At 71.1% G+C, this 56132-nt stretch carries 48 protein-coding genes, 3 pseudogenes and 2 riboswitches (1 of these 53 running past the window's edge); of the genes and pseudogenes, 26 read left to right on the top strand and 25 right to left on the bottom strand.

Annotation, left to right across the window (positions count from 1 at the left end):
• From KIH27_RS23035 to KIH27_RS17015, 3 genes and pseudogenes are all read right to left on the bottom strand, one after another.
• A partial coding sequence (locus KIH27_RS23035) for a PGRS repeat-containing protein (protein WP_372451408.1) occupies positions 1–1191 on the bottom strand: 1191 nt, incomplete at its 3' end.
• Positions 1192–1298: 107 nt separating this feature from the next.
• On the bottom strand, positions 1299–3740 hold the full coding sequence (locus KIH27_RS17010) for a PGRS repeat-containing protein (protein WP_214094149.1): 2442 nt from the start codon (positions 3738–3740) through the stop codon (positions 1299–1301).
• Between the two features lie 115 nt (positions 3741–3855).
• Positions 3856–4137: pseudogene (locus KIH27_RS17015) on the bottom strand (AMP-binding enzyme); the annotation flags it as partial.
• 469 nt (positions 4138–4606) lie between these two features.
• On the opposite strand from KIH27_RS17015, the gene KIH27_RS17020 reads away from it, so the two are divergent.
• Both KIH27_RS17020 and KIH27_RS17025 read left to right on the top strand, forming a co-directional pair.
• Positions 4607–5464 (top strand): hypothetical protein, encoded by an 858-nt coding sequence (locus KIH27_RS17020; protein WP_214094150.1) that lies wholly within the window; start codon positions 4607–4609, stop codon positions 5462–5464.
• Between the two features lie 33 nt (positions 5465–5497).
• The gene (locus KIH27_RS17025) at positions 5498–6625 is read left to right on the top strand and encodes an alkaline phosphatase family protein (RefSeq protein WP_214094151.1); all 1128 of its coding nucleotides are present in this window, start codon (positions 5498–5500) and stop codon (positions 6623–6625) included.
• A gap of 58 nt (positions 6626–6683) precedes the next feature.
• On the opposite strand, the gene KIH27_RS17030 is transcribed toward KIH27_RS17025, so the two are convergent.
• Positions 6684–8180 (bottom strand): potassium/proton antiporter, encoded by a 1497-nt coding sequence (locus KIH27_RS17030; RefSeq protein ID WP_214094152.1) that lies wholly within the window; start codon positions 8178–8180, stop codon positions 6684–6686.
• A gap of 133 nt (positions 8181–8313) precedes the next feature.
• Between KIH27_RS17030 and KIH27_RS17035 the strand changes: the two genes are divergently transcribed.
• The 5 genes and pseudogenes from KIH27_RS17035 to KIH27_RS17055 all read left to right on the top strand — a co-directional run.
• Complete coding sequence (locus KIH27_RS17035; protein ID WP_214094153.1) at positions 8314–8988, top strand: potassium channel family protein; 675 nt, start codon at positions 8314–8316, stop codon at positions 8986–8988.
• Complete coding sequence (locus tag KIH27_RS17040) at positions 8985–9899, top strand: SAM-dependent methyltransferase (protein WP_214094154.1); 915 nt, start codon at positions 8985–8987, stop codon at positions 9897–9899. The genes KIH27_RS17035 and KIH27_RS17040 overlap by 4 nt, the downstream gene beginning before the upstream one ends.
• Before the next feature lie 515 nt (positions 9900–10414).
• Positions 10415–11584: a PPE family protein gene (locus tag KIH27_RS17045; RefSeq protein ID WP_214094155.1), complete on the top strand. Its 1170-nt coding sequence runs from the start codon at positions 10415–10417 to the stop codon at positions 11582–11584.
• A 48-nt stretch (positions 11585–11632) separates the two neighbouring features.
• On the top strand, positions 11633–11980 hold the full coding sequence (locus tag KIH27_RS17050) for a DUF732 domain-containing protein (protein ID WP_214094156.1): 348 nt from the start codon (positions 11633–11635) through the stop codon (positions 11978–11980).
• 8 nt (positions 11981–11988) lie between these two features.
• Positions 11989–12276 (top strand): annotated as a pseudogene (locus KIH27_RS17055) (winged helix-turn-helix domain-containing protein); the annotation flags it as partial.
• 1 nt (position 12277) lies between these two features.
• Here KIH27_RS17055 and KIH27_RS17060 read toward each other — a convergent pair.
• A complete protein-coding gene (locus tag KIH27_RS17060; protein ID WP_214094195.1) occupies positions 12278–13021 on the bottom strand; it encodes an MBL fold metallo-hydrolase in 744 nt (247 codons plus the stop codon).
• A gap of 54 nt (positions 13022–13075) precedes the next feature.
• Here KIH27_RS17060 and fgd point away from each other — a divergent pair, with 54 nt between their 5' ends.
• The 4 genes from fgd to KIH27_RS17080 all read left to right on the top strand — a co-directional run bounded on the left by fgd (position 13076) and on the right by KIH27_RS17080 (position 17707).
• Positions 13076–14086: a glucose-6-phosphate dehydrogenase (coenzyme-F420) gene (gene fgd / locus KIH27_RS17065; RefSeq protein ID WP_214094158.1), complete on the top strand. Its 1011-nt coding sequence runs from the start codon at positions 13076–13078 to the stop codon at positions 14084–14086.
• Between the two features lie 205 nt (positions 14087–14291).
• Complete coding sequence (locus KIH27_RS23040; RefSeq protein WP_214094159.1) at positions 14292–17111, top strand: PGRS repeat-containing protein; 2820 nt, start codon at positions 14292–14294, stop codon at positions 17109–17111.
• Between the two features lie 54 nt (positions 17112–17165).
• Positions 17166–17444, top strand: a complete 279-nt coding sequence (locus tag KIH27_RS17075) for a type II toxin-antitoxin system Phd/YefM family antitoxin (protein WP_214094160.1) — start codon at positions 17166–17168, stop codon at positions 17442–17444.
• Positions 17441–17707 carry a type II toxin-antitoxin system RelE family toxin gene (locus KIH27_RS17080; RefSeq protein ID WP_214094161.1) on the top strand — a complete coding sequence of 89 codons (267 nt, stop codon included), beginning with the start codon at positions 17441–17443 and terminating at the stop codon, positions 17705–17707. The genes KIH27_RS17075 and KIH27_RS17080 overlap by 4 nt, the downstream gene beginning before the upstream one ends.
• A gap of 43 nt (positions 17708–17750) precedes the next feature.
• Here the strand turns inward: KIH27_RS17080 and KIH27_RS17085 are convergent, their stop codons facing one another.
• The 4 genes from KIH27_RS17085 to glnX form a co-directional block, all read right to left on the bottom strand.
• The gene (locus tag KIH27_RS17085) at positions 17751–19301 is read right to left on the bottom strand and encodes a hypothetical protein (RefSeq protein ID WP_214094162.1); all 1551 of its coding nucleotides are present in this window, start codon (positions 19299–19301) and stop codon (positions 17751–17753) included.
• A 190-nt stretch (positions 19302–19491) separates the two neighbouring features.
• Positions 19492–21753 carry a serine/threonine-protein kinase PknG gene (locus KIH27_RS17090; protein ID WP_214094163.1) on the bottom strand — a complete coding sequence of 754 codons (2262 nt, stop codon included), beginning with the start codon at positions 21751–21753 and terminating at the stop codon, positions 19492–19494.
• Positions 21753–22730 carry a glutamate ABC transporter substrate-binding protein gene (locus KIH27_RS17095; RefSeq protein ID WP_214094164.1) on the bottom strand — a complete coding sequence of 326 codons (978 nt, stop codon included), beginning with the start codon at positions 22728–22730 and terminating at the stop codon, positions 21753–21755. The genes KIH27_RS17090 and KIH27_RS17095 overlap by 1 nt, the downstream gene beginning before the upstream one ends.
• Positions 22727–24046: a protein kinase G-activating protein GlnX gene (gene glnX, locus KIH27_RS17100; RefSeq protein ID WP_214094165.1), complete on the bottom strand. Its 1320-nt coding sequence runs from the start codon at positions 24044–24046 to the stop codon at positions 22727–22729. Before glnX ends, KIH27_RS17095 begins: the two co-directional genes overlap by 4 nt.
• 186 nt (positions 24047–24232) lie before the next feature.
• Between glnX and KIH27_RS17105 the strand changes: the two genes are divergently transcribed.
• Complete coding sequence (locus KIH27_RS17105) at positions 24233–24706, top strand: NUDIX hydrolase (RefSeq protein ID WP_214094166.1); 474 nt, start codon at positions 24233–24235, stop codon at positions 24704–24706.
• A gap of 154 nt (positions 24707–24860) precedes the next feature.
• Here the strand turns inward: KIH27_RS17105 and thiE are convergent, their stop codons facing one another.
• Positions 24861–25541 (bottom strand): thiamine phosphate synthase, encoded by a 681-nt coding sequence (thiE, locus tag KIH27_RS17110; protein ID WP_214094167.1) that lies wholly within the window; start codon positions 25539–25541, stop codon positions 24861–24863.
• A gap of 80 nt (positions 25542–25621) precedes the next feature.
• On the opposite strand from thiE, the gene thiO reads away from it, so the two are divergent.
• The 6 genes from thiO to KIH27_RS17140 all read left to right on the top strand — a co-directional run bounded on the left by thiO (position 25622) and on the right by KIH27_RS17140 (position 31433).
• The gene (gene thiO, locus KIH27_RS17115; RefSeq protein ID WP_214094196.1) at positions 25622–26623 is read left to right on the top strand and encodes a glycine oxidase ThiO; all 1002 of its coding nucleotides are present in this window, start codon (positions 25622–25624) and stop codon (positions 26621–26623) included.
• Positions 26620–26817 carry a sulfur carrier protein ThiS gene (thiS, locus tag KIH27_RS17120; protein ID WP_214094168.1) on the top strand — a complete coding sequence of 66 codons (198 nt, stop codon included), beginning with the start codon at positions 26620–26622 and terminating at the stop codon, positions 26815–26817. Before thiO ends, thiS begins: the two co-directional genes overlap by 4 nt.
• Positions 26810–27571 (top strand): thiazole synthase, encoded by a 762-nt coding sequence (locus KIH27_RS17125; protein ID WP_214094169.1) that lies wholly within the window; start codon positions 26810–26812, stop codon positions 27569–27571. Before thiS ends, KIH27_RS17125 begins: the two co-directional genes overlap by 8 nt.
• 85 nt (positions 27572–27656) lie before the next feature.
• Complete coding sequence (locus KIH27_RS17130) at positions 27657–28421, top strand: SGNH/GDSL hydrolase family protein (RefSeq protein WP_214094170.1); 765 nt, start codon at positions 27657–27659, stop codon at positions 28419–28421.
• A 58-nt stretch (positions 28422–28479) separates the two neighbouring features.
• The gene (locus tag KIH27_RS17135; protein ID WP_214094171.1) at positions 28480–29976 is read left to right on the top strand and encodes a M28 family metallopeptidase; all 1497 of its coding nucleotides are present in this window, start codon (positions 28480–28482) and stop codon (positions 29974–29976) included.
• On the top strand, positions 29973–31433 hold the full coding sequence (locus KIH27_RS17140; protein ID WP_214094172.1) for a M28 family peptidase: 1461 nt from the start codon (positions 29973–29975) through the stop codon (positions 31431–31433). The genes KIH27_RS17135 and KIH27_RS17140 overlap by 4 nt, the downstream gene beginning before the upstream one ends.
• 93 nt (positions 31434–31526) lie before the next feature.
• Here the strand turns inward: KIH27_RS17140 and KIH27_RS17145 are convergent, their stop codons facing one another.
• The 3 genes from KIH27_RS17145 to KIH27_RS17155 are packed head-to-tail and all read right to left on the bottom strand — an operon-like array spanning position 31527 to position 33439.
• A complete protein-coding gene (locus KIH27_RS17145) occupies positions 31527–32255 on the bottom strand; it encodes a class I SAM-dependent methyltransferase (RefSeq protein WP_214094173.1) in 729 nt (242 codons plus the stop codon).
• A complete protein-coding gene (locus KIH27_RS17150) occupies positions 32248–33177 on the bottom strand; it encodes a carbon-nitrogen hydrolase family protein (protein ID WP_214094174.1) in 930 nt (309 codons plus the stop codon). Before KIH27_RS17150 ends, KIH27_RS17145 begins: the two co-directional genes overlap by 8 nt.
• Before the next feature lie 25 nt (positions 33178–33202).
• On the bottom strand, positions 33203–33439 hold the full coding sequence (locus tag KIH27_RS17155; protein ID WP_214094175.1) for a hypothetical protein: 237 nt from the start codon (positions 33437–33439) through the stop codon (positions 33203–33205).
• 66 nt (positions 33440–33505) lie between these two features.
• On the opposite strand from KIH27_RS17155, the gene KIH27_RS17160 reads away from it, so the two are divergent.
• Positions 33506–34816, top strand: a complete 1311-nt coding sequence (locus KIH27_RS17160; protein ID WP_284144767.1) for a TetR/AcrR family transcriptional regulator — start codon at positions 33506–33508, stop codon at positions 34814–34816.
• 14 nt (positions 34817–34830) lie between these two features.
• Here KIH27_RS17160 and KIH27_RS17165 read toward each other — a convergent pair whose 3' ends face one another.
• On the bottom strand, positions 34831–36315 hold the full coding sequence (locus tag KIH27_RS17165) for a flavin-containing monooxygenase (protein WP_214094177.1): 1485 nt from the start codon (positions 36313–36315) through the stop codon (positions 34831–34833).
• Between the two features lie 110 nt (positions 36316–36425).
• Here KIH27_RS17165 and KIH27_RS17170 point away from each other — a divergent pair, with 110 nt between their 5' ends.
• Positions 36426–36611 carry a hypothetical protein gene (locus KIH27_RS17170; protein WP_214094178.1) on the top strand — a complete coding sequence of 62 codons (186 nt, stop codon included), beginning with the start codon at positions 36426–36428 and terminating at the stop codon, positions 36609–36611.
• Here KIH27_RS17170 and KIH27_RS17175 read toward each other — a convergent pair whose 3' ends face one another.
• Complete coding sequence (locus tag KIH27_RS17175; RefSeq protein WP_214094197.1) at positions 36612–37538, bottom strand: SAM-dependent methyltransferase; 927 nt, start codon at positions 37536–37538, stop codon at positions 36612–36614. It lies immediately after the preceding gene.
• A gap of 59 nt (positions 37539–37597) precedes the next feature.
• Between KIH27_RS17175 and KIH27_RS17180 the strand changes: the two genes are divergently transcribed.
• Together KIH27_RS17180 and KIH27_RS17185 are read left to right on the top strand one after the other, a co-directional pair.
• A complete protein-coding gene (locus KIH27_RS17180) occupies positions 37598–37840 on the top strand; it encodes a type II toxin-antitoxin system Phd/YefM family antitoxin (protein WP_214094179.1) in 243 nt (80 codons plus the stop codon).
• On the top strand, positions 37837–38226 hold the full coding sequence (locus KIH27_RS17185) for a PIN domain-containing protein (protein ID WP_250150293.1): 390 nt from the start codon (positions 37837–37839) through the stop codon (positions 38224–38226). The genes KIH27_RS17180 and KIH27_RS17185 overlap by 4 nt, the downstream gene beginning before the upstream one ends.
• On the opposite strand, the gene KIH27_RS17190 is transcribed toward KIH27_RS17185, so the two are convergent.
• The 3 genes from KIH27_RS17190 to thiC form a co-directional block, all read right to left on the bottom strand.
• The gene (locus KIH27_RS17190) at positions 38219–38845 is read right to left on the bottom strand and encodes an alpha/beta hydrolase family protein (protein ID WP_214094180.1); all 627 of its coding nucleotides are present in this window, start codon (positions 38843–38845) and stop codon (positions 38219–38221) included. The genes KIH27_RS17185 and KIH27_RS17190 overlap by 8 nt on opposite strands.
• Positions 38842–39666, bottom strand: a complete 825-nt coding sequence (gene thiD, locus KIH27_RS17195) for a bifunctional hydroxymethylpyrimidine kinase/phosphomethylpyrimidine kinase (protein WP_214094181.1) — start codon at positions 39664–39666, stop codon at positions 38842–38844. The genes KIH27_RS17190 and thiD overlap by 4 nt, the downstream gene beginning before the upstream one ends.
• Positions 39667–39672: 6 nt before the next feature.
• A complete protein-coding gene (thiC, locus tag KIH27_RS17200) occupies positions 39673–41244 on the bottom strand; it encodes a phosphomethylpyrimidine synthase ThiC (RefSeq protein WP_214094182.1) in 1572 nt (523 codons plus the stop codon).
• A riboswitch (TPP riboswitch) is annotated at positions 41238–41358 on the bottom strand. (Overlaps the previous gene by 7 nt.)
• A gap of 74 nt (positions 41359–41432) precedes the next feature.
• Here thiC and KIH27_RS17205 point away from each other — a divergent pair.
• Positions 41433–41588: a hypothetical protein gene (locus tag KIH27_RS17205; RefSeq protein WP_214094183.1), complete on the top strand. Its 156-nt coding sequence runs from the start codon at positions 41433–41435 to the stop codon at positions 41586–41588.
• A 104-nt stretch (positions 41589–41692) separates the two neighbouring features.
• A complete protein-coding gene (locus KIH27_RS17210; RefSeq protein ID WP_214094184.1) occupies positions 41693–43447 on the top strand; it encodes an MFS transporter in 1755 nt (584 codons plus the stop codon).
• 186 nt (positions 43448–43633) lie between these two features.
• Here KIH27_RS17210 and KIH27_RS17215 read toward each other — a convergent pair whose 3' ends face one another.
• Positions 43634–44473 carry an MBL fold metallo-hydrolase gene (locus KIH27_RS17215; protein WP_214094185.1) on the bottom strand — a complete coding sequence of 280 codons (840 nt, stop codon included), beginning with the start codon at positions 44471–44473 and terminating at the stop codon, positions 43634–43636.
• A 432-nt stretch (positions 44474–44905) separates the two neighbouring features.
• On the opposite strand from KIH27_RS17215, the gene KIH27_RS23045 reads away from it, so the two are divergent.
• Both KIH27_RS23045 and KIH27_RS17225 read left to right on the top strand, forming a co-directional pair.
• On the top strand, positions 44906–47521 hold the full coding sequence (locus KIH27_RS23045) for a hypothetical protein (protein ID WP_214094186.1): 2616 nt from the start codon (positions 44906–44908) through the stop codon (positions 47519–47521).
• A gap of 171 nt (positions 47522–47692) precedes the next feature.
• Positions 47693–47860, top strand: a riboswitch (M-box (ykoK) riboswitch).
• Positions 47861–48088: 228 nt separating this feature from the next.
• Positions 48089–48283 carry an Rv1535 family protein gene (locus KIH27_RS17225; protein ID WP_214094187.1) on the top strand — a complete coding sequence of 65 codons (195 nt, stop codon included), beginning with the start codon at positions 48089–48091 and terminating at the stop codon, positions 48281–48283.
• A gap of 77 nt (positions 48284–48360) precedes the next feature.
• Here the strand turns inward: KIH27_RS17225 and KIH27_RS17230 are convergent, their stop codons facing one another.
• From KIH27_RS17230 to KIH27_RS17255, 6 genes and pseudogenes are all read right to left on the bottom strand, one after another.
• Positions 48361–48636 (bottom strand): hypothetical protein, encoded by a 276-nt coding sequence (locus KIH27_RS17230; RefSeq protein ID WP_214094188.1) that lies wholly within the window; start codon positions 48634–48636, stop codon positions 48361–48363.
• 33 nt (positions 48637–48669) lie between these two features.
• Positions 48670–53228: pseudogene (locus KIH27_RS17235) on the bottom strand (cation-translocating P-type ATPase).
• Positions 53229–53238: 10 nt separating this feature from the next.
• Complete coding sequence (locus KIH27_RS17240; protein ID WP_214094189.1) at positions 53239–53697, bottom strand: hypothetical protein; 459 nt, start codon at positions 53695–53697, stop codon at positions 53239–53241.
• Between the two features lie 135 nt (positions 53698–53832).
• Positions 53833–54633 carry an exodeoxyribonuclease III gene (locus KIH27_RS17245; protein WP_214094200.1) on the bottom strand — a complete coding sequence of 267 codons (801 nt, stop codon included), beginning with the start codon at positions 54631–54633 and terminating at the stop codon, positions 53833–53835.
• Positions 54634–54652: 19 nt separating this feature from the next.
• On the bottom strand, positions 54653–55678 hold the full coding sequence (locus KIH27_RS17250) for an N-acetylglutamate synthase, CG3035 family (protein WP_250150294.1): 1026 nt from the start codon (positions 55676–55678) through the stop codon (positions 54653–54655).
• Positions 55678–56132: the 3' portion of a peptide deformylase gene (locus tag KIH27_RS17255; RefSeq protein WP_214094190.1), read on the bottom strand. 139 nt of this gene lie beyond the right edge of the window; only the last 455 of its 594 coding nucleotides appear in the window; the start codon falls outside the window, past its right edge; the stop codon is at positions 55678–55680. The genes KIH27_RS17250 and KIH27_RS17255 overlap by 1 nt, the downstream gene beginning before the upstream one ends.

Consider the following 56132-nt stretch of genomic DNA (forward strand, 5'->3'; position numbering starts at 1 on the left):
GGTGCCACCCGCGCCGCCGGCGCTGTGCGCGCCCTCGGCCGCGCCGCCGGCCCCGCCGATCCCGCCGTTGCCCGCGGTGCCGCCGAACAGTGACACGGTCGATCCGCCGTCGCCGCCGGCGCCACCGGCGCCACCGACACTGCTCACGCCGTCCGCGGCGCCGCCTTCGCCGCCGGCCCCGCCGGTGCCGCCGTCGATACCGCCGAACCGGGCGACGCTCACCCCGCCGGTGCCGCCGTCTCCGCCGGCGCCGGCGGTCAGACCGGCTCCACCGTCCCCGCCCGCGCCGCCGTTGCCGCCGACGCTGAACAGGTCACCGCTCTTGGCCAGGCTCGTTGAGGTCGACCCGGTACCGGCCGGGATGTGCGCACCACCGCCGGCGCCGCCGTTGCCGCCCGCACCGGCCGTGCCCGAGGCGTCGGCGCCGCCCGCCCCGCCGTTCCCGCCGTCGCCCGCGATGCCGAACACCTGCCCGGCCTGGCCGCCGGCACCGCCGTCACCGCCGTTGCCGGCGGCCAGGCCGTCGCCACCGTTCCCGCCGTCGCCGCCGACGCCGATCGAGGTCCCGCCGTTGCCGCCGAGACCGCCGGCCGCACCGGCGCCGCCGTCGCCGCCGGCCCCGCCGTTGCCGAACAGGCCGGCGTCGCCGCCGTTGCCACCGGCCACCCCGGCGGCATCCGTGCTGTAGCCGTTGCCGCCGTCACCGAAGAGCAGGCCGCCGTCGCCACCATTGACGTCGGTTGCGGTGCCGTCCGCGCCGTTGCAGATCAGCCCGCACACGTCGCCGGTGGCGAACATCGGGTTGATCGCCTTGTCGAACTCGGCGCCGAACGAACTGGTCATCCAGTCCTGCATGTCGGTGTGCAGTTGCATGTAGAGCATTCCCGCACCGAAGTCGACCAGGGCGGAGCCCGGGTCCGCCCCGGCCGATCCGGCGGTCAGCGCGGTGTCCAGGCCGCCGGTCGGGTCGGCCAGGTTCAGCGCGGCCGGGTCGAACGCGGCGCTGCCGGCGTCGGCGACCTGACCGGGGTCCAGCCACAGGCTCGGGTCGAACAGGTCGTCCAGCCCGAATTCGGCATTGGCCGAAGGCATTCCGAGCCCGAAGGTCAGGGCCGCGCCGGCCGCGGTGCCCAGTGTCAGTGCGCGACGGCGCTTCTCACGGGATCGTGCGGCTTTGCGGTGAGCTGACATGTGTGCACCTTTCGACGGTGAAATCGCCACGGCCGCCTCGCGATCTGCGAAGCGGCCGTAGTCGGGCCGAAAATATCGTAAAACGATCTACCGGCTTTCCAGCTGGATTACGACTGTGGAATCGCTGCGCTGGGCGAACCGGCGGCGCCGACGGTGCCGTCCGCGCCGCCGTTGCCCCCGGCGCCGCCGGCCACACCGTCGACGCCGTTGGCCGTGCTTGTGCCGTTGGTGCCGGCGCTGCCGTTGCCACCGTTGCCGCCGGCGCCATTGCCGTTCGCGCCGATCTGACCGCCGTTGCCGCCCGCCCCGCCATTGCCGCCGTTGCCGCCGTTGGTGTCGGCGTTGGTGGTGGAGTTCAGGCCCTGCTGGCCGCCGTTGCCGCCGGCCCCGCCGTCGCCACCGTTGCCGCCGTTCGCCGCCGCCGTGCCGTCGCCGCCGTTGCCACCCGCCCCACCGGTGCCGCCGGTGCCGTCATGCGTGAAGCCACTGGTGGTGCCGCCGTTGCCGCCGTCGCCGCCGTTGCCGCCGTCGCCGCCGTTGCCGCCGACGCCCGCGTCGCCGTTACCGCCGGTGCCGCCGACGCCGCCGTTGATCCCGGCGCCGCCCGCGCCGCCGTTGCCGCCGGTGCCGCCGTTGCTGCCGTCGCCGCCGTTCCCGCCGGCGGCGTCGTGGGCGCTGGTGTTCGGCGGCATGGCGTTGCTACTGCCCGTCCCGCCGGCGCCGCCGTTGCCGCCCGTGCCGCCGCTGCTGCCGGTGCCGCCGTTGCCTCCGGCGCCGGCGGTTCCCGCGTCGCCGCCGAACCCGCCGTTGCCGCCGTGGCCGCCGGTCCCGCCGTGACCGGCATCGCCGATGCCTCCGGTCCCGCCGTTGCCGCCGTTTTCACCGTCACCGGTTCCGCCGGCCCCGCCGTCGCCTCCGGTGCCGCCGTTGACCCCGGTACCGCCGGTGCCGCCCTGGCCGCCTTCGCCCAAGAGTCCGTTGGACTGCCCGCCGGCACCGCCGGCCCCGCCGTTGCCACCCGTGCTGCCGGTGCCGTCACCGGCGCCGCCGCCCCCGCCGCCGCCACCACCCGCGGCGTCGACCGGGCCCGACGGGCCGTGCAGGTCGGCCGGGTTGAGTCCGGAGAACGCACCGGCGTGGCCGGCGCCGCCGGTGCCGGCCACGCCGCCGCCACTGGTTCCGCCCGCGCCGCCGTCGCCGCCGGTGCCGCTGTTGCCGTAGTGGAGAGCCGGGTTGTCGACGGCGCCGCCGCTGCCGCCGGAGCCGCCGTGGCCGGCCAGCGCCCCGTCGACGCCGTTGCCGCCCACGCCGCCGTCGCCGCCGTTGCCGCCGTTGACGTTGCTGGACTGGGAGAAGCCGTCGCCGCCGCCCCCGCCGTCACCGCCGTTGCCCGCGTGCGCGCCGGCGCCGGAGGCGGTGCCGCCGTCGCCGCCGTTGCCGCCGGTGCCGCCGTTCGCGCTGATGCCCATCATGCCGAGGCCGCCACCGGCTCCGCCTGTGCCGCCGTCACCGGCCGTGGCGTCGATTCCGGTGGCGTTGCCGCCGGTGCCGCCGTCGCCGCCGGTGGCGGTGTTGCCACCGAACACTGCCCCGCCGGCGTTGTTGGGGTTCATGCCGCTGAGGAAGTCGTAGCTGCCGCCGGTGCCGCCGTTACCGGCAGTGGCGCCGTCGCCGGTGGCGTCGCCGCCGGTGCCGCCGTTGCCGTCGGTGGCGTTGAAGCCGGCGACGAACGTCTTGCCGAAGTCGGTGCCGGTGATGCCGCCGGTGCCGCCGTTGCCGCCGACGCTGCCTGTGCCGGTGGCCGCGCCGCCGTTGCCGCCGGCCCCGCCGGTGCCGGAGAACAGTGCGCCGAGGCCGCCGTCGCCGCCGTCGCCGGCGGTGCCACCATCAGTGGTGGCCCCGCCGGTGCCGCCGGCCCCGCCGGTGCTGAAGAGGAAGCCGCCGTTGCCGCCGTTGCCGCCGTCAGCACCCTCGCCGCCGGTGCCGCCGACGCCGCCGTTGCCCCAGCCCTCGGCGTTGCCGCCGTTGCCGCCGACCGTCCCGGCCGCATCCGAGCTGTACCCGGCGCCGCCGTCGCCGAAGAGCCAGCCGCCGTTGCCGCCGGTCGGGTCGGCGGCGGTGCCGGTGTCACCGTTGCAGATCAGGCCGCAGGAGCCGTCGAAGGCGAACAGCGGGTTGACGGCCTTCTCGAAGTCCTGGCCGGCGGCGGTGCTCATCCACGTCTCGACGGCGGTGTGCACCTGCAGGTAGATGCTCTGCCCGAAGTCCTCGGTCGGGTCCACCGGTGCGACGGCGGCGGAACCGGCGCCGTCCAGCCACTGCGCCAGATCCCCGGCGGGAGTCGCGCTCAGCCCCAGGGTGTCCGGGTCGAACGACACACCGCTCAGGTCGGCGGCCGAACCGGCGTCGAACCAGGAACTCGGGTCGAACAGGTCGTCCAGCCCGAATTCGGCGGTGGCCGCCGGGGCGGCGGCCAGCGGACCCAGTGCGAGGGCCAGGGCGGCACCGACCGAGGTGCTGAGCGCGAACGTGCGGTGCAGACGGGGCACAGGGGCTCCTAACGGAAAGTGACAATCCGGCTTGTTCAAAGGTTGAGCTTAGGTGCCGCTCACTTGCCGTTCACTGGACCATTTCTGAAAAATCGCTGGTCGAGATTGTGAAAAGTCAGAGCGCCGACGGGCCCGTGAGCAGGTCCAGGAGCTGGTACTTCACGACCTTGCCGGACTGGGTACGCGGCAGCGCGTCGACGAACTCCAGTCGCAGCGGGATCTTGAACGCCGCCAGCTTGTCGCGGGCGTACTCGCGCAGCTCATCCAGGGTCAGCGTCGCGCCGGGGCGCAGCACCACCACCGCCGTGACGGCCTCGCCCCAGCGCGGGTGCGGGGTGCCCAGCACCGCGACCTCGGCGATCGCCGGATGCCCGTACAGCACGTCCGTAGCGGCAGCGCGCCTGAAAGATGTGCAACTCGTCGCCGACGACGCGGTAGCTGCTCACTCGACGAGTTCGCCGCGGATTCCCTGCCCGGCGTCCAGGGTGTCGCCGGACACCAGCACGGCGCGATCCGCCCTGTAGGAGTTGCGAGTGTCGGCGGTCACACCGAACCGAATGTCCCCGCTTTATGTCGCAGCGTGATTTTTTGTGTGACTGCGCACAAATGGCGGAGAGAAACTGTGAAATGCAGCCGTCTGCACGGTGATAACTGAAAGACGGCGAAGTGACGCGCGTCTCAAAATCATCGCTGACCAGGTGAAACATCGGATACGAGTGAGTTTTTCGCACCCGGTTCGAAGAGTTCGGTTTCCCCGGGCCAATCCGTGAAGTTCACCTTCCGTGTGGCCGGATGTCATTTCCTGCGGTTACGTTCGTCGCCGCCGGGTGGTGGTCATCCGGCGGTTATCGAGGAGAGGTTCGACGATGGGCGATCGCCGGCGTGGCGGCTTGGGCAGTGCAGCGGTACGACACCGGGTGGCCGGCGTCTGCTGCGCGGCCGGGGCGCTGCTGGGGGTCGCGGCGGGCTCACCGGCCCACGCCGACATCGACGACCTGATCGACACGGTCCTCAACGCGGCGACGGCCGGCGTCGACCACGCCGGTGGGGCGCTGGCCGGGTTCTCCCCGGACGCCTTCGTGCCGGGCGACTTCGACCCGGCCGCGTTCATCCCGGGGGACATCGCGGCTCCGGAGGACCTCGCGACGGCACTGGCCGGTGCGGCGGAGCCCGGCGCGTTCACCGACCCGCTCAGCCAACTCGACCAGGCGTTCAGCGGCGGCGACGCGCAACTCAGCGCCGCCATGCACCAGTTGGACGAATCCTGGATCAACGCCGACCCGACCGGTGCCGCCGACAACCCGGCCGAGTCGCACGGCGAGAGCTTCCTCTACGGCGGCAGTGATGACCACGGGGACGGCGACACCAGCGCTTCGGCGGCCTCCGTCGACGGGACCGGCCACAGCGCCGACAGTCCGAGCGCCGACGGCCACAGCACCGACGCCCAGGCTCACGACGGCCAGACCAGCGACCAGACCAGCGGTCAGACCAGCGACCAGAACGGCAACCACAACGACGGCAACAGCAGCGGCAGCAGCAGCAACTCAAGCATGCCGAAGCTCAGCGCCCCCAGCATCCCCAAGGGCGGCAGCGGCGGAAGCGGTGGTGGCGGCAACGGTGGTGGCGGCAACGGCGGCGGCGGGAACAACAGCGGTCCGAAGAACAACCGCAGCGCGGCGCGGGTTCCGGGCAGCACCCTGCCGGGCGACCCGTACGGACCGTGACCGGCGGTGGGCCCGGCGTGACAGGCTGGGCTGATGCCGAGGTCGATCTGCGACATCCTGCCGTCCGCCGCCGCCCTGCTGGGGGTGCCCGGCGCCGAGGATGTCCTCGGGCTGGCTGACCGGGTCGGCGACGTCAACCGGGTGGTGCTGGTGCTGGTCGACGGGCTGGGCTATCACCTGCTGCCGCAGCTGGTCGAGGACGCCTCGCTGCTGGCGTCGGTGCTGGCCGGCCGGCAGACAGAACGAGCCGGGCGGCTGACGGAACTGGCCTGCACATTCCCGTCGACCACACCGACCTCGCTGACCTCGCTGGGAACCGGGGTGCCGCCCGGTCAGCACGGGATCCTCGGCTTCACCGTCAACGTCCCGGGCACCGAGCGGGTGCTCAACCACATCTTCTGGCGGGACGACCCGGCGCCGGCGGACTGGCAGCCGGTGCCGACCTGGTTCGAGCGGCTGCGCGACGCCGGTATCGACGCACGGGCGGTGCTGCCGGACCTGTTCATCGGCAGCGGGCTGACCGAATCCGCCTACCGGGGGGCGCAGTTCATCCCGACGGCGAAGGGTGAGCGCTACGCGCAGCGAGTGAGTGCGGAGCTGGCCGCCGGCCCCGGCCTGGTCTACGGCTACACCGCCGCACTGGACCATGCGGCGCACCTCTCCGGCATCGGCTCGTCGCACTGGCACACCGCCGCCGCCCGCGTCGATGCGCTGCTGCGCCACCTGGTGGCGACCCTGCCCGGCGACGCCGCCCTGCTGGTCACCGCCGACCACGGCGGCCTCAACGTGCCGCCGCAGGCGCGCATCGACCTCGACGCCGACCCGCGGCTGGCCGCCGGGGTGCGGGTGGTCGCCGGTGAACCGCGGGTGCGCTACCTGCACACCGAACCGGGTGCCGCGCCGGACGTGCAGGCCGCCTGGTCGGGGCTACTGGAAGGCCGGGCACAGGTGCACAGCCGCGACGAGGCGGTGGCAGCCGGGCTGTTCGGGCCGGTGCGCGACGAGCATCTGGCCCGCATCGGCGACGTCGTCGTCGTCTGTACCGGTGACACCGCGGTGCTGGCCAGCGCACACGAGCCGAAGGAGGTGGCCGGCCTCGTAGGTTTTCATGGCGGGCTCACCCCGGCCGAGACGGCGATCCCGCTGATCACCTTCCGTTGACTCTGCGTCCAGGGCGCGGTGCAGTCGTACTTTTCCGCCGTCAGCGCAGAGTCAACGCCTAATCGGCGTCGCCGTACTCGTCGAACCAGTAGGCGAGCTTGCCGCGCCGGCTGACCGCGCGCAGTCGGCGCTCGGCGGCGGTGCGGGTCGTCGTGGTGGTGACGATCAGCAGTTCGTCGCCGATCGTGATGCGGGTGTCGGGCTGCGGGACGAACGTCTCACCCTTGCGGATGATCAGCGTGATGACGCTCGGATCCGGCAGCCGCAGTTCCAGCACCGACACGTTGTGCAGCCGGGAGCCGGGCTGCACCGTCATCGTCAACAGCTCGGCGTCCAGCACGTCCAGCGGCGCCGCCTCCACCTGCAGCTCCCGGGTGGAATCCCGCGGCACCAGCCGCAGGCTGTGCGCCAACGGCCCCAGGCTGGGCCCCTGCACCACGGTGTACACCACCACCAGGATGAAGACGATGTTGAGCAGCCGGAAGCTGTACGGCACGCCCTCGACGATCGGGAACGTCGCCAACACGATCGGCACCGCCCCGCGCAGGCCGGCCCAGGACAGGAAGATCTGTTCGCGCCACGGCACCTTGAACCACACCAGTGAGGCCACCACCGACAGCGGCCGGCTGAGCAGCAACAGCACCGCCCCGATGATCAGCGCCGGCATCAGCTCACGCGGCAACTGACTCGGACTGACCAGCAGCCCCAGCAGCACGAACAGGCCGATCTGCGCCAGCCAGCCCAGTCCCTCGGCGAAGGAGCGGATCGCCGCGCGGTGCGGCAGCCCGGAGTTCGCCAGCACCACCCCGGACAGGTAGGCGGCGATGAACCCGCTGGCATGGGCGGTGCCCGCCGCGGCGAACGCCACCATGGCCAGCCCGAACGTGGCCAGCGGGTACAGCCCGGATGCCGGCAGCGCGGCCCGGCGCAGCGCGAACGCCCCGGCGAAGCCGACCGCCAGGCCGATCGCGGTGCCGGCCGCCAACTCGTAGACCACCCCGCCGATCGCGGTGAGCGGGTCGACCACCAGCGGCGTGGTGCTCAGCATCAGCACGACGATCGCGGCGGGGGCGTCGTTGAAACCGGATTCGGCCTCCAGCAGCCCGGCCACCCGGCGCGGCAGCGGCAGCACCCGCAGGATCGAGAACACCGCGGCGGCGTCGGTGGGGGAGACGATCGCGCCGAGCAGGAACGACAGCTGCCAGTTCATCCCGAGCAGCAGGTGGGCGCCGACGGCCACCACCGCCATGCTGACGCCGACGCCGACGGTGGCCAGCACCCCGGCCGGGGCCAGCAGCCGCCGGATGTCGGAGAACCGCGTCGTCAAACCGCCCTCGACCAGGATCACGGCCAGCGCGGCGGTGCCCAGATCGCTGGCCAGCTGCACGTCGGAGAAGTCCAGCCCCAGGCCGTCGTTGCCGATCGCCACCCCGACCGCCAGGAACAGCAGCAGGCTCGGCAGGCCGACGCGGTCGGCCGCCCGGGTGAACATGATGCTGGCGAGCAGCACCACACCGGCGATGAGCAGCGCCACGTAGAGCTGCTGCAACGACATGTCATCCCCGTTCGGGCGGCGGGCGGGTGAAGCGACCCCGCCCGAGCGGCCAGCGGGGTCGCGTTAGCTGCCAGTAAATCAGTAGCCTCTGTTCCGACGGTGCTACACCCGGGCACAGGTGAGGAGAGTCGGTATGCGCATCGGGATCGCCGGCGCCGGCGCGGTCGGACGGTCCGTGGCGCGGGAACTGATCGGCGACGGCCACCGGGTGCTGCTGATCGAGCGCAACCCGGACCACTACGAGCCGCGTTCGGTGCCGGAGGCCGAATGGCTGCTCGCCGACGCCTGCGAGCTGTCCGCCCTGGAGGAATGCGGCATCCAGCTTTGCGACGTGGTGATCGCCGCGACCGGCGACGACAAGGTGAACCTGGCCATCGCGCTGCTGGCCAAGTCGGAGTTCGAGGTGGACCGGATGGTCGCCCGGGTCAACAACGCCAACAACGAGTGGCTGTTCACCGAGGGCTGGGGCATCGACGTCGCGGTGTCCACGCCGCGCGCGATGGTCGCCGCCGTCGAGGGCGCCATCGACGTCGGCCACCCGGTGCAGTTGATGGGGCTGCGCAGCGGGCAGGCCAACCTGACGAAGCTGACGCTGCCCGACGACAATGCGCTGATCGGGCAGCGGGTGTGCGACCTGACGCTGCCGGAGAACACCGCGCTGGTCGCAGTGCTGCGCGGCGGTGCGGTGCTGCTGCCGCGGTCGGCTGACGCGCTGGCTGCCGGCGACGAGATGCTGGTCGCCGCGGCGGACGGGATGGCCGACCGGCTGCTGGCGGTGGTGTTCGGCGCCGACGGGGGGTCGCGTTGAGCGCGGTGCCGGCGCCGCGCGACAACCGGGCCAACCTGGACACCGGCGCCGGCGTCATCGCCACGGTGCTGGCGGCCGCCCGCGCCGCTGCGACCATCCGCGGACTGATGAACGATCCGTACGCGGCGCCACTGGTGCATGCGGTGGGGTTGGAGATCTGCAACCGGATCGCCGACGGTCAGATGGACCCGTCCCGGCTCGGCGACGACGGCGGATTCCCCCGGCTGGCGGAGTTCGCCGCGGCCCGCACCGGGTTCTTCGACGCGTTCTTCGCCGACGCGGCACGTGGCGGCATCCGGCAGGCGGTGATCCTCGGGTCGGGCCTGGACACCAGCGCCTACCGGCTGTGGTGGCCGACCGGCACCAGCGTCTACGAGGTCGATCAGCCGCGGGTGGTCGATTTCAAGACGGCCACCATGCGGGCCCTGGGTGCGACGCCGAGCACCGCCCGTCGTGCGGTCGGGATCGATCTGCGCGACGACTGGCCCGCGGCGCTGCAGCGGGTGGGCTTCGACCGGGCCGCACCCACCGCCTGGGTCATCGAGGGCCTGCTGGTCTGGTACGTGCCGTCGGATGCGCAGAATCGGCTGCTGGACGGGGTCACCGAACTCAGTGCCCCGGGCAGTCGGTTCGCCGCCTCCTACACCGTGCCGCCGAACCATTCGCAGGCGGTGCACTCCGAGTCGCTGGTGCAGAACTGGCGGCGGCGCGGCCTGAGCCTGACCGGTGCCGGGCCGTTCTATTCCGGTGAGCACACCGACGTGGTGCGCTACCTGGCCGACAGTGGTTGGGTGACAACCGATTCCGGGATCGGTGAGTTGTTCGCGGCGGCCCGGCTGCCGTTGCTGTCGCTGCAGGAACTCGACGGTGCGCCGACGTCGATCCGGTACCTGGCGGCGACCCGCCGGTAGGCGGTGTGGACCCGCCCACCAAAGACGTTCTGTCGCAACACGATCAAGTCGCGGTACGATGAAACGTGAACGCGTGACGCAGATCACCGGCCGACGGTGACCTGCGATTTCCGCTTGCTTGCAGCGTGCACACGGCGAACTCCCAGCGGGCGGTCGTAGATTCGGCGCACAGCCGCGAAAATGATCGCGGACTGGTTGATTCGCCGGAACTGTCGGAGGCTGTCATGGCACGATCGGAGCGCACCGCGGGGTTCGCGGCTGCCCGGTCCATTGCCGTCGCCTCGTCCAACGTCACCTGCAAAGTGCATCTTGAGCGCAAGCTGCACCGGCCGTGGCGCAAACGCGGATCGTAGTCGCACTTTTACCCGGCCTGGCCTGACCTCGAGTCGGTGGACCGGCCGGTTTCTGCGAACACCCGAATTGTCCGCGGAGCGTCGAGATGTGCGCCGGATCGCTGCGCGCGGGTTCGACGCCGCGTCTCATGCTTTCCGTCATGCGCTAAGAGGTTGGTTCCCATGGATTTTGGAGCGTTGCCACCGGAGGTGAATTCCGGCCGGATGTACGCCGGCGCCGGGCCCGGGCCGATGCTGGCCGCCGCAGCGGCCTGGGAGGGCCTGGCAGCCGAACTGCACTCGGCGGCAGTCGGTTACGGATCCGCGGTCTCCGATCTGTCCGACGGCTGGCATGGGCCGTCGGCTGAGTCGATGGCCGCTGCGGCGACGCCGTTCACCGAATGGCTGGCGGCCACCGCCGCCCAGGCGGAGCAGACCGCAACGCAGGCGATCGCGGCGGCCGCCGCCTATGAGGCGGCGTTCGCCGCGACCGTCCCGCCGCCGGTGATCGCCGCGAACCGCAGTCTGCTGCTGATGCTGATCGCGACGAACATCCTGGGGCAGAACACGACTGCGATCGCCGGCACCGAGGCACACTACGCCGAGATGTGGGCGCAGGATGCGACCGCGATGTACTCCTACGCGGGCGCGGCAGCGGCCGCCACGCGGCTTGCGCCGTTCGCCGCTGCGCCGTCGACCACCGGCCGGGGCGGTGCGGCCGCGGCGCTGTCGACGGTGCCCGACGCGCTGCGCGGCGTGGCCGGGTCGGCGTCATCGGCGCTCGACGAGGTCAACCGCGGACTGTCGGGTCTGTCCGGGCTGCTGGGGAACCTCGGCGGACCGTGGTCGCCGTTCGGGACGATGGCCAACGTCGGCACCAGTTGGCTGACGTCCATGCAGATCCTGGCGCTGGCGCAGAACGTGCCGGGCGTGGTCAGCATGCTCAGCGGCGCCCCGCCGGTCACCGGCGCGCTGGGGCCGCTGTCGGGTGGGTTCATCTCCTATCAGGCCCCACTGGCGGCCGGTACGGGAACAGCGGTGTCCTCGGTGTCGGCGGTGACCGGGCAGTCCAGCCTGGTCGGGTCGCTGTCGGTGCCGAGCGCGTGGTCGGCCAAAGCCCCGGCGGTGCGGCTGCTGTCGGCGTCGCTGCCGAGTTCGGCCACGCCGGTGAACATCGCATCGACCAGCGGGATGTTCAACGAGATGGCGCTCTCCTCGCTGGCCGGGCGGGCCGTCGGCGGCACCACCGTGCACGCGGTGGCCGGTGGCGGTTCCCGGGTGATCGGGAAGGCGCCCGACACCGAACAGTTGACGACGGCCACCATCCTGGTGATCCCGGTGGCCGAGGAATAGCGGCGAATCCGTCATCGGCACAACCGATCCCGACAGAGAGGGAATCCCATGAAACTGCGACTCGCACTGCTCGGTGTCTGCGCACTGATCGGCTTCGCGGCGCCCGCCCACGCCGACACCGGCTCCGACGCCCCACCCGACGCCGACACGGTGGCCACCGTCGCGAACGCCGGCTTCCTCGACTCGCTGCGCGCAGCGGGCATCACCTACGCGAACCCGGGCAGGGTCATCGACGCCGGACGGGCGGTCTGCGGCCTGGTGAACCGCGGCGAACCGGGCCTGGAGGTCGTCAGCGACATCAAGGCGAACAACCCCGGCTTCACCACCGACGGGGCCGCCCAGTTCGCCGCGATCTCCGCCCGGTCGTTCTGCCCGCAGCAGTTGGCGAAGCGATGAGGTCGGTGTTCGGTGCTGCCGGTCACCGCATCGAAATCCGCTGCGGCGGTGTGCTTGTCGACGAGGCGGTGCGGCCGGTGTCGCTGTCGGGGCTGGCGGTGCTGCAGGTGCTGGCCGCGCGGCGCGGCAACGTCGTGGCCCGCGACGACCTGCTGCAGGTGCTGCCGGGCAAGACGAACAGCACCCACGCGGTGGAGGCCGCGGTAGCGCGACTGCGAACTGCGCTGGGGGACAAGCGGATCATCGCCACCGTCGTCAAACGCGGCTACCGGCTGGCGGTGGACGAGGCGCGGTAGGTCAGTGCCGCTGCGCTCGGCTGCGGGCGGCCTCGGCGGCTTCGGCGATCGGACCGCGCCACAGATCGCCGTGGCCGGGCGCCAGGATCTCGGTGTCCAGCAGCGCCAGCGCCGACAGGCTGCGCAGGCAGCCGTCCTGGCTGTGGCTGAACAACTCCGGCAGTAGCTGCGGGCCGCGGTGCGGCAGCAGCGGGTGCCCGGTCACCAGGGCGTCGCCGCTGGCCAACACGCCGTCGACCACATACGAGCAGTGCCCGCGGGTGTGCCCGGGGGTGGGGATCGGCAGCGGCTGGCCGGGTAGCCCGGCCGCGATCTCCGGGGTCAGCGGCTCCGCGGTCGGGATGCCCTCCCGGTTCAGGCCGCCGTTGCGCAGCACGTGCATCGTCCACACCGCCCAGCTCGGCCGCCACAGATTCGGGGCGATCGCCAGCGGGGACGCCTGCTCCAGGTACTGCCGCTTGGCGTGGCCGACCTCGTCGGCGTGGCAATACACCGGTGTGCCATAGGTTTTCGCGAGCCAGATCGCCGCGCCGAAATGGTCGACGTGGGCGTGGGTGAGCAGCACCGCGCGCACGTCGGCGGCGTGGTAGCCCAGCGCGCCCAGCGACGCCAGCACATCGGTGCGGTCACCGGGATACCCGGCGTCGATCAGCAGCACCCCGGTGTCGTCGGTGACCAGCAGCCAGTTGACCGCGTCACCGCGGGCCAGGTGCACCCGTTCGGTGACCGGGATGAGCTCGACCAGGCGCTCCGTCATGCCCGTGATCTTAGGAAGTGCCCGGGAGAGTAGAAAAGGTGAATGGCTGAACTGAGACTGGGATACAAGGCGTCGGCTGAGCAGTTCGGGCCGCGAGAACTCGTCGAGCTCGGCGTGGCGGCCGAAGCGCACGGCATGGACAGCGCCACCGTCAGCGACCACTTCCAACCGTGGCGGCACGACGGCGGGCACGCCCCGTTCTCGCTGTCCTGGCTGACTGCGGTCGGCGAGCGCACCGAGCGGATCCTGCTCGGCACCTCCGTGCTCACCCCGACGTTCCGATACAACCCGGCCGTCATCGCCCAGGCATTCGCGACCATGGGCTGCCTGTACCCGGGGCGGGTCTTCCTCGGGGTGGGCACCGGCGAGGCGCTCAACGAGATCGCCACCGGATTCACCGGCGACTGGCCGGATTTCAAGGAGCGCTTCGCAAGGCTGCGCGAATCGGTGCGGCTGATGCGCGAACTGTGGCAGGGCGGCCGCGTCGATTTCGACGGCGACTACTACCGACTGCAGGGCGCCTTCATCTACGACGTGCCCGACGACGGGGTCCCGGTGTACATCGCCGCCGGGGGGCCGGTGGTGGCCAAGTACGCCGGGCGGGCCGGTGACGGATTCATCTGCACCTCCGGCAAGGGCGCGGAACTGTACGCCGACAAGCTGATGCCGGCGGTGACCGAGGGCGCCGCCGCGGCGGGACGGTCGATCGAGGACGTCGACCGGATGATCGAGATCAAGATCTCCTACGACCCGGATCCTGAGCTGGCGTTGAACAACACCCGGTTCTGGGCGCCGCTGTCGCTGAGCGCCGAGCAGAAGACGTCCATCCACGATCCGATCGAGATGGAGCGCGCCGCCGACGCCCTGCCGATCGAGCAGATCGCCAAGCGCTGGATCGTCGCCTCCGACCCCGATGATGCCGTCGAACAGGTCGGTCAGTACGTCAAGTGGGGCCTGAACCACCTGGTGTTCCACGCCCCCGGCCACGACCAGCGCCGGTTCCTGGAGTTGTTCAAGACCGACTTGGAGCCGCGGCTGCGCCGGCTGGGGTAATCCGCGACGGTGGACGTTAGTCGTGCATTCCGTGCGATTGCCTACTGCATGAATTGATCTTGAACAAGAACTCTGATTTCGCTCCCGATAAGCTGATCTTTCAGTAGTTTGACCCCCAGGAACGTCATATCTCAATTCTATATAGGGGGTTTGGCAGACTGGTCGGCGCAATGGCGGGCGGAGCGGTCGGTGGCAGGTTCGGCGAATGGCCGGAGCATCCTCGGTGGTCGGGGCGTTTCTGGCATTCGGGCTCAGCCCCCTGGGGGCGTCGGCTCACGCCGACGGTTTCGATGACATGTTCGACCCGAGCGCGTGGAGTGCGCTGTTCGACGTGTCCGGCAGCGCGGCACCGGGTGACGATTTCGGAGCCGAGCTGGCGCAGGCGTTCCAGACCGACTTCTGGCTGCCGTTCCACACCGCGCTGCAGGACTGGATTACCAGTCCGCTCGGCATTCAGGTGGACGGCGCGATCAACGACATGTTCAAGTCGTTCACCCCGGACAATTTCTGCGGCGTGATCTGCAACGGTGTCGACGGCACCGCGACCGACGTGAACGGCGGCGACGGCGGCTGGTGGTTCGGCGACGGCGGGGCCGGCTGGGTCAGCGATGAGCAGGGCGTGGCCGGCGGCAACGGCGGCGACGCCGGCGGCTGGGGCAACGGCGGCGACGGCGGCGCCGGCGGCCTGGGCGCCGACGGTGGCGACGGCGGGACCGGCGGCGAGTGGTGGGGCAACGGCGGTGACGGCGGTGCCGGTGGCACCGGCACGTTCTTGAACGGCGGCACCGGCGTGGGCGGCAACGGCGGCGACGGCGGCAACTCCGCGAGCCAGCCGCCGACGGACCTCTTCGCGCACGGCGCGGCCGGTAACGGCGGTAATGGCGGCCAGGGCGGTGCGGGTGCGGCCGGCACCAACGGTGGTGACGGCGCCGGAACCGGCGGTGTCGGCGGTGATGGGACCGGCGGCGCTCTCGGCGGCAACGGTGGCAACGGCGGCAACGGCGGAATCCTGCTGGGCAGCGGTGGCAACGCCGGCGCCGGCGGGACCGGCGGCGTGGGCGGCAACGGTGGGGACGGCACGTCAGGGGTGACCAACGCCGCCGGTGACGGCACCAACGGGGCGCTCGGCGGCAGCGGCGCCGACGGCGGCAAGGGCGGCAACGGCGGCACCGTCGGCGGTAAGGGCGGCTTCTTCGGTGCGAACGGCGGTACGGGCGCGGCCGGTGACGGCGGCAACGGAGGCACCGGCGGTCTCGGCGGTAACGGCGGCAACGGAGCGGACGCCACCACCGCCGGTGCGGCCGGGGGGGCCGGGGGCAACGCGGCCGGCGGCGGCCACGGCGGGAGCGGGGGCCAGGGCGGTGTCTCGGGCGCCGGCGTCGGTGGGACCGGCGGCAATGCCGGCGGCGGTGGCAATGCGGGCACGGCCGGTCACGGTGGTGCGGGCGCGGATGGCGGCGCCGGCGATGCCGCGGGCAAGGGCGGCGCCGGCGGCAACGGCGCCGACGGTGGTACCGCGGGCAACGCCGGGGTCGGCGGCACCGGCCCCGGCGGAAACGGGGCCGCCGGCCAGGGTGCCGCCGGCGGCACCGACAGCGACGGCGGCAACGGCGGCAAGGGCGGCGACGGCGACGGCCTCAATTCGACCGGCACGGCCGGGCAAGCGGGCGGGGCCGGCGGCAAGGGCGGCAATGCCGGCGCCAACGCGAACGGTGGTCTCGGCGGCAACGGCGGCAACGGGGCGCCCGGAACTGAGGGCGACGTCGGCCTGGCCGGTATCACCGGCGGCGCCGGTGGTGACGGCGGTGCCGGCGGACTCGGTGGCAGCGAATCCGGCAACGGCGGCAATGGCGGCTCCGGCGGTCTCGGCGCCACCGGCGGCACCGGCGGCAACGGCAGTGCCGCCGGCAGCAACGGCGGCGGTGGCGGCTTCGGCGGCCACGGTGGCAACGCCGGCGCGGGCGGGGCGGCGAACAACGCAACCGGCACCGACGGCACCACCGGCAACGGCGGCAACGGCGGTACGGGCGGCAACGGCGGCAACGCCACCGGCGACAAGAACATCGCCGGTGCCGGCGGCTGGGGCGGCGATGGCGGCAACGGCGGTGACGGCAGCACCACGGTCGCCGGCAACGGTGGTGTCGGCGGCAACGGCGGTGACGGCAACGCCACGTCGAGCGGCAACACCGGCGGCCTGGGCGGCAACGGTGGCCACGGCCCGGTCGGTGGCAACGGCGGCGACGGCGGGCTGGGCGGCAAGGATGCCAACGCCGGCAGCACCGGCGGTCTCGGCGGCGCCGGCGGTACCGGGGCCGGCAACAACGGCGGCAACGGGGGCGCCGGCGCCGGTGGTGGCGGTGGTGGCATCGGCACCGCGGGCGGCACCGGCGGTGCCGGTGGTGCCGGCGGCGACGGTGGCGCGGCCACCGGAACCGGCGCGACCGGCGGTGACGGCGGCAAGGGCTTCTGGGGCGGCACCGGTCAGGGAGCCGGTGCGGTCGGTGGAGTCGGCGGCGGTGGTGGCAACGGCGGCAGCGCGACCGCAACTGGCGGCGGGACCGCCACCGGCGGCAACGGCGGCTACGGCTACACCGGTGGGCACGCCGAGGGCACCGGCACCCATGGCGGCGCCGGCGGCACCGGCGGTGCCGGCGGCAACGCGAACACCACCGGCACCGGCACGTCCACCGGCGGCAACGGCGGCGGCGGCAGCCTGGGTGGCCTGGCCACCAACGGCGGCACCAGCGGCGCCGGCGGCGGCGGCGGAGCGGGCGGCGATGCCACCTCGACGGGCGGCGGCACCGCCGCCGGTGGCCTCGGCGGTGACGGCGGCGGCGGCGGCAGCGGCAACGCCGGCACCGGCGGTGCGGGCGGTGTCGGTGGTGCGGGCGGATCCGCGACGGCCGGCGCCGGCCAGACCGAGACCGGTGGCGGCGGTGGGGCCGGCGAGAAGGGCGGCGCCGGCACTAACGGCGGCACCGGCACCGCGGGTGGCGCCGGTACCCCGGGCACTAACGCCCCCTGATCACCCGGGTGCGGCCCCGCCACGAACGGACTATGATTCCGGTCTATCGCAACGTTGCCGCTGTCGGAGGTCAAAGCGCGACTCTCGGAGATCGCCGAGGACGTCGCGGCCACCCACGAGCGCGTCCAGATCACCAAGAACGGCCGCAGCTACGTCGTGCTGCTCGCCGCGGAGGACCTCGAATCGATCGAGGCCACCCTGGAGTTGCTCAGTGACCCGGCCGCGATGGCTCGTGTCGCCGAATCCGAACGGGACATCGAGCGTGGCGAGGTTCTCGGTGAGCGGGCCGTCCGCGACCTGCTGCGCGCACGCGGATCAGCCGGCGGTGCATGACGTTTCAGGTCGTCGTGACCCGGACGGCCGCCCGGCAACTCGCTGATCGCCTACCGGAGTCGGTCGCCGCCGCTTGCGTCGAGTTCGTCTTCGGGCCGCTGGCGCAGTCGCCACGGCGTGTCGGCACGCCCCTGCGCCCACGCTTCGAAGGGCAGTGGCGGGCCCGCCGCGGTGAGTATCGGGTTCGCTACCGGATCGACGACCCGGCGCAGGTGGTCTACGTCGTCGACGTCGATCATCGCCGCGACGCGTACCGCAGCTGATTGAGCCGCGGCTGCGCCGAGGTGACGCAGCCGCGGCCCCGGCTCAGAAGGTGTTGAGCAATTCCGCGACCACGTTGGTGAGGTCCACGGACAGGTCCCCGTCCAGCGACACCGGCAGGTTCAGGGATGCCAACAGGTCGTGCAGCAGCGGTCCCGCTTCGAGTACCGGGTTGGCCACGGTCAGGTCGACGCCTTCGATATGCCCGAACAAGATGCCGCTCACCGCCAGCAGATCCTTCGACAGATCCGCGATGTAGGCCGGCACCGCCGAGCCGTGGAACAGGTCGTCGAGGTGAACCGGGATCTGCAGCGAGTCGGGGATGTCGATGCCGGTCGGGATCTCGACGGTGTTCCCCCCGAAGTCGAATTCGGGGATGGTGTAACTGATGTGGTCCGGCACATGCGGGAGCGCCACCTGAACGGTCTCGCCGCCGACGGCGGTCTCCGGGATCGTGTAGTCGATCGAATCCGGCAGGTTCAGGTGCAGCGGGATGTCGACGGTCTGCCCGCCGAAGGTGTGCTCGGGCAGTGTGTAGCTGATGTGATCGGGGAAGTGGGTCGGGATGCTGACGGTGTTGCCGCCGATGCAGTGGCCGAAGACGCATTCCTCCGGCAGTTTGTAACTGATCTCAGACGGGAAGCCCGTCTTGATGTCGATGGTGTTCCCGCCGACGGTCTCCTCGGGGATGGTGTAGCTGATGTGGTCCGGGAGGTTCAGGTTCAGCGGGATGTGCACCGTCTGGCCGCCGACGACGTCCTTCGGGATGGTGTAGCTGATGTGGTCGGGCAGGTTCAGCGAACTCAGTGAGATGTCGACGGTGTTCCCGCCGCCGTGGAATTCGGGGATGTCGAACTTGATGCTGCTCGGAATGTCGATGCCGACCTTGTCCAGCGCCTCGTTCAGGTCGACGTTGACCGCCAGTGAGCCGGTGCCCAGCGACAGCGGATCGCTCATCGTGTGCGTGCCGCCCGCGTAGGCCACCATGTCCGCCAAGGTTTTCTGCAGTGCCTGCGATGCGGAGATGGCACCGGTGGCCAGGTGATCGTGCGAATTGCCGGTGAGCAGACCGAACGCCGCTGCGTCGTCGGAGCCGGATGCGCCGTTCAGGTAGGCGTTGAGCAGGGAGGTGGGCAGCAGGCCCAGATCCTTGAATGCCTGGGTGAAGTCGCCGGCCTTGATGCTGTCGGTTAAGGAATCACTCAGCTGGTTGGCGGTGCTGAAAACCGCTTCGAGACCCAGGGTGGGGCCGGTCAGGCTCAGCGCGCCCACCGTCAGCAGCGAGAGTGGGCTGAACACGTCGGTGTCGGCGTGGCCGGTGAGCAGGGCCTTGAGCCCCTCGCTCACGCCCGGTGTGACCGTGTCGGTGAAGAAGTTCGGTGCGTGCTCTAATCCCTGCGGGTACAGCGCATTCCAGTTCGCCTCGGTGTTCTGCCACAGCTGGGTCGCATCCACGAAGGCTGCGCTCGCGCCACTGGTGAGCTCAACCAGGCGGTGCGCCGCGCCGAGCTGCGGTGCGGTGGGGGCGGCGGCGATCAGACCGGCGCCGGTGATCACGACGCTGGCGGTGACCCAGGGCCGCAGTGCGTGCTGCATGAACACTCCTTGTTAAAAGCTGATTGGGAGCTGGACGTTAGCATCCGATTCAACCAACTTCGCAGTACGCGGACGAAAGTTCACATTCCTCAGCTGTTAGCTGTGTGCTGCATCCCTACTGGTCGCGGAGCTGAGCGGGGTTTCCGGCCATCCTGTCGGGTGTGAGCGAAGGAACACCGCAGTAAAAGTGTCAGAACGTGCTCATCGGCCGCACCGCGTTGGCCATGTCGACCAGTGCGTAGCGGTGCGCCTGGGTGGGCGCCAACCGGGCCAGGCCGCGCAAAGCGGTCTCCACCCCGAGGCGCAGCCCGTGCTCGGTGAACGGGAAGCCGAGGATGTGGTTGGTGCTGGCCTCGTGCTCGCCCAGCCAGTCCATCGCCGCGCCCAGCACCAGCGCCCGGATCTGCAGCACCCGCGGTTCGGTGTCCGGCAGCGCCTCCACCCGCCGCGCCGCGTCGCGGATCTGTGCCTCGGTGATCTCGTGGGCGGTCCGCCCGGACAGCAGCGTCACCGCCGAGGTCAACCGGGCGGTCGTGAAATGCCGTGAGGTGGCGGGCACTTCGTCGAGGGTGCGCACCGCCGCGGCCCGGTCGCCCTCCACCGACAGGGCGCGGGCCAGCCCGAATGCGGCCGAGACCACGCTGTCGTCGGTGCGCCACACCGATTCGTAGAAGGCGCGCTCGTCGTCGGTGCCCGCCAGTTCGGCCGTCGCGGCCATCGCCATTTTCGGCGCCAGTTCGCCGGGGAACATGTCCAGCACCTCGGTGAAGTCCTTGCGGGCCGCGTCGTAGTCGCCGGTGAGCAGGCCGGCCACCCCGCGGAACCAGATCAGCCGCCACCGCCAGCCGACCTGGTCGGCGAGGTCGTCGAGCTTGCTGGTGGCCTTGGTGACGTTGCCGAGGTCCAGCAGTGCCCGCACCTCCATCAGCGGCAGCGCGATCGACTCGGTCAGGTCGATGGTCTCGTTGTCGGCCGCGCTGTGCCGCACTGCGCGCAGCGAGTCCAGCGTCTGCACCGGCTCACTCAGCTCGATCGACGACAGCACCTGTGCCGCAACGTCGGTCGGGTCGATCAGCGGTACCTGCAGTGCGCCGACGATCTCCCGGGCGGTCAGCTTCTGGGAGTGCACGTGCCCGTCCAGGTAGACGTCGGTGTGCGCGACCAGCAGGTGCTCGCCGAACGTGGAGCGAGACCGGGTGAACACCGTCGACAGTCCCGGCCGCGGCACCCCGCTGTCGCGGGCGACCACCTCGCGCAGCACCCCCATCAACTGGGCCGACATCTCCTCGGCGGAGGTGAACCGCCGCCGCGGGTCGGGGTCGATGGCGCGGCGCAGCAGTCGGTGGAACGAGTCGTACTTCACCAGGATCGGGTCGTCCTCAGGCAGTCCGTCGACGTACCGGCCGTCGCGGGTGCGCAGTTTCAGCGTCAGCGCCGCCAGGGTGCGGCCCACCGTGTAGATGTCGGTGGCCACCGTCGGGCCGGTGCGAACGATGTCCGGTGCCTGGTAGCCCGGCGTGCCGTAGAGGTAGCCGAATGAGTTGACCCGCGACACCGCGCCCAGGTCGATCAGCTTGAGCTGCTCCTCGGTCAGCACGATGTTCTCCGGCTTCAGGTCGTTGTAGACCAGGCCGAGGGAGTGCAGATATGCCAGTGCCGGAAGGATTTCCAGCATGTAGGCGATGGCCTGCGCCACCGGCAGCCGGCTGCCGCGGCGCTGCTTGAGCGACTGCCCGCCGACGTACTCCATCACGATGTAGCCGACCGGGTCCCCGTGCGCGTCGGGGGACTGAACGAAGTTGAAGATCTTCACGATCGACGGATGCGTCACCTCGGCCAGGAACTGCCGCTCGGCCATCGCGATCGCCTGCGCCTCGGCGTCGCCGGAGTGCACCAGGCCTTTGAGCACAACCGGGCGCTCGTTGACGTTGTGGTCGACCGCCAGATACACCCAGCCCAGTCCGCCGTGCGCGATGCAGCCCTTGATCTCGTACTGGCCCGCTACCAGATCACCCGGCTTCAGTTGCGGCAGAAACGAATACGGACTCCCGCAGTGCGGGCACCAGCCCTCGGAGGCGGCCTCGGCATCGGCGGTGGCACGGCCGACCGGGCGGCCGCAGTTCCAGCAGAACCGCTTCGCCTCGGCGACCACGGGGTCGACCATCAGCGCCGCGATCGGGTCCACGTCGGGTACCCGCGGGATCTCCACCAGCCCGCCGCCGAGCCGGCGGTTCGGCACCGCGACGCGGGTGACGACGGTGTCCGACAGCCCGGTGCCGCCGGCCGGTGACTCCGTGTCGGACTCGGCGCGGGGCCGGAAGATGGCCTGGGTGGACATCGGGCGGCGCACCGACGACGACTCGACCAGCACGTCGGCGCGCTGCGTGGCCGGACCCTCGTCCTCGGGGTAGTCGTCGGCGGGCTCGTCGGTGTCGTCGGAAGTCTCTGCCATCAGTCCGAATACCTCGGGGTGGGTGGCACCGGCGCCGGGCCGAGCGGCGTCAACCACTTGCGGTACAGCGTGTTCCACGTGCCGTCGCGGCGGATGCGCTCCAGCGTGCCGTTGACGAAGCGGACCAGGCCGGTGTTGTGCAGGTTGATGCCGATCCCGTACGGCTCGGCGTCCATGCTGGTCCCGACGATGTGCAGGTAGGGGTCCTGGGCCTTCAGCCCGGCCAGGATCGAGTCGTCGGTGCTCGCGGCGTCCACCTGATGCTGCTGAAGGGCGACCAGGCAGTCGGCCCAGTTCACCACCGAGATGATGATCGGCGCCGGGTTGATCTGCCGGATGCGACGCAGCGAGGTGGTGCCCTGCGCGACGCAGACCCGCTTGCCGGACAGGTCGGGGGCCTGCCGGATCGAGGAGTCGCGCGGCACCAGCAGCCGCTGGTTCGCGGTCAGGTACACCGTGGAGAAGTTGACCTTCTTGCGCCGCTCGCAGGTGATGCTCATGGTCTTGACCACGATATCGACCTCGGATTTCTGCAGCGCCGCGATGCGCTCGGCGGACGCCAGAATCCGGTACTCGACCTGCACGGGGGTGCCGAAGATGTCGCGGGCCACCTCGCCGGCGATGTCGACGTCGAAGCCGGTGATCTCACCGGTGATCGGGTCGCGGAAGCTGAACAGGTTGCTGCCGATGTCCAGCCCGACCAGCAGCCGGCCGCGTTTGCGGATGTTGGCGACGGCCTCGTCGGCCTCGGCCTTGCTGCGGAACGGGCGCAGGCTGGCGGTGGCGTCGCAGTCGTCGGTGCCCGGTTCGGGTGGTTGTGGCGGCTCCGGGCTCAGCTCCTCCATACCGGCCGGCGTCGGCGGTGGCAGGGTCGGCACCGCGGTGGGCGTCGTGAACTCCGGGTGACTGCAGCCGGTCAGGATCAGCGCCGCGGCCAGTGCGGCGCCGAGGCGGCGTCTCATCGCGGCGGTCCTCATCGGTACTCGTTCAGTCGTGGCCACAGCCCGAGCGCCACCGCGATCGCGGCGCCCAGGCTGAGCACCGCGCCGCCGACCGGCGCCACCGACAGCACCCGGCGGGCGTTGAGGACGTCGCTGCGCAGCTGGCTGCGGCTGTGCTGCATGGTCTTGTCCAGGGCGGCGTCGAGCTGGTCGAACGCGGGGGTGGAGTTGGTGCCGGTGCCGCCCAGCGCGACCTGGGTGGCGGCCCGGTAGTTGCCGACGGAGATGTAGGAGTTGATCCGGTCGTTGGCCTGCAGCCACTGGTCGAGCAGCTGACCGGCGTCGGCCAGGTCAGCCTTGTCGACGGCATCGCCGCGGGCCAGGTAGTCGTCGAGCTGCTGGCGCATGGCGCTGATGCGGTCGTAGAACGTCTGCTTGCGGGTCTCCTCGTCGCCGCGCCGGATCAGCGACAGGGTCTCGTCGGCGCGGGCCTGCTGGGCGGTGATCGCCACGGCGGTGATGGCCTTCAGCGACTCGGCGCCGGTGTTCTTGGCGGTGCGGCTGCCGGTGGTGGAGATCGTCATGACGGTGCCGACCCAGATCACCATCAGCAGGATAGCCAGACCACCGGTGACCAGGCCGGGGTTGATCCGCCGTCGGGTCCGCCGGGCCAGCCAGCGATGCGCGTACGCGCCGAACAGCACGGTGGCCAGCACGACGACGAACACCGGCCCCGGCACCCGGGTGGCGACCGTGGTCTGGGTGTCGACGGTCTCCGACGTCGCCTGGTAGAGCCGCTGCGCGTCCGGCAGGATCGTGTGCTGCATCAGCTCTGAGGCCTCGGACAGGTACGACGAGCCGACCGGGTCGCCGGACCGGTTGTTGGTGCGGGCGGTCTCGATCAGGCCGGTGTAGACGGCCAGTTCGGCGTTGATCCGGCCGAGCAGCTGCACCAGCGGCTCGTCGGTCAGCCCGCCCGAGGCCCGGGTGACCGCGACGGCGGCGTCGGTGATGGCCTGCTCGTAGCGCTGACGCACCGCCAGCGGCTCGGCCTGGGCGATGAACGCGGTGGCGGCGGCGGCGTCGGCGACCGACAGCGTCGTGTAGAGCCGGCCGGCGTTGTACGCCAGCGGTTCGGTGTGGTCGAGCACCGTGGTCAGCGTGTTCTGCCGGTTGTTGATGGTGGTGGCGGTCGCGAAGGCGCTGGCGCCGCCGAGGCAGGCGAGGATGATCCCGATGGTCAGGATCAGGCCGGGGGTGGTGGTGAAGAACCACCAGCGCGGGCGCGCCGATTCGGTCGGCGACCGCGACCCCAGCGGTTCGGTTGACGGATGCGCCAACTCAACGGTCACGTCTGTTCAGACTCCATCCCTGCAGCTGCCTGTCGCTCCAACGATAATAAAGGGATTCTAAGAGCGTACCGGCGTTCCGGCGCTTCGCCACGACGGGAGTTGCGAAAATGTTGCGCGGGCCGCTGGGGTGACGGTGTGGGCCGGGGCCGCTGCCGCCCCGCCGGGACCGCCGTTACTCTCGATTCCGTGCGGGGTGATGGTGACGGGTGGGCGTTCTCCGACACTGGCACGCGCTACTGGGGCCGACACGGTGCGGCGGGCCTGCTGCTGCGGGCGCCCCAGCACGACGGCAACCGGGCGGTGCTGCTGCAGCACCGGGCGTGGTGGAGTCACCAGGGCGGCACCTGGGCGCTGCCCGGCGGTGCGCGCGACAGCCACGAGACCCCCGAGCAGGCCGCGGTGCGCGAGGCGCAGGAGGAAACCGGCCTGGCGCCCGACCGCATCGTGATCCAGGCGGCCGTCGTCACCGCCACCGTCAGCGGCGCGACCTGGACCTACACCACGGTGATCGCCGACACCGACGAGCTGCTGCCGGTCACCCCCAACCGGGAGAGCACCGAACTGCGCTGGGTCGCCGAGGACGAGGTGGCCGGGCTGCGGCTGCACCCCGGCTTCGCCGCCAGCTGGCCGGACTTACGCGGATTCGGCCTGCTTGGCTGACGTCTTCCGGGCCGGTCGGCGGGCTTGGACAGTGCGGCGTTGTGCCCGCCTCTGAGCGACAACGGGGGCACCGAACGGAGATTTGACGGGCGTAGTCGCGCAGAGGCGGGCAAAAACCCTGCCGCCTCAGGCAGTGGTCGCCTCCGTGGCCGCCTCAGCCGGCGGCGTCCAGCGCCGCCCGCAGCGCCGCCGCGGCCGCCCGCGGATCCTCCGCCGCGGTGATCGCCCGCACCACCACCACCCGGCGAGCGCCGGCGGCCAGCACCTCACCCAGCCGCTCGGCGTCGATCCCGCCGATCGCGAACCACGGCTTGTCGCCGGCCGCCGCGGCCGCCGTGCCGAGCAGTTCCAGGCCGGGCGCGGGACGACCCGGCTTGGTCGGGGTGGGCCAGCACGGGCCGACGCAGAAGTAGTCGACGGACTCAGCGGCGGCCGCGCGCACCTGGGCGGCGTCGTGGGTGGAGCGGCCGATCAGCGGATCCGGGCCGATGATCTCCCGGGCCATCGACAGCGGCAGGTCGTCCTGTCCCAGGTGCAGGATGTCGGCGCCGGCGGCGCGGGCGATGTCGGCGCGGTCGTTGACCGACAGCAGCGCGCCGTGCCGGTGGGCGGCGTCGGCGAGGACGGCCAGCGCCTCCAGTTCACCGCGCGCCTCCAGTGGGCCGAACTTCTGCTCGCCGGGCGACCCCTTGTCGCGCAACTGGATGAGGTCCACCCCGCCGGCCAGCGCGGCGTCGGCGAATTCGGCCAGGTCGCCGCGTTCCCGGCGGGCGTCGGTGCACAGGTACAGCCGTGCGTCGGCGAGCCGGGCGCGAAGTGCGGAGCGTTTGTGCACATCGCGACGGTAGCGGCTAGCCTCGACAGTCGATACCGCGGAGGGATGCGAGGGTGCCGCAAACAGCCGAGAAAACCGGCCTGACCGGGTCGCTTGCCGTCATCGGCGGCGGCGTCATCGGGCTGTCGGTGGCGCGGCAGGCGGCCCGCGCCGGCTGGGCCGTGACCGTGCACGACAGCGGCGAGCCCGGCGCGTCCTGGGTGGCCGGCGGCATGCTCGCCCCGCACAGCGAGGGCTGGCCCGGCGAGGACCGGCAGTTGCGGCTCGGACTGCGGTCGCTGGCGCTGTGGCACGACTTCCTCGACGGCCTGCCCGCGCAGGTCGTCACCGCCCACGAGTCGCTGGTGGTGGCCGTCGACCGGGCCGACGTGGCCGACCTGCGCACCGTCGCCGACTGGCTGGCCGCACAGGGCCACCCGGTGATCTGGGAGTCCGCCGCCCGCGACGTCGAGCCGCTGCTGGCCGTCGGCGTCCGGCATGGGTTCCGCGCCCCCACCGAACTGGCGGTGGACAACCGCGCGGTGGTCGAGGCGCTGCGGACGGCCTGCCGGGAGCTGGGCGTGGCCTGGGCCGGGCCGGTCGCTGCGCTGGTCGAGGTGGCCGATGCCGACGCGGTCGTGATCGCCAACGGCATCGACGCCCCGACGCTCTGGCCGGGCCTGCCGATCCGGCCGGTGAAAGGCGAGGTGCTGCGGCTGCGCTGGCGGCGTGGCTGCCTGCCCGCGCCGCGACGGGTGATCCGGGCCCGGGTGCACGGCCGGGCGGTGTACCTGGTGCCGCGCGCCGACGGCGTGGTGGTCGGGGCCACCCAGTACGAGCACGGCCGCGACACCGCACCGGCGGTGTCGGGGGTGCGCGACCTGCTCGACGACGCCTGCGCGCTGGTGCCGGCGCTGGGCGAGTACGAGCTGGCCGAGTGCGCCGCGGGCCTGCGCCCGATGACACCGGACAACCTGCCGCTGGTGCGCCGCCTCGACGAACGCACGGTAGTCGCCGCCGGGCACGGCCGCAACGGTTTCCTGCTGGCCCCGTGGACCGCCGAACAGGTGGTGTCCGAACTACTCCCGGTAGGAGCGAGATGATCGTCAGCGTCAACGAGAAACCGATCGAGGTCGACGAGACGACCACGGTCGCCGGCCTGCTGGCGTCGATGGGCTACCCCGACCGCGGCATCGCGGTCGCGGTGAATCAAGCGGTGCTGCCCCGATCTGATTGGGCGACACCGCTTTCCGATGGTGCGAGACTGGAAGTGGTGACGGCGGTGCAAGGTGGTTGACGACACGAAGCTGACGATCGCCGGGCGGGAGTTCTCGTCCCGGCTCATCATGGGCACCGGCGGGGTGCAGAGCCTGGCGGTGCTCGAGGAGGCCCTGGTGGCGTCCGGGACCGAGTTGACGACGGTCGCGATGCGCCGGGTCGACGCCGAGGGCGGCACCGGCATGCTGGATCTGCTGAGCCGCCTGGACATCACGCCGCTGCCGAACACCGCCGGCTGCTACAGCGCGGCCGAGGCGGTGCTCACCGCGCAGTTGGCCCGCGAGGCGCTGGGCACCGAATGGGTGAAGCTGGAGGTGATCGGCGACGAGCGCACCCTGCTGCCCGACGCGGTCGAACTGGTCCGGGCCGCAGAGCAATTGGTGGACGACGGGTTCGTGGTGCTGCCCTACACCACCGACGACCCGGTGCTGGCCCGGCGACTGGAGGACGCCGGCTGCGCGGCGGTGATGCCGCTCGGCTCGCCGATCGGCACCGGCCTGGGGATCACCAACCCGCACAGCATCGAGATGATCGTCGAGGCGGCCGGGGTGCCGGTGATCCTGGACGCCGGCATCGGCACCGCCAGTGACGCCGCGCTGGCGATGGAACTCGGCTGCGACGCGGTGCTGCTGGCCAGCGCGGTGACCCGGGCCGCCGATCCGGCACTGATGGCCGCGGCGATGGCGTCCGCCGTCACCGCTGGACACCTGGCGCGCCGCGCCGGGCGGATCCCGAAGCGCTTCTGGGCGCAGGCGTCCAGCCCGGCGCTGTGAAGTCCGCGCCGAGTGTGAAGCCAGGTGCACGTTCGACCGCCGAGCGTGAAGCCACGCTCACGTTCGGCGGGGGAGAGGGGGGACGATGACCAACCGCTATGTGGCGCTGGGCAGTTCGATGGCGGCCGGGCCCGGAATCCGGCCCGGCGTCCCGGGTTCGCCGTGGCAGGCCGGCCGCTCGACGCGCAACTACCCGCACCTGGTGGCGCAGCAGTTGGACCTGGATCTGGTTGATGTCACCTACTCGGGCGCGACGACCGCGCACGTGCTGACCGACCGGCAGTTCGGGGCGCCCCCGCAGGTCGACGCGCTGGACGGCACTGAGTCGCTGGTGACGATCACCATCGGCGGCAACGACGTCGGCTACGTGCCGATGCTGACCGCGGCGTCGCTGTTCGGCCCGTTCGCCCCGATCCTGCCGATCACCGGTGACCTGCTCGACGCGCGCAAACGCGACCGAGCGCTGGGCGGGGTCGAAGCCAAACTGGCAAACGTCGGCCAGGCGGTGCGGGAGCGCGCACCGCACGCCCGGGTGGTGTTCGTCGACTACCTCACCGTGCTGCCACCGGCCGGAACGAAGGCCGGGCCGCTGCCGGAGAAGGTCGTCGCACTGGGCCGCCACATCGCCGAGGAGTTGGAGCGGCACACCGCCGCCGCGGCGGCGGCCACCGGTTGCGACCTGGTGCGTGCCGGGCAGGCCAGCCGCGACCACCACCCCTGGTCGGCGCTGCCGTGGACCGTCGGCGGCGGTCTGCTGCTGCCGTGGCGGCCGTTGCCGTTTCACCCCAACGCCGCCGGGATGGCCGCGGTGGCCGACCTGGTGGCGGCGCAGGTCGGTGCCGTCTCGTAGCGCAGCCGTGACCTGTGCATGACCGCTTCCAGCTGGCTAACCGGCTAACGTGGACGCGGTGGATTACAAGTCGAGACTGCTGCCCGCCCTGGCCGGTGGGGTTCTGATCGGAGCCCTGTTCAGTGGTGGTTGCAGCCGCAGCCAGCAACAATCCGACGCGGACGTGAAGGCGGCCGCCGAGTTCGCAACGACGCTGAGCAGCAAGGTCAAAATCGACGCGATCATGGCGCACCTGCAGAAGCTGCAGGACATCGCCAACGCCAACAACAACACTCGGGCCATCGGCACGCCGGGTTTCGACGCCAGCGTCGACTACGTCGCGAACACCCTGCGTGAGCACGGCTTCGACGTGCAGACCCCGGAGTTCACCGCCCGGGTCTTCAAGGCCGAGCCGGGCACGGTGACCATCGGCGGCAAGATCGTCGACGCCCGGGCCCTGCTGTACAGCATCGGCACCGCCGCCGAGGGCGTCGAGGGGCCGCTGGTGGCCGTGCCGGCCGATGACAGCCCCGGTTGCACCGCAGAGGATTACGACGGTCTGATGGTCAAGGACGCCGTCGTGCTGGTGGACCGCGGCAGCTGCCCGTTCAAGGAGAAGATGGCGGTGGCCGTCGAGAAGGGCGCGGTCGCGATGGTCGTCGCCGACAGCGTCGACGAGCCGAAGATGGGTGGCACCCTCGGGGAGAAGACGGACGTCAAGATCCCGGTGGTGAGCGTGACCAAGGCTGACGGCGCGATGCTGCGCGAGACGCACGGGAAGATCACCGTCAAACTCGACGCGCACACCGACAACATCCCGTCGCGCAACGTGATCGCGCAGACCAAGACCGGCTCGACCGAGAACGTGGTGATGCTCGGCGCCCACCTGGACAGTGTCCCGGAGGGGCCCGGCATCAACGACAACGGGTCCGGGGTGGCGTCCATCCTGGAAACCGCTCTGCAACTGGGTAATTCGCCGGACGTTCACAATGCGGTGCGGTTCGGCTTCTGGGGTGCGGAGGAACTCGGCCTGATCGGCTCCAGCAAGTACGTCGAGACACTGGACGTCGAGGAGCTCAAGAACATCGCGCTGTACCTGAACTTCGACATGCTCGGCTCGCCGAACCCCGGCTACTTCACCTACGACGGCGACCAGTCGCTGGATGCCGACAAGCGCGGGCAGCCGATCGTGCCGGAGGGCTCGGCCGGTATCGAACGCACCCTGACCGGCTACCTGAAGTCGGCTGGAAAGACCGCGCAGGACACCCAGTTCGACGGCCGGTCGGACTACGACGGGTTCACCCAGGCGGGCGTTCCGTCCGGTGGGCTGTTCTCCGGCGCGGAGGTGAAGAAGACCGCCGACGAGGCCAAGCTGTGGGGCGGCACCGCCGACGAGGCGTTCGACCCGAACTACCACCAGAAGGGCGACACCATCGAGAACATCGACCGCGACGAACTGGCGATCAACGGTCCCGGCGCCGCCTACGCGGCCGGTCTGTACTCCCAGGATCTCAGCGGCCGCAACGGTGTTCCGGTTCGCGAGGACCGCACCCGGCACGTGCTCAACAAGCCATGATCCGCCCGGCGGGTGTTCTGCTGCTCGCCCTCACACTGGCCGGTTGCGCACCGGAGCCGACGGAGTCGACACGGGCACTGCCGGACCGGTTGGCCGGGCAGCTGACGGCGGCGGCGATGCTGGCCCATCTGCAGCAGTTGCAGGACATCGCCGACGCGCACCGCGGTGATCGTTCCGACGGCACAACGGGTTTCGACGCGAGCGCCGACTACGTCGTGAAAACGCTGCGCGACAAGGGCTTCGAGGTGACGACGCCGGAGATCAGCCGGCTGGACACCCGGTCGCAGGGCAAGCCCACGCTGACCGTCGACGGCGCGGGCTTCCCGGTGGATCAGGCGTCGCTGCTGGTGCGGACCCCGCAGGGCGGGCTGACCGGACCGGTGGTGCGGCCGAGCCGGCCGTCGGGTTGCACGGCCGCGGACTACCCCGCCAAGGTGCCCCGCCCGTCGATCGCGGTGGTCAACGACGCCGGATGCTCGGTGGTCGACAAGCAGAACGCGGCGGCGCAGCGCGGCGCCGGGGCGCTGATCGTGGTCAGCCTGCCCAGCCGCGACGGGCCACCGGCCGGGCTGTTCTCACCCGGCTACTACGACCTGCTGACGATGCCGGTGGCGGTGACCGGCAGTGACGGTGCCGCCGCGCTGCGCCGCACCACCGGCCGGGTGCGGCTGGTGCTGGACGGGGTCACGGTGAAGTTCACGTCACGGAACGTGCTGGCGCAGACCAAGACCGGTTCCGAACACGACGTCGTGATGGTGGGCGCGCACCTGGACAGCGCCTACCGCAGCCCGGGGATCAACGACAACGGTTCGGGGGTGGCGGCAGTGCTGGAGACCGCACTTCAGTTGGGGCCGTCGCCGGCGGTGACGAACGCGGTGCGGTTCGCGTTCTGGGGCGCCGAGGAGCAGCAACTGGGCGGCTCCACCGACTACGTGTTCGGGCTGGACCGCGATCAGCTCAACGACATCGCGCTGTATCTCAACTTCGACATGCTCGGGTCGCCGAACCCCGGCTTCTTCACCTACGACGGCGACCAGTCCGCGCTGCCCAGCCGCGACATCGCCCCGTCCGATGTGCCCAACGGTTCGGCGGGCATCGAGCGGACACTGGCCGGTTACCTGAACCTGGCCGGCAAGCGGCCCGCGGACATGCCGTTGAGCAGCGCCACCGACTACAGCCCGTTCGTGGTGGCCGGGGTGCCGATCGGCGGCGTGACCACCGGGGCGTCGCAGCTGAAGACCACCGCGCAGGCGCGGCTGTGGGGCGGCAAACCCGGTTTCCCCTTCGACCCGAACTACCGCGGGGCCCGCGACACCGTCGACAACGTCAACGTCGACGCGCTGTCGGTCACCGGGGCCGCGGTGGCGTTCGCCGTCGGCACCTACGCGGAATCGATCGAGGGCCCCAACGGGGTTCCGCCCCGCAGCCGGCGACACCGGCCGGCGCTGGGGCCGTAACCCCCCCGCACCCTAACCTCGCGACCGTGCAGAGTTCACCACCCCCACCTGCGGGAACGGCGGTGAGTTATGCACGGTCGCGGGACTTCGGCGTCAGACCCGGGTGGCGTGCACCATCCAGAACGGCAGGTGCACCCGATGATGGTCCAGCAGCGGCTCGATCACGTCGAACCGGTCGTGCACCCCCGCCAGCCGCTTGCGCCAGTCCGCCTGATCCTGCGCCTGCGCCATCCGGGCGAACGTCTCCGCGGTGAACGTGGCCTGGTAGGTGGTGGGCCCCAGGTAGTCGATCCGCCACCCGGCGTCGGGCAGCGCCTGCCGAAAGTGGTCCGCCGACAAGCCGTTCCAGATCCAGCCGTTGACGTTGTGCACCCCGAACTCGAACATGAACAGCCGGGCGCCCGGCCGGGTGGCGCGGTGCAGCGCCCGCAGGTAGCCGCTGCGGAGTTGCTCGTCGTCGGCGAACACGTGGTAGAACGCGCAGTCGACGACGGTGTCGAACCGGCCGGTGAAGCCGTCCAGCGCGGTGGCGTCCGCGACCTGGAAATCGACTGTCACACCGGCTGTTTCGGCGTTGTCCCGGGCGCGGTCGATGGCCGCGGCGGAGACGTCGATGCCGGTGACCGAATAACCCTTCGACGCGTAGTAGATCGCGTGGTGCCCCGGCCCGGTGCCCGGGTCGAGCACATCGCCGCGCAGCGCGCCGTAGGCCACCAGTTGCTCGATCACCGGCTGCGGGGCGCCGATGTCCCACGGGGTGGACACCGGCCGGTTGTCGCGGTACAGCTCGTCAAAATCCGGGGCGCCGGTCTGCTCAGCCATGACGCCTCCCATGCTTGGCGTACCACCGTTTGCCGTGCCAGTTCTGGTAGGTCCACGACACCGCCGGCAGCGGCCCCCGGTCGTGCAGCCAGAATCCGCCGGGCGGTTCATCCAGCGGCGTCACCCGCCCGATCGTGACGTCGGCCATCGCGAACCCCGGCCCCGCCGTCCGGTCCCGCCGGGCCAGCACCTGCCCGTCCGCCGCGACGATCACCGCGCCGCCCTGGCAGTGGCCGCGGTAGGTCAGCGGCGTCAGCGGCATCGGGCAGACCACGTCGCCGCAGTGCGCGGCGTGCGCCACCGGGGCGCCGACCAGCCGGGCGAACGCCGGTGCGACATCCGCCGCGGTGGCGGCGTTGGCCTCCTCCCAGCGCTGCGTCACCGCATGCGGCGGCCACTCCGGCACACTCCACCAGCAGGAACCGCCCAGCACCACGTCGACCCGGCCGCGCATCCGGCGCACGCTCTGGGTGCGCATGAACTCCCAGCAGACCGCCGCCCCCGGGGTGAAGCCGTCCACCGCCGGCAGCACGCCGTCGTCGTCACCGCCGACGTAGAAGCAGTTCTCCCACATCGTCGGCAGGTCCTTGTCGTGCCGGCCGACGAATTCGCCGTCCGGGGTGGCCAGGAAGAACGCGTTGCGGGTGTCGCCGTCGGCGTCCCGGCACAGGAACGAACCGCCGACGATCGCGTGGTGCCGACGGGCGAGCCGGGTCAGCAGGCCCGCGGCCGCCCCGTCCGCGGGTTGTGCGCAGTCGACCAGTTCGGGCAGGAACGCCATTCCGGTGCTGAAGAACTCGGGCAGCACGATGATCTCCGCGCCCGCCCCGGCGGCGTCGTCGGCGAGTTGTTCGCACATCGCCAGGTTGGCCGGCACGTCCGCCGGGATCGCTGCCTGCTGCACCACCGCGACACGGGTCATGGCGCCAGGGTAGCCGTAATCGGAGTTACGGCAGGCAGACGGCGGCGAGCACCAGCACCGGCCACAGTGCCACCGAGCCGACCACCGACACCACCAGATCGATCCCGGCCAGACCCCGCAGGTGCCCGGGATGCACGGCCGTCCATCCGACGCCGATCAACAGGTAGGGCAGCGCGAGTGCGAAAGCCGGGACGGCCCACCAACCAAGTGGCAGTTCGAATTCGAGCACCCGGCGGGCGATCGCCAGGAATCGACTCAGCATCGGGGCCTCCAACGCGCCGTGTTTCGTGGCGTCGCGCAGACCCGACAGCACAGAGTGAACGCGGCTATGCTAGGAATCTCTCGGCACACAGTAAATTCCAATCTGAATCGATGTGGGGTGGTGACCACGCTCGGAGCAGTTGACGGCGCCGCGGACCGGTCAAGCGTACGGGTCAAGCGGCGGCCGATAGACCGAAAAGCACAGATCAACCGGGTCGCGGCAGAGATGTTCAGCGCGCAGGGATACAACGCGACCAGCATGGAGGCGATAGCCGCCAAGGTCGACATCTCTGCTCCCGCGCTGTACCGGCACTACGCGAGCAAGTACGACATGTTCGCCGCGGTGGTGAGTGCACTCGGACAAGAACTGGTGCGGCACACCGACTTCGTCGACGAGGTGTCCGACGCCGAGGTGGCCGCCGACCCGGAGGCGCTGCTGAACCGACTGGTTCACGCACTGATCGACGCGGCACTGCTCACCCGTGCGTCCGGCGGTCTGTACCGCTGGGAGCGACGCTATCTGCGGCCGGAGGACCAGGCCGAGCTGATGAAGGGCATGCGGCTGGTCAACAAGCGCATCCAGCGCGGATTGCTCAAGACCAGACCGGGGCTGTCCGCGCAGGAGCGCTGGATGCTCTCGGTCGGCCTGCTCAGCGTGATCGGCAGCGTCAACGAACACCGGATCTCCGCCGACGACGACGTGGTCCGCGAGGTGCTATCCGAGGCGGCGACGGCGCTGCTGTCGGTGGAGTTCCCGGAGGCGGCGGCGTGCGAACCGGCCCGGTTGTCGGTTTGGCGCATCTTCACCCCGGACGCCGGACCGTACGAGTCGCTGCTGTACAAGGCGATCATGCTCTTCGGCGAGCAGGGGTACGCCGAGACCAGCGTGACGCAGATTGCCGACGCGATCGGAGTGCCGGCGTCCGGTGTCTACCGGTACTTCTCCAGCAAGGGCGAGATCCTCGGGGAGGCGTTCAAACGCTCCGCGGACCGGGTCGCCGGGGAACTGTCGGCGATCGTGGGGGTGTTCCCCGACCCGCGCCAGGCGCTGGACCGGCTGATCGAGGCCTACGTCGCCACCTGGTTGGCCAACCCCGAACTGTCGGCCATCTACGAGACCGAACGGGTCAACCTCACCTCCGAGGAGCAGGAGTTGCTGCGCGACACCGAGCGCGGCGTCACCGATTCGTGGGTCGGACCGCTGAGTGCGCTGCGGCCGGACCTCGGCGTCGTGCCGGCGCGGCTGCTGGTGCACGCGGCGGTGTCGCTGGTGGCCGATCCGGGTCACCTGCTGCGCGACCAGAAAGCGGAGCCGGGGTACGCGCAGGCCTGCATGCGCCGGATGATGACGTACGTGCTGCTCGGCGGGGCCGGGTAACTCGACCCGGTCCGTCAGGCGAACGTGTAGTCCGTCAGCGGGAAGTGCGCCCCGTCGTGCACCGCGTTGCGCACCGAGGTGGGCCGCAGCAGCGACGCCTCCCCGCTGGGGTTGAAGTAGTACGACCGCGACGTCGCACAGTCACCGGCGTAGAACACCGATGTGTCCAGACGCTCGGTCATCCGGTCCAGGAACCGGGCGTTGGCCGCCTCGGTCACCTCGAACGTGGTGTCGCCGCGTCGCTGCAGTTCGCCGAACAGCCGACCCATGTGGCGCATCTGGTATTCCATCGTGTTGAAGAACGACAGACCGCAGAACGCGTACGGGCTGGCCAGGCTCAGGAAATTCGGGAACGCCGGGATCGACACGCCCTGGTAGGCCTGGAACCGGTTCTCCCGCCACCACTTTCCGAGATTGCGGCCGCCGCGGCCGACGATCTCGATCGCCGGGAAGTTGGCCTCCCACAGGTCGAATCCGGTGGCCAGCACCAGGGTGTCGATCTCGCTGCGGCGGCCGTCGGCGGTGACGATGCCGTCCGGCTCGATCCGCTCGATGCCGGTGGTCTCCAGGTGCACATGCGGCTTGGTGAAGGTGCGGTAGTAGTCGTTGGACCAACTGGGCCGCTTGCAGCCGATGTCGTAGTTCGGGGTCAGCTTGGCGCGCAGTTCCTTGTCGCGGACCTGGATGAACCGGTGGATCTTGCAGGCGTCCATGCCGGCGATCGACAGCCGCCGGAAGTAGGGGTAGTTCAGCACCGCGGTCAGCGTCATGAACTCCAGCAGGTAGTCGGTGACGAAGCGCACCGCCCGCTGCACGAACGGCAGCCGCTTGAACACCGTGCGCACCACCGGGGCGAACTCGAGGTCCAGTTTCGGCGCCACCCAGATCGCCGTGCGCTGATACACGGTCAAGTCGCCGACGGTCTTGGCCAGCTGCGGAATCAGCTGCACCGCGGTGGCGCCGGTGCCGATCAGGCCGACGCGGCGGCCGGTGAAGTCGTGGTCGTCGTCCCAGGCAGTGGTGTGCACGACCTTGCCGGCGAAGTCGTCGATGCCGGGGATGTCGGGCATCTTCGGCTGGGACAGGAAGCCGGTGGCGGTGACCAGGTACCGAGCGCTCAGCGTCTCACCGCCGGCGAGTGCGACCTGCCAGACGCGGGCGTCGTCGTCCCAGTGGGCGCCCTCGACGGTGGTGTTGAAACGCATGTGCCGGCGCACGTCGTACTTGTCGGCGACGTGCTCGGCGTACCGCTTGAGTTCGGGGCCGGTGGCGAACAGCCGCGACCAGTCCGGGTTGGGCTCGAACCAGTAGGAGTAGGTGGTGGACGGGATGTCGACGGCCAGGCCCGGGTAACGGTTGACGTGCCACGTCCCGCCGAGGTCGTCCTCGCGCTCGAGCAGGACGATGTTGTCGTAACCGAGCTTGCGCAGCTCGATCGCCGCGCCCATTCCGCCGAAGCCCGCGCCCACGATGATGACGTCGAACTGCTCCGTACTCATGAAAAAGACGGTACCTGACCCCCGGGTAGCAACGAAGCTCGCCGACACCGGTGTCGCGGGTGCACACTGGGCATATCCGCTGATCGTGACCGCTGCGACAGGAGGCAGCCATGACCGATTACCTCACCGAGGCCAGTGACCGTGCGAGTGAGAACGACCTCGCCGATCAAGCGGTTTTCGCCGGGGAGCCGCTGGAGGGTGTCGAGCCGTTCCCGGTCGGAACCGAGGCCGACACCGCCGACCTGATCGAACAGCACCAGAGCGTCCCGTCCGGCGACGACGACTACGACCGCTGATCACGGCCAGTTCAGCTGCGCCGAGACGAAGACGCTCGGGAACGCCGCGGCCGCCGCGGGCGGTCGATCGTGCTGGGCGAGCAGTGTCGCCATGCTCGTCGTCGACACGTGCCAGCCGTGCCCGGTCAGTTGGTCGCGCAGGTCGGTGCGCCGCTCGGGGTACCACAGTTCTTCCAGGTCGACGACGGGCTGACCGGCCAGCGCGGCGGCGGCGGTACGCAGGTGGCGCATCTGGTCGCGCTGCCGGGCCAATCGGTCGGGGTCGATCGCATCGGGGCTGACCGCGTTGGCCGCCAACCAGCTGCCGGGCGCGCTGAGCTCGTGGATCGTGTCGATCAGCCGGTCCTGATCGGCCGGTGTCAGGTAGCGCAGCAGGCCTTCCGCCGACCACACGGTGGGGCGGGCCGGGTCGAAGCCGGCGTCGGTGAGCGCCCGCGGCCAGTCGTGGCGCAGGTCGACCGGCACGTTCACCAGGTCGGCTTTCGGGCGGGCGGCGTGCGGTGCCAGCGTTTCCGCCTTGAAGTCCAGCACCTCCGGCCGGTCCAGTTCGTAGACGACGGTGCCGGCCGGCCACGGCAGCCGCCACGCCCGGGCGTCCAGTCCGGACGCCAGGATCACGACCTGGCGCAGGCCGCCGTCGGTGGCGGCGTGGAAGAACTCGTCGAAGAACACCGTCCGCACCGCCATGAAGTCGACCATGGCCCGCGCCAGCTCCCGCACCTCCGGGTCCAGTTCGGCCGGTAGGTCGGTGTCGTCGTAGATGCTCCAGATGCCGGGGCCGGCGCGATCAAGGAACAGCCGCGCGAACGGGTCGCTGATCAGCGGGTGATCGCTCTCGGTCTCCGCGGCGCGGGCGGCCGCCACCCCGAGCGCGGTGGCGCCCACGCTCTCGGTGATCTGCCAGGTGTCGTCGTCGGTTCTGAGCATCTCCACCTCCGAGGGTCTGCCACGAACACTACGGGTAGCAGTTCTGCTACCGTCTGTGGATGGTGACAATCCCGCAGAAGGATCTGCGTAATAACGTCGCGGACGTGCTGCGACGTGCTGAGGCGGGGGAGGAGTTCGTCATCACCGTTGCCGGCCGTCCGGTCGCCCGACTCGGACCCACGCAGAACCGGCAGTGGGTGAGCGGGCCGGCCCTGGCGCAGGTGTGGCACACCCCGGCGCCTCAGACCCTCGCCGCGGACCTGGAGACGTTTCCCGCCACGCTCGCCGATCCGTTCGCATGACCCTGAACGTCGTGCTTGACACCTCGGTGCTGATCGCACCCGACCGGCCGCTGGGCGTGACGGCGGCGATCAGCGTCGTCTCGATCTCCGAGCTGCACTTTGGCGTGCTGGCCGCCGCCGACGATGAGGAGCGCGCCCGTCGCGTGGCGCGACTGGGTGAGGTAGAGGCGACGTTCGATCCATTGCCGATCACCGTGGCGGTCGCCCGGGAGTGGGGGCGACTGTCCGCCGCGGTGCGCAACCGGGGCGGCCAACCGCGCCGCCGTGCGGCCGATCTTGCGATCGCTGCCACCGCGAACACGTACGGTGTCCCCCTGCTGACGCACAACACCGGGGATTTCGCGATCATCGACGACCTCGTCGACGTGCGCAGCCCGGTCAGCTGAGTAGCCGCAGCGCGGCGTCCACCGCCAGCGCGGGCACGTCCAGCGTCTTCGACGCGAGATCGTGGCGGGCCTTGGCGATCTCGACGACCTCGGTGGGCGCGTCGATCAGCGCGGCGGCGGCGCGCACCTCGGCCAGGGTGCCGAACGGATCGGAGCCGCCGTGGGTGAAGACGGTCGGCACCGTGATGCGCGACAGGTGCTCGGTGCGCGGATGCTCCGGCTTGCCAGGGGCGTGCACCGGGTAGGAGAACAGTGTCAAAAGATCGGCCTGCGCGTGCTTTTCGGCGATCACCATCGAGGTCTGCCGGCCGCCGTAGGAGTGCCCGCCGACGATCAGCGGGCCACCGGTGAGTTCGTGGACGTGGGCGATCGCCGCGATGATGCCGTCCCGGTCGGTGGCGCCGTTGCCGCCGGGCGGGCCCTTGGGTCGTCGCCGCCGGAACGGCAGGTTGTAGCGGATCGCCAGGAAACCGCGCCGTGCCCACTCGTCGCAGAGCGCCTGCAGCATCGGCGATTCCCGGTCGCCGCCGGCGCCGTGCGCCAGCAGCACCGCGCCGGCCGGGGTGCCGTCCGGGTGGTTCGCGATCCCGGCGATGACGGGAATCTCGGTGCGGCTCATACCCACAGTCGGAACAGCGGCGAGACCGGGCCGTGGCCGTGGCCGAGCGGGTAGGCCGAGCGCAGGCACTCGGTGACCCAGCGCTTGGCGAACGTCAGCGCTTCCGGGACGCTGTACCCGTGCGCGAGCGCGGCGGTGGTGGCCGCGGCCAGCGTGTCCCCGGCGCCGTGGTCGTCGCCGGTGGCGATCCGCGGCCCGGTGAACTCGTGAAACTCGGTGCCGTCGTAGAGCAGATCGGGGCTCTGCCCACTGGCCGGCAGGTGCCCGCCCTTCACCAGTGCCCACCGCGGTCCCAGCGCGTGCAGCGCTTTCGCCGCGGCACGCTGACTGTCGCCGTCCACCACGTCGATACCGACCAGCAGGCGCACCTCGTGCAGATTCGGCGTCACCAGCGTCGCCAGCGGAAACAGCGTGTCCCGCAGCGCATCCAGGGCCGACTCGGGCAGCAGCGGATCGCCGTGCATCGATGCGCAGACCGGATCCACCACCAGCGGCACATCCAGCGTGCGCCAGGTGGCCGCCACCGCGGTGATGATCTCCGCCGACGCCAGCATCCCGGACTTCGCCGCGCCGATGCCGATGTCGGACGTGACCGCGTCGATCTGCGCGGCGACGGTCTCCGGGGGGATCGTGTGAAAACCCTTGACACCGACGGTGTTCTGCACGGTGACGGCGGTCACCGCGGCGCAGGCATGCACGCCGAGCAGCGCGAATGTGCGCATGTCGGCCTGCATGCCCGCACCGCCGCCGGAGTCCGACCCGGCGATGGTCAGCACCCGCGCCGGCGTCGTCCCCGGCAGCGGTAGCGGCAGGAAGTGCACCGGCGGTTAGTTGTCGGTGCCGGGTCCGATCGGGGTGATCGGGATCAGGTTGTACTTCGCGGCGTACTCCCGGGCGTCCCGGCTGACCCGCATCGCGGAGAACTGCGGACCGCACATCGAGCAGAACTTCGCGGACTTCGCGGCCTCGGCGGGCAGTGTCTCGTCGTGGTAGGCCTTGGCGGTCTCCGGGTCCAGCGACAGCGCGAACTGGTCGTGCCAGCGGTAATCGAAACGGGCGCGGGACAATTCGTTGTCACGCTCTTGCGCGTGCGGGTGCCCCTTGGCCAGGTCAGCGGCGTGCGCGGCGATCTTGTAGGCGATCACGCCCGCCTTGACGTCGGCGCGGTTCGGCAGGCCCAGGTGCTCCTTGGGGGTGACGTAGCACAGCATCGCGGTGCCGGCCCGGCCGATGATGGCCGCGCCGATCGCCGAGGTGATGTGGTCGTAGGCCGGCGCGATGTCGGTGGTCAGCGGCCCGAGCGTGTAGAACGGGGCCTCCTCGCAGAGTTCCTCCTCCAGCGTCACGTTCTCGACGATCTTGTGCATCGGCACGTGGCCGGGGCCCTCGATCATCACCTGCACGCCATGGGATTTCGCGATCTTGGTCAGCTCGCCCAGGGTGCGCAGCTCGGCGAACTGCGCGGCGTCGTTGGCATCGGCGATGCAGCCCGGCCGCAGCCCGTCACCGAGGGAGAACGTGACGTCGTAGCGGGCGAGGATCTCGCAGATCTCCTCGAAGTGGGTGTAGAGGAACGACTCGGTCTGATGCGTCATGCACCACTTCGCCATGATCGAACCGCCGCGGCTGACGATGCCGGTGATCCGGTCGGTGGTCAGCAGCACGTGGTCGAAGAGCACCCCGGCGTGCACGGTCATGTAGTCCACACCCTGCTCGCACTGCTCGATCACGGTGTCGCGGTAGATCTCCCAGGTCAGCTTGCGAGGGTCGCCGTCGACCTCCTTCATCGCCTGGTAGATCGGCACGGTGCCGATCGGCACCGGAGAGTTGCGCATGATCCAGCCGCGGGTCTCGTGGATGTCCTTGCCGGTGGACAGGTCCATGATGGTGTCCGCGCCCCAGCGGGTCGCCCACACCATCTTGTCGACCTCCTCGGCGATCGAGGAGGTGACCGCGGAGTTGCCGATGTTGCCGTTGATCTTCACCTTGAACGCCTTGCCGATGATCATCGGCTCCAGCTCCGGGTGGTTGTGGTTAGCCGGGATCACCGCACGCCCGGCGGCCACCTCGTCGCGGACGAACTCCGCCGGGAAGCCCTCGCGGGCGGCGATGAACGCCATCTCGGCGGTGATCTCCCCGGCGCGGGCGCGCTGCAACTGAGTGCCGCGGTCGCGGACCACCCCCGGGCGGGCGGGCAGGCCGGCGCTCAGGTCGATGACCGCGTTCTCGTCGGTGTAGGGCCCGGAGGTGTCGTAGAGGTCGAAGTGCTCACCGGTGGTCAGGTTCACCCGCCGCCACGGCACCTTCGCACCCGGGACACCGGGCAGATCGGTGTAGTGCTTGGTGCTGTACGGGATCGGCCCGGTGGTGACGTTGGCCTCGATCGCGACATCGGTCATGTTCTTCATCTCCCTACGCCGGCATTACCCGGTCAGGTTCGTACGGTCGACGGCTGTGCAGAGTTAGCGAGGCCGTCCTCTCAGCGCACTGGATGCGCTCCCGCGGTGGTGGTTGGCGGTACTCACGCTAGCGCAGCGCGACAGGGTTGGGGAGGGACCGTCGGAGTGGGCGGGGGAGAATCGCGCCCATGCCCATCCACGAGGCACCCGACGGTCAGACCGTGGCCGAATGCCCGCGCTGCGACGAGCGGTTCACTGCCGAGGATGCCGAGGCGGCGAAGGCGTGGATGGCCGCGCACTGGCGGGTGCACAACGGCGAGATCGGTTGCGGTCGCCGGGGGTGAATCCGGTCCGTGGTCCACGGGCCGGGGCGTTCGCAGCGCGGGGGCTGACGTCGCATCACCACCGATTCGCCACAGATCATTTGAATAGCTAATATATATGTCTTGTGGTGATCGTTGAGGAAGCGCACGGCCAGGAAACAGCCCCTGACCCCGGCGCCGTCGCGACCACCCGTCGTCGGCTGAGCTTCGACCGCGACCACCCCTGGTACAAGTGGATCGCGCTGTCCAACACCACCCTCGGCGTGCTGCTGGCCACCATCAACGGCTCGATCGTGCTGATCTCGCTGCCGGCGATCTTCCGCGGCATCGGGCTGAACCCGCTGGACCCGTCGAACGTCAGCTACCTGCTGTGGATGCTGATGGGCTACCTGCTGGTGTCGGCCGTGCTGGTGGTGTTCTTCGGGCGCCTCGGCGACATGTTCGGCCGGGTCAAGATCTACAACGCCGGCTTCGTGGTGTTCACCGTCGCCGCGATCGCGCTGTCGATCGACCCGTTCCAGCTCGGCTCCGGCGCGGACTGGCTGATCGGCTGGCGGGTGGTCCAGGGGGTCGGCGGGGCGATGCTGATGGCGTCGTCGTCGGCGATCCTGACCGACGCCTTCCCGGCCAACCAGCGCGGCATGGCGCTCGGCGTCAACCAGGTGGCCGCGGTCGCCGGATCGTTCGTCGGCCTGCTGCTCGGCGGGGTGCTCTCCGAATGGGACTGGCGGGCGGTGTTCTGGGTCGGCGTGCCGATCGGGATCCTCGGCACCATCTGGTCGATGCGCTCGCTGCACGAACTCGGCGAGGTCAGCCCCGGCAAACTGGACTGGGCCGGCACCGCCACGCTGGCCGTCGGCCTGACCATCCTGCTGACCGCCATCACCTACTCCATCCAGCCCTACGGCGACGCCCCGACCGGCTGGACCAGCCCCTGGGTGCTGGGCTCGCTGGCCGCCGGGGTGCTGGTGCTCGGGTTGTTCTGCGTCATCGAATTGCGGGTGGCCGCGCCGATGCTCGACGTGCGGCTGTTCAAACTCAAAGCATTCGGCATGGCCAACCTGGCCGGGCTGATGTCGGCCGTCGGCCGCGGCGGGCTGCAGTTCATGCTGATCATCTGGCTGCAGGGCATCTGGCTGCCGCTGCACGGCTACAGCTTCGAATCCACCCCGCTGTGGTCGGGCATCTACCTGCTGCCGATGACAGTCGGCTTCCTGGTGGCCGGGCCGCTCGCCGGCATCCTCAGCGACCGGCACGGCGCGCGGGCGTACGCGGTCGGCGGCATGGTGCTGGTGGCGGCGACGTTCGTGGCGCTGACCCTGATCCCGGTGGACTTCGACTACCGGGTGTTCGCGGTGCTGGTGTTCCTCAACGGCCTGGGCGGCGGCATCTTCACCGCGCCCAACAGCGCCGTGGTGATGTCGAGCGTCCCGGCCGACCAGCGCGGCTCGGCGTCGGGCGTGCGGGCGACGTTCTTCAACGCCGGCACCTCGCTGTCGATCGGCATCTTCTTCTCGCTGATGGTGATCGGCCTGGCGAACACCCTGCCCGGCGCGATGGGTGCCGGGCTGCAGCAACAGGGCGTGGCGCCCGGCGTCGCCGACCAGGTGGCGGGCACCCCGCCGGTCGGCAGCCTGTTCGCGGCGTTCCTGGGCTACAACCCGATGGGCGAACTGCTCGGGCCGTCGGGGGCGCTGACCCAGCCCGGCGTCGACGCCGGTGCGCTCACCGGCCACACCTTCTTTCCGCAGCTGATCTCCGGGCCGTTCCACGCCGGGCTGGTGGTGGTGTTCGCCGCCGCCGCGCTGATGAGCGTGATCGGCGCGGTGGCCTCCTGGGTGACGCCGGGACGGTACGCCGCCGAGGTCGGCGCTGACTGAGCCGATCCAAATCCGGCCTGTCCGGTAACGGCGAGCATTCCCCGATCGTTCGGATCCGGGTGTCGACTCTCGTTCGCGCGAAGCTGCAAGCGATCGCCGACGTCAGGCGCGTGAGTGTGTCCAAGGTGCTATGCGAAGCGATCGACGAATTCGTGGAGCGCGGGGAACGTGGATCCGCAGGCTGCGTCAGCTCTCCGACGTGAACGTGTAGGTCTCGCCGTGCGCCAGGTAGACGAACCGGGTCTCGGTGTCGGATGCCGCCGCGGCCTCCTTGAAATCCTCGAGGCCGGACTGGAACACCGAGTAGTCGTTGTAGTGGATCGGGATCGCGGTGTGCGGCTTGACGATCTCGACCGCCCGCACCCCCATCTCGCCGGTCATGGTGACGACGCTGGTCAAGAAGGTGGTGCCGCCGACGTGGATCAGGCCCAGGTCGATGTCGGGGTAGCGCTGCGGGATCTCCGCCAGGTTGTCGATCAACATCGTGTCGCCGGTGATGTAGAGCCGGTAGAGGTGCTGCTCGCCGCGGAAGAAGTCCAGCAGGTGCCCGTTGACCGGCATCAGCAGCGCGTTGACCGCGTCGTCGGTGGAGTGCTTGGCCGGCATCGCGGTGATCTTCAGGGTCGTCTCTCCCTTGTGGACGTCGATGGACTCCCAGGTCTGCAGGGCGAACCCCCGTTGAAAGCCCAGGGCGTCCAGTTTGCCGACGGCATCGGCGGTGGAGACGATCGGCAGTCCCTTGTCGAGCTCGGCGGCGGCGACGTCGTCGAAGTGGTCCCCGTGGTAGTGCGACAGCACGATCAGGTCCAGCGGCGGCAGGTCGGCGATCTGGCAGGCCGGCTCCACCTCCCGGCGGGCCCAGATGCCGTGCCCGAGGTGGACGTGCTGGCCCTTGTGCAGGAAGGTCGGATCGGTCAGCACGGTCAGCCCGCCGAACCGGATCAAGGTGGTGGCGTTGCCGATGAAGTAGACCTCGCCCCGGCTGAAATCGGCCGTGCCGTCACCGGTGAGTTCCAGGGAAGCCATGCCGTGCCCCTGTTCGGTAGGTACCGAATGCCGGCCTGCATCGGTGCGGCTCGACCTGGGATCGAGGGTAGTGCGTCCGGTCGGGCCGCAACGGGTCGTGCGGCGCCCGTCGAGCAAGAAACTGGCTTTTTGCTGGAAATTTTTTGAGCAATTTCAGCAAACGGTCCAGGTTCGTGGCGTGTGGATCACGGATGCAATCCAGAAGGAGTGCGGGTTGTCAAACCTGCCGGTTGCCGCCAGCGAATATCTGAAAACATACGGTTCGGATGAAAATAGAGCCTGTTCGGTTGCTTCGGTATGGCAAACCTCGGCGCTTGTCGTGGTGACCCACCTTGGCTGTGACTCCCTTGACCCGTCGTCGCCCGTAATTAACATGAGTTGCTGTTGGAAAAAATCAGTCGGTACTAGCCGATTGCTCAGCGAGAGGACACCATGTCAAGTCGTCACAGTGGCCCGGGGGAGGGCGGTCGCAGGACCGGCGGTAACGGTCGGCGTAGTCGGGTTATCGGTGCGGGCACCGTCGTCGGAGCATTCCTGGCTTTCGGGATGGCACCACTGGGTGCTCCCTCGGCCCACGCGGATCTCGACAGTCTGTTCGACCTGATCAACGCGGATCTGTTCAGTTCAACAGACCCGGTAAACCTGTTCGACGCCGATGAGGCGCTGCCGGCCTTCATCAACCTGCACGAGGACCTCGAGGCATGGCTGGCCGATCCGAGCAACGGATCGTTGATCGACCAGATCAACCAGCCGTGGGTCGACCTGCTCGGTCGCAACCTGATCGGCGACGGAGTCGACGACTTCAGCGGCACCAACGACTCGCTGCTGGGCTGGATGGGCTTCGGCAACCTGGGTGACGGCGGCCTGCTGTTCGGCGACGGTGGCACCGGGGCGGCGGGTGCTGCCGGTGGTGACGCAGGCATGTTCGGTGACGGCGGGGCCGGCGGTGAGGGCTTTGCGGCGACGGCGACGTCGGAGGCAGGTACCGGCGGCAACGGTGGTGACGGCGGTTGGCTGTACGGCGACGGCGGCACCGGCGGCCAGGGTGGCGCCGGCCTCATCGGAAAGATCGGCGACGCCCAGACTGCTGACGATGCGGCCGGGACCGGCCAGGAGGGTGGCGTCGGTGGCACCGGTGGTGTCGGCGGCAACGGCGGCATGCTCTATGGCAACGCCGGCGACGGCGGCCAGGGTGGCGTCGGTGGTGCCGGCGGTGCCGGTGGCACGGGCCTGACCGGCGTAAACGGCACGGCCACGGACGGCCCGAACGCGGGTGGCGCCGGTGGTACCGGCGGTCACGGTGGTGAGGGCGGCGCGGCCGGTGCGGCGGGGGCCAAGCACGGTGAGCTCGCCGGCGTTGCCGGTGCCAAGGGCGAAGCCGGCATCCTCGGCGCCGGTGGCACCGGCGGCACCGGTGGTGCCGGCGGCGCGGCGTTCAAGGACGCCGACGGCAACTACGTCGGAGACGGTGCGGCGGGCGGTGCCGGTGGCGCTGGTGGCGACGGCGACGCGGATGGTGCGGCCGGAGCCGGCGGTACCGGTGGTGTCGGTGGCGCGGGTCTGACCGGCGGCACCGGTGGTGCCGGTGGTTTCGGCGGCGTCGGCGCGCAAGGTGCTGACGGCGGTACCGGTGGCGCCGGTGGTGTGGGCGGCCTCGGTACTCAGGTTGCCGGCGTCGGCGGCGTCGGCGGTGTCGGTGGTGCCGGAGGTGCCGGTGTCGACGGCGCGGACGGCGGTGCCGGTGGTGCCGGTGGCGTCGGCGGCGCCGGTGCGGCGGGCCACGGAGTGCTCACCGGTGTCAGCAGCGGCGTCCCGGCCGACCCCGACCCGGCGCAAGCCGGTGGCCTCGGTGGCGTCGGCGGTGCCGGGGGTGCGGGAACCGACGGCGGTGCCTTCGGCGCCGGCGGTGACGGTGGCGCCGGCGGTAGCGGTGCCGCCGTGGGCGACGGCGCAACCGGTGGTGCCGGTGGTGCCGGCGGCAATGGTGGAGCGGCCTCCGAGGACGCTGCCGGCCAGGGCGGCGGCGGCGGTGGTGGTGGCGGCGGTGCGCGCGTCGCCGGTGAGAACGACGGCACGGCAACCGGCACGGCGACCGGTGGCGCCGGTGGTGCCGGCGGCGACGGCAGTGCGACCGACGCCGGTGGTCACGGCGGCTTCGGCGGGTCGGCGACCATTCACGCCGACGGCACCGACAACGTCGCATCCGGAACCGTCACCGGCGGCAACGGCGGCGACGCGGTCGGCACCGGTACCGGCGGCAACGGCGGGCTCGGCTCCATCAACGCGGTCAGCACCGACGGGACGTCCACCGGCAGTCACGCCGGTGGCGACGACTCGAGTGCGCACGGCGGCAACGGCGGCAAGGGCGAGGACGGCGGCCAGGGTGGTGACGGCAATAAGGGCAAGCTCGTCGCCGACAACGGCGGCACGTCCACCGGTACTGCACAGGGCGGCAACGGTGGCGACGGCACTGACGGCGGCGCCGGTGGCAAGGGCGGTGTCGCCGACATCACCAGCGGCAAGGTGACCACTGCCTTCGGCAACGACCATGCCGGCGGGCCCGGCGGCACCGCGTCCGGTACCGACACCGCCGGTGACGGCGGTAACGGAGCGGGCGGTGGCGTCGGCGGTAACGGCGGCGGCGCGAGCATCATGGCCGGCGGCACCGATGCCGTCGGCAGCGGCACCTCCACCGGTGGTGCCGGCGGTGACGCGACAGGCGCGGGCAGCCACGGCGGCGGCGGCGGGTCGTCGCGGATCTTCGGGCTGAACGACAACAGCACGGCCAGTGGAACCGCCACCGGCGGTGCCGGCGGCGACGGCAGTGACGGTGGGGCCGGCGGGCGGGCCGGCGACGCCGGTCTCGGCGCCGGTGTCACGGACCCGACGGCCGGGACCACCCAGTCGGTGACCGATACCACCGTCACCGGCGGCGGCGGCGGCGACGCCACCGGGGCCGACCAGACCGGCAAGGGCGGCGACGAGAGTGACGTCTACGCCACGGACGGTCAGACCGTGGTGAAGGGTGAGGTCGTCACCAAGCCCTGATCGGGGCGACAGATGAAGCCCTGGCCTCGGGATTCAGCAGCCCGAGGCCAGGGCTTCGCCCGTTGCCGGGCGCGCTGTCCGCGCCTCGTGTAGCGCCGCCCGGACGGCCCGCGACACGCCGATCGGGTAACGGTTTGACCCCGGCGCCGACGTCATGCACTATGGGACATGCAAGCACCTCGTTAGGTGAGGCGTCTGCACGGACATAGGCCACTGACCCCGAACGTCGAGAGACGCCCCGGGTCAGGACAGCTCCTCCCGGATTAAGGGTTGAGCCCAAGTGGCTTCCGGTTACCGGACACGCCGTGCAGTGCCGAAACTCAACGAGAGGGGTGCGGTCTCCCGACAGTTGTCGGGGCAGCCTCCTAGCATGCGATGAAGCCGGCATTCGATGCCGCCCGTGCGACCGAGAGGAGGTGAGGGACGAATGAGTTCCGGTGATAGTCCGAGCCGATATCTGACGTCAGTTCCGTCCCCATCCGAACGGTCGCATACCGCCTCCAGCTGAGTCTCGATCAGAGCCTCCTCGCTGAGTGCGTCGCGCCGTTACGCGACTAGGAGGCCATCATGGTTGCAATCGCCTACACCGACATCACGACGCCCGCCGCGCCGCCCGTAAAGGCAGCGAAGAAGCTGGATCGTCGTCCTGCCGCACCCACTTCGGACCCTGTCGTCGACATGGCCACCCGGGTGCTGAGCGTCCCGCTGCACCAGATGTACGCACTCCTGTGGCGCGTCGGGCTGCTGACGGTCGACGAGTAGGACTTGATGTAAAAGCCAGGCCGCCCGGGATCCGTCCCGGGCGGCCTGAGCTTTGATCAGCTGTGCGTGCAGGCCCGTCAGGCCTCTTCCAGCGCCTCGCCCAACTGCTCCAGCATCTGGTTGCGGTGGTTGCTGGCCAGCACATGACCGGCCGCCACCGCGAACGCGACCGGCCAGTCGATGATCTCGAACGCGGCCAGCATCGCCAGCCCGCCGTAGTAGGCGATCTGCTCCGGCGGCGGCACGGTCACCCGGCCGAACACCGGCAACTCGATCGCGAACCGCTCGCCTTCGCGGATGCGCTCCACGGCTTCGGCCTGCGGCGTGCTGCGCCGCGACTTGTCGGCCATCATCTGCCTCCTGGGGCCTAGGTCGATGGGGTGCTCTTAGACCGGCCGGTGCGCTTCGCCGCCGACTCGTCGTGTCCATTGTGCACAACCCGCAGCCGCGGCGCGGGGTGACCGTTCGCGGCCGGGCCGCCGCCCGGATCCCGCGGCGCGGGAACCTGGAACTCGGTGGGCCGCACCGGTTCGGCCGGCTCGCCACCGCCCGTCGCGGCGGTCAGCATCTTGGGGACGACGGCTGCGCCGACGGTCGCCACGGTCGCGGTGCCCAGCGCCTGCGCCCAGCCGATCGGGCCCAGCGGTGTGCACCCCAGCAACTGGCTCAGGCCGGGGATCGAGATGAGCGTGCCCATCGCCCCCAGCGAACCGACCGCAGTCAACACCACCAGCGGATCCCGGGAGTCCAGCAGCGTCTGCCCGAGCTGGGCGGCCACCAGTGACACCAGCGCGACCGTGGAGGCCCGCTGCTGACGCCCGGTGAACGACGCCAGCGCCCAGGCTCCGACCGCGGCCGACGCCGTCGTCACCCCGCGCACCGCAACCGTGCGCCACAGCGCGTCCGGATCCGGGCCGCGGGTGGTGGAGACCGTGGACTCGTTGAGCTCGCTGACCGCCAGGGCGGTCGCCGGCAGCGCGTCGGTGAGCATGTTCACCAGCAGCAACTGCCTCGCGTTCAGCGGTGAACGCCCGGTGATCGCGCTGCCGATGATCGCGAACGCCACCTCACCGGCATTGCCGCCCAGCAGCACCGCGACCGCGGCCTGCACCCGCTGCCACAGCTCGTGGCCCTCATCGAGCGCATCGAGCAGTGCGTGCACCCGGCCGCCGAGCAGCACCACGTCCGCGGCGGTGCTCGCCGACTCGCTGCCGTGCGCGACGACCGCCAGCCCGACGGTGGCCGCCCGGATCGCCGCTGCATCGTTGGCGCCGTCGCCGACCATCGCCGACACCTTGCCGGTGCGCTCCAGGGTCTGCACCACCTGGACCTTGTTCTCCGGGGACATCCGGGCGAACACCACCCGCTCGTTCACCGCGCGCTCTTGGCCCTTGCGCGACAACGCATCCCAGTCGGCACCGCTGATCACCTGATCGGCGTCGATGGACAGGCCCAGCTCGCGGGCGATCGCGGTGGCGGTCACCGGATGATCGCCGGTGATCAGCCGCACCGGGATCTCCCGACGGTCCAACTCGGCCAGCAGGTCCGCGGCCTCCGGCCGGGGCGTGTCGGCGATCCCGATCAGGCCGACGAAAGTCAGTCCGGCACCGCAGAATTCGGCGATGTCCTCCGGGTCCGGGTCGTCGCCGAGGGCGGCCACCTGCTCGGCGGAGAGTTCGCGCCGGGCCACCGCGATCACCCGCAGGCCCTCACCGGCCATGCCCAGCACGGTCTTCCGGATCGCCGGGTCCCCGCCGCAGGCCGGCCCGACAACCTCCGGGGCGCCCTTGACGGTCAACTCGGAACCGTCGACCGATGCCGAATAGCTGCGGCCGGAACGGAACGGCAGGTGTGCGACCTCGCCGCGATCCGGGTCCACCACCTCGGCGGCGTGCGCCGCGTCGACGATCGCGGCGTCGGTCGCGTGCACCTGTTGACCGTTGGTGGTCGGGGCGGCGGCCGCCGCGTACGCCAGCACCTGGTCCTCGGAATACCCGTCCGCCGGCTTGACCCGGGTGACCCGCAGCTTGTTCTGGCTGAGCGTCCCGGTCTTGTCGAAGCACACCACGTCGACCCGGCCGAGCGCTTCCACCGAGCGTGGAACGCGAACCAGCACACCGGATTTCGTCAGACGACGCGCCGATGCCTGCTGCGCCAGGGTCGCCACCAGCGGCAGCCCCTCGGGGATCGCCGCGACGGCGATCGCGATCCCGGACGCCACCGACTGGCGCAGCCCGATCCGGCGGATCATGCCCAGCCCGGTGACCAGCGTCCCGCCGGCCAGGCTGATCCGCCAGGCCCTGCTGGTCAGCAGGCTCAACTGGTGCTGCAACCCGACCGCGGACTGCTCGCCGGCGACCAGTTCGGCGGCCCGGCGGCTGTAGGTGTCGGAGCCGGCCGCAGTGACCAGGACCAGCGCGGTGCCGGTGATCACCGTGGTGCCGGCGTAGACCATGCACTCCCGGTCGGCCAGATCCGCGCCCGGGGTGGCCTCGACCTGCTTGACCACCGACAGCGACTCGCCGGTCAGCGAGGATTCGTCGACCTCCAGGTCGTCGGCGTCGATCAGCCGCCCGTCGGCGGGCACCACCTCGTGCGAGCGGACCTCGATCAGCTCACCCGGTTGCAGGTCCTCGGCGACGACGTCGGTGTAGGTCCGGTCCTCGCTGGTGGCGCCGAGCACCACCTTGCGGGCCGGCGCCACCTGCTCGTTGAGCAGGACGCTCAGCCGTCGTTCGGCCACCAGTCGCTGCACGGCGGCCAGTACGGCGTTGCCGCCCAGCACCGAACCGACCAGCACGGCGTCGACGGGGGAGCCGAGCACGGCGCTGGCCGCCGCCCCGAGCGCCAGCACCGGGGTGATCGGGTCGGACAGTTCACCGCGCACGGCGTTGGTGAACTGCCAGAACAGCCGCCGCGGCGGTGCGGTCCACTCGACCCCGCGGCGGGCCAGGCCGAACGCCGCCAGTGCGGCGGCGGCCGGTGCCGCATGATGCTGCTCGACCGGGGCCACCACGTCGGGGGAGGGCAGCAGCGTACGCACCTGGTCCACCGACATCGCATGCCATTCATGCACCGCCGCCGGCCGCGGCGCCGCGGCGTCCACCGCCCGCCGAGCCAGCCAGTAGCCGGACAGTGCACCGGCCGCGGCACCGGTGGTGACCGGACCGGGACCCCGGCCGCGCACCCCGGGCAGCATCAGCAGCGACCCGAGGGCCGAAGCGCCGGTGGCGATCTCGACGCCGCGCCGGCTGGCCGCCCGGGCCGCCGGCAGTGCGTGCAGCACCCGCCAGGCGCTGGACAGGTTGGTCAGCAGCACGTCGGCGCACCACGGCGGGCAGCCGTCGGCCGGCAGCATGCCCAGCGCCACGTCGGCGGCGGCCAGCGCATCCAGCGCAGCCGCCGACAGCACCGCGACGTCGTGGCCGTCGGCCTGGTAGGCGGTGACCGCCGCGATCAGCGCCTCGTCCACCGTCGCGCCGTCCAGCGGGCGGATGTCATCGAAGATCGGCCGCAGTTCGCCGAGCGCCTCGACCTCGACCGAGACCACCTCGACGTCGGCGTGCCGCGCCTCGGTCACCACGGCGGCGGCCAGCGGCAGCAGGGCGGGCTGCACCGATGCCTGCGGGGCGCCAGCCCGGCGCTTGCCGATCCGGTGCCAGCCGGGCTGCAGTTCCGGGTCGTCCAGCAGCGTCTGGGCCTGCACCCAGGCGGCGCGCAGCTCGTCGTCCTCGACGCCGCGCACCTGCACGATCCGCAGGGCGGTGCCGCAGAGCACCCGCGGGTCGATGACGACGGTGTCCACCCTGTCCAGTTCGCGCAGGCTGCCCGGTCGCAGCACCAAGGCGCCGTGCTGATCGGCCAGGCCGCGGCCCAGGGTCGCGGCGAACGATTCCCGGGTGGTGCGGGCGGCTTTCGGGGCGGCGATCGCCGCGGCGGTGCCGGCCATGTCCGGGCTGCGGGTGACGGCGCCGATGACCCCGGCCCCGGCGGCCTGCACCCAGGAACTGCGCTGCAGGTGCCGCTCGACCGGGCCGTCCGGGCGCGGTGTGGGCCGCTCCCGCGGGTCCAGCGGCGGCTGCTCGGCGTAGTCGGCCAGATCCGGCTCGCTGCGACGCCAGGCCCGGGCCGCGGCGCGCTCCTCACCGGCCCGCATCGCGTCGACGCTCAGGTCCACCGCCAGCGAGGTCGGCGCCTGATTGAGGGTGTGCACGCCGGCGGTCGCCAGCGCCAGCACGGTGTCGGTCGTCGACTTGCCGAGGCGTTCCTCCAGCAGCCCGCGCAGCCGCGGCTGGTAGTCGACGATCGTCACGCCGGCTTCCAGCCCGAGCGGCAGGCCGGGCAGTCGGAGCAGCTTGCCGATGGTCGCCACACCCAGCCCGGCCGCGTTGGCGCTGATCGTCAGCGCGCGCATCGCCTGCGCCAGACCGTCACCGGGCAGCGTCGCCGGAACGGTCCGGTGCGCGGCCGTCCGCTCGGCGGCGGGCACCCGCCGGTAGAGGTTCTCGGCATCGGTCACCGCCTGGCACAGGTCGCGCAGCGACATCGGGTGCTGCGGGTCGATCCCCACCACCAGCCGGGACAGCGGGTGGTTGATCCGGGCCGCGGTGACACCGGGCAGTGCCCGGGCCGCGCTGAGCACCGTCGTCGCCAGCTCGGACCCGCGGGCGCCGTCCAGGCCGTGGACCTCGATCCAGGCCCGGTCCTCACCGCGCCAGCAGCGCCGCGCCAGCGCCGAGCCCGCGAACTCGCGGGACAGCACCTTGGCGGTCTGGCGGGCGGGCAGGGTGGCCAGTCCGACGCCGGCGGCCGCTACCGTGCCCGCCGCGCCGACCACTCCGGCCGCGGTCTGAACGGACGCGCCGACCAGGGCGGACGTGACCTGGACACCGAGATTGGCTGCGCGCAGCGGAAGGGATTGCCGTATTGCTTGACCGATATTCACTCGCACCTGATCAGTGCCGAGTGCGGGAGCGACTGCCGGTGCCGCCCGTGCGTTGTGCGGTGGCCTTCTTCGCCGCCGGCCGGCGCCGGGGTGCCGCTGATCCGGTCGGCTTCACCGCGGCCAGCGGCCGGGCCGGTGTCGCCGGGGCTGGTGCCTTCACCACGGCCGGCGTCTCGGTGGATCGACTGCCCAACTGCTTGAGCACCAGTGCGGCGCCGCCCACGGCCACCAGCACCGGCCACTCGACCAGGCCGGCGACACCGAGTGCGCCCAGCGTCAGGGCGGCCGCCGGCGTCGAATGACTGCCCTGGCTCACGCCGCGTTGCACCCCGCTGGACACCCCCTTGACGCCGCCGATGACACCGTTGACCGCCGCACCGCCCAGCGCTCCGGCAGCCTCGGTGGTCATGGTGGCCGCCCGAGTAGCCGCCTTGGTCAACTTCTGTACCGTCGCTCCGACGGCGTTCATGGTGCTTCCCTGCCCTTCAACATGAGGCAAATTCCATAACCCCACCATCTTATGCTCGGATCGACCCGAAGCGGCGGAATCATTACCGAATTCATAACCGCCCGGGTGCTGTTGAGCCGTCCGACGGCGCCGTCGCTACCGGCTGATCTCCACCAGCACCGGCGCATGGTCGCTGGGGGACTTGCCCTTGCGCTCGTCCCGGGCGATCTCGCCGTGACTCACCCGGGCGGCCAGCGCCGGTGAGCCCAGGATGAAGTCGATCCGCATGCCCTGCTTCTTCGGGAAGCGCAACTGGGTGTAGTCCCAGTAGGTGTAGACGCCGGGGCCGGGTGTGAACGGGCGCACCACATCGGTGAACTGCGCGTCGGCGAATGCGTTGAACGCCTGCCGTTCCGGTGCCGAGACGTGCGTCTTGCCCTCGAACACCGCCATGTCCCAAACGTCGTCGTCGGTGGGTGCGACGTTCCAGTCGCCGACCAGCGCGATCGGCGCCGACGGGTCGTCGCGCAGCCAGCCTTCGGCGTTATCACGCAGGGCGGCAAGCCAATTCAGCTTGTAGGTGTAGTGCGGGTCGGCCAGTTCCCGGCCGTTGGGCACGTACAGGCTCCACACCCGCACCCCGCCGCAGGTGGCGCCGATCGCGCGCGCCTCCACCGCCGGCTCATCACCCGGCTTCGCCCAGGACGGCTGATTGGGGAAGCCGACCGTCACGTCGTCCAGGCCGACGCGGGAGGCGATCGCCACCCCGTTCCACTGGTTGAACCCGACGTGGGCCACCTCATAGCCCAGCTCGTGGAACGGCAGCGCCGGGAACTGCGCGTCGGTGCACTTGAGTTCCTGCATGGCCAGCACGTCGACCTCGGCGCGGGCCAGCCAGTCCGTCACCCGGTCCACCCGGGTGCGGATGGAGTTGACGTTCCAGGTGGCCAGTCGCAGTGGAGTCATGTGCTCAACCCTAGGGCCGTACGGAATGGGCATCGAGGTAGCGGGTGCGGTGCTGCCCGGTGAAGCCGATCGCCTCGAAGAAGCCGAACGCACCCGGGTCGGCACTGGGTAGATGCAGCGGTCCCAGCTTCGTCTCTCCTTCGTCGAGCCTCGCTGAACCGCTGGGTTGCTGCAGCGGTCCCAGCTTCGTCTCTCCGTCGTCGAGCCTCGCTGAACCGCTGTCGACCTGTGCGTACGCCCGCGTCGCGCCGCGCCCGGCACCCCACGCCAGCAGCGCCGCGCAGATCGCCCGGCCGTGACCGCTGCGGCGCTGATCTTCGAGCACCCGCAGCGCGGTCAGTCCGACCCAGCGCGTCCCGTCCGGGGACTCGGTCACCGCCGCGCGGCCGACCGCCGCCCCGGGCACCGACGCGAACACCGCCTCGCCGTCGACCACCGCGGTCAGCACCTCGACGGGTGTCCCGGCGCCGTGACACCGCAACCAATCGGCGTCCGGCTGCGGGGACAGGGTCACCGTCGGCGCCGGATCCTCGGGCAGCACGTCGCATACCAGCGTGCGCGTCTCGTGCACGGCCGGAAGGTTCTCCGGCACCCGCAGCAGGCGCTCCGGCACCGCCAGCCGCGGCGGCAGCCCGCGCTGCACATACCAGTCGATGATCGCCGGGATCGTGCTGGTCTGCACGAACATGTCCAGTGGCACAGCGGAATTGGCCGCCAGATCAGCGCAGGGGCCGGCGCGCAGCCACCAGCCGTCCAGCCATTGGTGCTCACTGCCCGGCCAGGCCAGTGCGGCGGCGTGCTCCACCGCGCGGATCGCCGAGTTCTTCACCGGGCGGTCGGTCAGCCGCCGCACGTACAGCACGTCGGCCAACCGGAACTCGTGCACCTCGCCGTCGGCGGCCCGCACCCGCACCCGCGGGCCGACCTCCACCAGGTGGCCGAGCACGTCACCCATCGACGGGTCCGAACCTGGCGGCCGCAGATAGCGCAGGCTGACGCGGGTGCCGACCTCGGGCAGTTCCGGCGGCGTGGCCATCAGTGGCCGAACGGGTCGGGCACCTCGCCGGGCATCCAGGACAACTCCGGCACGCCCCAGCCGTTGGACTTGACCCGCTTCTTCGCCGCGCGGGCGTACCGGCCCACCAGCCGGTCCAGGTACAGTAAGCCGTCCAGGTGGCCGGTCTCGTGCTGCAGCATCCGGGCGAACAGCCCGTTGCCCTCCAGCTCGACCGGCTTCCCGTCGGCGTCCAAGCCGGTGACCCGCGCCCAGCCGGCCCGGCCGGTGGGGAACGACTCGCCGGGCACCGACAGGCAACCCTCGTCGTCGTCATCGGGGTCCGGCATGGTGTCGGGCACCTCGGAGGTCTCCAGCACCGGGTTGACCACGACGCCGCGGCGCCGGCCGGCCGTGCCGCGGTCATCGGGGCAGTCGTAGACGAAGACCCGCAGCGCCACGCCGATCTGGTTGGCGGCCAAGCCGACTCCGTTGG

The sequence above is a fragment of the Mycolicibacter acidiphilus genome, assembly GCF_018455725.1.
GTDB lineage: Bacteria > Actinomycetota > Actinomycetes > Mycobacteriales > Mycobacteriaceae > Mycobacterium > Mycobacterium acidiphilum.

What these genes read in the sequence shown, in the direction of transcription:
- KIH27_RS17020 (WP_214094150.1), top strand. Translation starts at nt 4,607, where the DNA reads ATGGGCGATCGCCGGCGTGGCGGCTTGGGCAGTGCAGCGGTACGACAC.
- KIH27_RS17025 (WP_214094151.1), top strand. Translation starts at nt 5,498, where the DNA reads ATGCCGAGGTCGATCTGCGACATCCTGCCGTCCGCCGCCGCCCTGCTG.
- KIH27_RS17030 (WP_214094152.1), bottom strand. Translation starts at nt 8,180, where the DNA reads ATGTCGTTGCAGCAGCTCTACGTGGCGCTGCTCATCGCCGGTGTGGTG.
- KIH27_RS17035 (WP_214094153.1), top strand. Translation starts at nt 8,314, where the DNA reads ATGCGCATCGGGATCGCCGGCGCCGGCGCGGTCGGACGGTCCGTGGCG.
- KIH27_RS17045 (WP_214094155.1), top strand. Translation starts at nt 10,415, where the DNA reads ATGGATTTTGGAGCGTTGCCACCGGAGGTGAATTCCGGCCGGATGTAC.
- KIH27_RS17050 (WP_214094156.1), top strand. Translation starts at nt 11,633, where the DNA reads ATGAAACTGCGACTCGCACTGCTCGGTGTCTGCGCACTGATCGGCTTC.
- fgd (WP_214094158.1), top strand. Translation starts at nt 13,076, where the DNA reads ATGGCTGAACTGAGACTGGGATACAAGGCGTCGGCTGAGCAGTTCGGG.
- KIH27_RS23040 (WP_214094159.1), top strand. Translation starts at nt 14,292, where the DNA reads ATGGCCGGAGCATCCTCGGTGGTCGGGGCGTTTCTGGCATTCGGGCTC.
- KIH27_RS17080 (WP_214094161.1), top strand. Translation starts at nt 17,441, where the DNA reads ATGACGTTTCAGGTCGTCGTGACCCGGACGGCCGCCCGGCAACTCGCT.
- KIH27_RS17085 (WP_214094162.1), bottom strand. Translation starts at nt 19,301, where the DNA reads ATGCAGCACGCACTGCGGCCCTGGGTCACCGCCAGCGTCGTGATCACC.
- KIH27_RS17090 (WP_214094163.1), bottom strand. Translation starts at nt 21,753, where the DNA reads ATGGCAGAGACTTCCGACGACACCGACGAGCCCGCCGACGACTACCCC.
- KIH27_RS17095 (WP_214094164.1), bottom strand. Translation starts at nt 22,730, where the DNA reads ATGAGGACCGCCGCGATGAGACGCCGCCTCGGCGCCGCACTGGCCGCG.
- thiS (WP_214094168.1), top strand. Translation starts at nt 26,620, where the DNA reads ATGATCGTCAGCGTCAACGAGAAACCGATCGAGGTCGACGAGACGACC.
- KIH27_RS17130 (WP_214094170.1), top strand. Translation starts at nt 27,657, where the DNA reads ATGACCAACCGCTATGTGGCGCTGGGCAGTTCGATGGCGGCCGGGCCC.
- KIH27_RS17140 (WP_214094172.1), top strand. Translation starts at nt 29,973, where the DNA reads ATGATCCGCCCGGCGGGTGTTCTGCTGCTCGCCCTCACACTGGCCGGT.
- KIH27_RS17145 (WP_214094173.1), bottom strand. Translation starts at nt 32,255, where the DNA reads ATGGCTGAGCAGACCGGCGCCCCGGATTTTGACGAGCTGTACCGCGAC.
- KIH27_RS17150 (WP_214094174.1), bottom strand. Translation starts at nt 33,177, where the DNA reads ATGACCCGTGTCGCGGTGGTGCAGCAGGCAGCGATCCCGGCGGACGTG.
- KIH27_RS17155 (WP_214094175.1), bottom strand. Translation starts at nt 33,439, where the DNA reads ATGCTGAGTCGATTCCTGGCGATCGCCCGCCGGGTGCTCGAATTCGAA.
- KIH27_RS17160 (WP_284144767.1), top strand. Translation starts at nt 33,506, where the DNA reads ATGCTAGGAATCTCTCGGCACACAGTAAATTCCAATCTGAATCGATGT.
- KIH27_RS17165 (WP_214094177.1), bottom strand. Translation starts at nt 36,315, where the DNA reads ATGAGTACGGAGCAGTTCGACGTCATCATCGTGGGCGCGGGCTTCGGC.
- KIH27_RS17170 (WP_214094178.1), top strand. Translation starts at nt 36,426, where the DNA reads ATGACCGATTACCTCACCGAGGCCAGTGACCGTGCGAGTGAGAACGAC.
- KIH27_RS17175 (WP_214094197.1), bottom strand. Translation starts at nt 37,538, where the DNA reads ATGCTCAGAACCGACGACGACACCTGGCAGATCACCGAGAGCGTGGGC.
- KIH27_RS17180 (WP_214094179.1), top strand. Translation starts at nt 37,598, where the DNA reads ATGGTGACAATCCCGCAGAAGGATCTGCGTAATAACGTCGCGGACGTG.
- KIH27_RS17185 (WP_250150293.1), top strand. Translation starts at nt 37,837, where the DNA reads ATGACCCTGAACGTCGTGCTTGACACCTCGGTGCTGATCGCACCCGAC.
- KIH27_RS17190 (WP_214094180.1), bottom strand. Translation starts at nt 38,845, where the DNA reads ATGAGCCGCACCGAGATTCCCGTCATCGCCGGGATCGCGAACCACCCG.
- thiC (WP_214094182.1), bottom strand. Translation starts at nt 41,244, where the DNA reads ATGACCGATGTCGCGATCGAGGCCAACGTCACCACCGGGCCGATCCCG.
- KIH27_RS17205 (WP_214094183.1), top strand. Translation starts at nt 41,433, where the DNA reads ATGCCCATCCACGAGGCACCCGACGGTCAGACCGTGGCCGAATGCCCG.
- KIH27_RS17215 (WP_214094185.1), bottom strand. Translation starts at nt 44,473, where the DNA reads ATGGCTTCCCTGGAACTCACCGGTGACGGCACGGCCGATTTCAGCCGG.
- KIH27_RS23045 (WP_214094186.1), top strand. Translation starts at nt 44,906, where the DNA reads ATGTCAAGTCGTCACAGTGGCCCGGGGGAGGGCGGTCGCAGGACCGGC.
- KIH27_RS17225 (WP_214094187.1), top strand. Translation starts at nt 48,089, where the DNA reads ATGGTTGCAATCGCCTACACCGACATCACGACGCCCGCCGCGCCGCCC.
- KIH27_RS17230 (WP_214094188.1), bottom strand. Translation starts at nt 48,636, where the DNA reads ATGATGGCCGACAAGTCGCGGCGCAGCACGCCGCAGGCCGAAGCCGTG.
- KIH27_RS17240 (WP_214094189.1), bottom strand. Translation starts at nt 53,697, where the DNA reads ATGAACGCCGTCGGAGCGACGGTACAGAAGTTGACCAAGGCGGCTACT.
- KIH27_RS17250 (WP_250150294.1), bottom strand. Translation starts at nt 55,678, where the DNA reads ATGGCCACGCCGCCGGAACTGCCCGAGGTCGGCACCCGCGTCAGCCTG.